The organism is Streptomyces gelaticus (assembly GCF_014649535.1).
In the GTDB taxonomy this organism is placed as follows: Bacteria; Actinomycetota; Actinomycetes; order Streptomycetales; family Streptomycetaceae; genus Streptomyces; species Streptomyces gelaticus.
In genome coordinates, this window is record NZ_BMTF01000020.1 from 1 (window position 1) to 57671 (window position 57671).

Genomic DNA, 57671 nt, shown 5'->3' on the forward strand with positions numbered 1-57671 from the left:
AGAGGTCAACGCCCGCAAGGGCTGACCGGCCGGCCCACGGGCCGACCCGTCACCCATACCGACGGCCCGGGGCCGTGTGGCGCACACGCACCACACGGCCCCGCACCCATTCCCACGAACGTTGACGCGGGTCCGACAGCCTTATAGCTTCACTATACGGATTGTTGATTCCAGGACGCGGAAACAGTGTGACTGTGGAGGGTGTGGAAATGGGTCAGCAGGAGAAGGTGGCCACGAGCCTCGCAGGTGCGGTCAGCGAGGAGATCAGCGCTTCCCTCACCGCGGTCGACGCCGAGCTGGCACGCCGCTACCCGGGCGACCCGGGTACGCGCCAGCCGGTCCACACGGTCTACGTCCCGGGCGACACGTTCACCGCGGACACCATCCGTTCCTGGGGCGGCCAGGCCCTCAGGATCCTCCACGAGCACGCCCCCGACGCGGCCTCGTTCGCCGCCGTCCTCGGTATCCCGGACGAGCTCGCCGCGCCTGTCCACGACCGGGTGCGCGCCAAGCTGGAGCGCGAGCCGGTCGAGGACCTCCGCATCGACTTCGAGGACGGCTACGGGCCCCGCCCCGACGCCGAGGAGGACGAGGCCGCCGCCCGCGCCGCCCGGCTGGTCTCGGAGGCGTACGGGAACGGCACGGCGGCCCCGTACATGGGCATCCGGATGAAGTGCATGGAGGCCGCCGTACGCGACCGCGGGATCCGCACCACGGACATCTTCCTCACCGGCCTGATGCAGGCCGGCGGCCTGCCCGACGGCCTGGTCCTCACGCTCCCCAAGGTGACCTACCCCGAGCAGGTCACCGCCTTCGTCCGCCTGCTCGAAGCGTTCGAGCAGGCACACGGGCTGCCTGCCGGGCGGCTCGGCTTCGAGATCCAGATCGAGACGAGCCAGTCCATCCTCGCCGCCGACGGCACCGCCGCCGTCGCTCGCATGATCGACGCGGCGCAGGGCCGTGTCACCGGCCTGCACTACGGCACCTTCGACTACAGCGCCTGTGTCGGTGTGAGCGCCGCCTACCAGGCCGGCGACCACCCGGCCGCCGACCACGCCAAGGCCGTCATGCAGGTCGCCGCCGCGGGCACCGGGGTACGGGTGTCGGACGGCTCCACCAACGTGCTCCCGGTCGGGCCCACCCCGCAGGTCCACGAGGCCTGGCGACTCCACTACGGCCTCACCCGCCGCGCCCTTGCCCGCGCCTACTACCAGGGCTGGGACATGCACCCGGGCCACCTGCCGACCCGGTACGCGGCCGTGTACACCTTCTACCGCGAGGGCCTGGAGCAGGCCGCCGCGCGGCTCGCCGCGTACGTCGCCGAGGCCGACGGCGACGTCATGGACGAACCCGCCACCGCCAAGGCGCTCAGCGGTTACCTCCTGCGCGGCATCGACTGCGGTGCCCTGGACACCGCCGAGGTCGCCCGGCTGACGGGCCTGACGCGCGCGGAGCTGGACGGGTTCACGTCGCCGCGGCGGGCCGGTCTCACGGTGACCGCACCGTAGGGCCTCGCGGCACCGCGCGGCTCAGGCAGGCGGCAGCTCGCCCGAGCCGCGCGCGATGAGCGTGGTGGGGAGTTCCACCCGGGCGGGGGCGTGGTCGGCGCCGTCCAGACGGCGGAAGAGGTGCTCGGCGGCGGTGCGGCCGACGGCGGCGGCGTCCTGGGAGATGACGGTGATGCCGAGCAGATCGGCCAGTTCGATGTCGTCGAAACCGACCAGTGCGATGCGACGTTCCTGCTCGGCGAGGACGCGGACCACTGTCACCGTCACCCGGTTGTTGCCGGCGAAGACGGCGGTGACGGGCTCGGGGCCGGCGAGCATCTGCTCCGTGGCGGCCCGGACCCGGTCGGGGTCGGTCGAGGCGAGGGACACCCAGGAGTCCTCGACCCGCATGCCCGCGTCCGCCATCGCCGCGTGGTAGCCGCGCAGCCGCTCGGTGGCGGTGTGGATGCGCGGCTGGTCGCCGATGAAACCGATCCGGCGGTGGCCGTGCGCGATCAGATGCGCGACGCCCTCGCGGGCGCCGCCGAAGCTGTCGGAGAGGACCATGTCGGCATCGATGCGGCCCGCCGGGCGGTCCACGAAGACGGTGGCGACGCCCGCCTTGATCTCCGGCTCCAGATAGCGGTGGTCGTCACCGGCGGGAATCACGATGAGCCCGTCCACCCGCCGCGCGCACAGGGCGAGTACGAGCTCCTGCTCGCGCTCCGGGTCCTCGGCGCTCGACCCGTTGATCAGCAGGGCGCCATGGGCCCGTGCGACCTCCTCCACCGCCCGGCTCAGCGGTCCGTAGAACGGGTCGGCGAGATCCTCCAGGACCAGGCCGATCGAGGCGGTGCGGCCCTTGCGCAGGACGCGCGCGCTGTCGTTGCGCCGGAAGCCGAGCGCCTCGATGGCCTCCTGGACCCGGCGTTCGGTATCGGGCGTGACGCCCGGCTCGCTGTTGACCACGCGGGAGACCGTCTTGAGGCCCACTCCGGCGCGGGCCGCGACGTCCTTCATGGTCGGCCGGTTGCCGTAACGGGTCTCGGAGTGACGGGCGGTCTCGGCCACGGTGCGCTGTCCTGTCCTCGGGGCGGGCGGTCCGGCGGTCCATGGGCGGTGCCGCGGAGCCGACCGGGGCTGTGCCGTCGAGCATAGGCCCTGGACAACGTTGTCAGCTGAATGGAGACTGAGCAGACTGTTTCCTGAAGCCGCAGGTCCCCGCCCCCTACTCACGGAGCCACACCGATGCATACCGACCTCGTCGCCGCGCTGGACGTCGGCGGCACCAAGATCGCCGCCGCGCTGGTGGACGGCGACGGCGCTCTTCTCGTACGGGCGCAGCGGCCGACGCCCGCCCGCGAAGGCGCCGAGACGGTCATGGGTGCCGTGGCGGAGGTCCTCGCCGAGCTGTCCGGCTCCCCGCTGTGGGGGCGGGCGACGGCGGTCGGTATCGGCAGCGCGGGCCCGGTCGACGCCTCGGCCGGTACGGTCAGCCCGGTCAACGTCCCCGGCTGGCGGGACTTCCCACTGGTGGAACGGGTCGGCAAGGCAGTCGGCGGACTGCCCGTCGAGCTGGTCGGCGACGGGGTCGCGATGACGGCCGCCGAGCACTGGCTGGGCGCCGCCCGGGGCTACGACAACGCGCTCTGCATGGTCGTGTCGACCGGTGTCGGCGGCGGCCTCGTCCTCGGCGGCGAGCTGCACCCGGGCCCCACGGGCAACGCCGGGCACATCGGTCATGTCAGCGTGGATCTGGACGGCGCCCCGTGCCCCTGTGGCTCGCGCGGCTGTGTCGAGCGCATCGCCAGCGGACCGAACATCGCCCGCCGGGCGCTGGAGGCCGGCTGGCGGCCCGGACCGGACGGCGATGCCTCGGCCGCCGCCGTGGCCGCCGCCGCGCGGGCGGGGGACCCGGTCGCCCTCGCCTCGTTCGAGCGTGCCGCTCAGGCCCTGGCCGCGGGGATCGCCGCCACCGCCGCCCTCGTCGAGATCGACATCGCGGTGATCGGCGGGGGCGTGGCCGGTGCGGGCGACATCCTCTTCGCACCGTTGCGCAGGGCCCTGCAGCGGTACGCCACGCTCTCCTTCATCCGGCAGATCGAGGTGGCCCCGGCGGTGATGGGTACCGACGCCGGACTGGTGGGCGCGGCCGCCGCGGCGGCGCGGGTCGGTCCGGGCGGCGCAGTGGCCGTCCGGGGCTGACCGGCGCGGTACGCGAGAAGCGCCGGGCGGGCTCCGGGGGAGATGTCCCGGAGTCCGCCCGGCGGCCGGACGCGTGGCTTCGCCGCCCACGCGATCCCTCGTCCGTCAGCAGGTGATCCGCAGGTCCGCCCAGTCCGCGTGGTCGGAATCGATGCCGTCCCCGCCGTCCGTGACCACCAGACGTACCACCTGCGCCCCGCTCACGTCCGCGGTGAGCGGCTGGGCGGGCATCGCGTTGGTCAGCACACCGGTCGACGCCGCCTTCCTGCCGTCGGCCCAGACCTCGAAGGCGACCGTCCCCTTGGCGCCGCTCTCGCCGTCGACCCCCACCTGCGCCGTCACGGTGGTGCACGTCCGGCCGGTGTAGAACTCGACGGCGCTGTCGGCGTGCACGCCGAGGCCCTTGGCGAAGACCGTGCCGCCGATCGTCAGCGGCTTCCCGTCGCCCGCACGGCTCTCACCGTTGCTGGTGTCCCGCTCGACGGGGCCCCAGCCGTTGGTGGCGGAGAGCTGCGGCAGATCGCCGAGGTAGCCGGTGCCCGCCGGTGGCGCGGCCACCACATGGGTCCGGAACGGGACAGTGGACCGTACCCGTGCGCCGTCCGGTGAGCGGTACCGGGCGTCGAGTGTCAGGTCGTACGCACCGGTGGGGGTGCCGGCGGGGGCGGTCACCTGCCAGCGGGTGGTCAGGGAACGGCCGGTCGGCAGGGTCGGTGAACCGGTCGGCGACACCGCCTTCAGCTGCCAGCCCGCGGGGCCGGTGAGCAGCGCCGAGAGCGACTTCGCGGGGGTACGGCCCAGGCCGGTGACCGTCGTGGTCAGCGTGGCGGTGCGCCCGGCCTCCACCAACGGGCTCGATTCCAGGCCGAGTTCCACGGCGGGCGGGTGCGCGGCCCACTTGCCGTCCGCGGCGACCCGAAGCAGAACCGTGCCGTGCGCCGGGACGGTCGCCGCCAGGGTGCCCGCCGTGTTGTACGACCGGTGCTCCCACAGGTCGCGCATCGTGTATCCGTCGGCCTTCGGCAGCCCCACCGCCTCGGCCGTCGTCGCGATGCGCTGTGCGCTGCCGGTCTCGTTGAAGAGGGCGACGGCGCGGCTGCCGTCCTGCATCTCCTTGGCGACCACCCAGCGTCCGCCGGCGGAGGAGAGCACGGTGCCCTGCTTGCCCAGCGGGTCCTGGTCGACGGCGATGACCTCGTGGTTGGAGAGGATCTCGAAGGTCTCCGCGCTCGCCTTGCGCAGATCGGAGCCGATGAGCAGCGGTGCCGCCATCACGGACCACATGGAGAAGTGCGTGCGGTACTCCGTGTCCGTCATGCCGCCGTTGCCGACCTCCAGCATGTCGGGGTCGTTCCAGTGCCCCGGGCCGGCGGCGGCCGCAAGGGGCAGGTTCTGCTTCATGATCGACAGCATGCTGCCCCAGCTGTCGTTGATGTCGCCGGTCGTGCGCCAGAGGTTGCCGAGTCCACCGGCCCACTCCCACGGCTTGTTCTCGCCCCATTCACAGATGCTGTAGACGATGGGGCGGCCGGTCGCGGCCAATGCGTCCCGCATTGTCGTATAGCGCTGCTTCGCGTCGACGCCCAGGTTGTTGCAGTTGTCGTACTTCAGGTAGTCGATGCCCCAGTCGGCGAACTGCTGTGCGTCGCTGTACTCGTGGCCCAGCGCGCCCGGGAGTCCCGCGCTGTCGCAGGTCTTGGTGCCGGCGCTGGTGTAGATGCCGATTTTCAGGCCCTTGGAATGGACATAGTCCGCGACTTCCTTGATCCCGTTCGGGAAGCGTTGCGGATCGGCCTCCAGCTTGCCTTCCGCGTTGCGCTGCGGCTTCGCCCAGCAGTCGTCGAGATTGACGTACTCGTAGCCCGCTTCCTTGAGGCCCTTCTCGACAAAGATGTCGGCGATGCCCTTGACCATCGACTCGTCGAACTCGGCACGGCAGTGCGTCGAGTTCCAATTGTTGAACCCCATCGGAGGGGTGAGCGCAAGACCGTTTCCGGACTGTGGAGCCGCGGCGTGATCGGGTGCGGGAGCGGGCGAGTCGGCGACGGCCGGAACGGTCGTGCCCGCGGCACACAGCAGCCCGGCCATCAGCGCTCCGATGACTCCGCGACGGCCGGTTCGGGTTGTACGGGTTGGAAGATGACGCATCGTTACGTTCCTCCATACTCGTGCATGATCGGATGACGGCATGTGCACGCCAATGCGTGCGATTACGTTAGGGCTTGTTGAAGTCTGTTGGTAGAGGGGCGGCTCCGGTTGTCCTGTATCTCGTCAAAACCCTTGACTGCACGATCACTTGAGAGTGAGATCCCATCGCACGTTCGGTTGTGTTGGGTTGCATCTCCGGAGGAGCTGGGCATGACGCAGTCTGATTACGGCAGGTCGGGTGTGCCGGGAAGTGTCGCGGGACATCGGATGTCCCGGCGAAGTCTGCTGCGTGGTGCGGCCGTTGGTGCGGGAGCCGTGACGCTGCCCGCGTTGCTCACCGCCTGCGGGGGAGGCCCCGGTGGTGACGGAAGTACCATCACCCTGGGCTCGAATTCCTCCGACCCCGTTCCGAAGAAGGCGTTCGCCGACGCCTTCGCCGCGTACGAGGCGCAGTCGGACGGGCGGAAGGTGAAGGTCAACACCGTCGACCACAACACCTTTCAGGAGAACATCAGCCGGTATCTCCAGGGCAAGCCGGATGATGTCTTCATGTGGTTCGCGGGCAACCGGATGCAGTTCTTCGCCGAGAAAGGACTGCTGCACGACATCAGCGACAACTGGCAGGAATACAAAGGCTTCTCGCCCGCGCTGAAGGCCCAGTCCACCGGGGCGGACGGCAAGCAGTACCTCACGCCGTACTACTACTATCCGTGGGCGGTCTTCCACCGCAGGAGCCTCTTCGCCGACCGCGGATATCAGGCACCGAAGACACTCGACGAGTACGTGGCGCTCGCCCGGCAGATGAAGAAGGACAAGCTGGACCCGATCGCGTTCTGCGACAAGGACGGCTGGCCCGCGATGGGCACCTTCGACTACCTCGACATGCGGACCAACGGCTACGCATTCCACAAGAGCCTGATGGCGGGCGAGGTCGCCTGGACCGACAAGCGGGTCCGGGAGGTCTTCGACACCTGGCGCCGGCTCCTGCCGTACTGCCAGCAGGGTGCCAACGGCCGTACCTGGCAGGAGGCCGCCAACAGCCTCCAGAAGAAGGAGGCCGGCATGGCCGTCTTCGGACTGCCGCACCCCGGCGCACAGTTCCCCAAGGACGAACAGGACGACATCGACTTCTTCCCCTTCCCCGTCATCGCCCCGGAGCACGGGCAGGACGCGGTCGAGGCGCCCATCGACGGGTTCCTGCTGGCGAAGAAGTCGAAGAACCTCAAGAACAAGAAGACCCTGGAGAGCGCCAAGGACCTGCTCAAGTGGCTCGCCACCGGCAAGGCCGAGGACATCTATCTGAAGAGCGACCCGAACAACATCGCGGTCAGCGACCAGGCGGACATCTCCGCGTACTCACCGCTCCAGAAGAAGGCCGTGGAGCTGGTCTCCGGCGCGAAGCAGATCTCCCAGTTCCTGGACCGGGACACCAGGCCGGACTTCTCCTCCACGGTCATGATCCCGGCGATCCAGAAGTTCATCAGCGACCCGAACGACGTGGACGGACTGGTCAACGACATCGAACGGCAGAAGAAGACCATTTTCGCCGCCGGCTGAACCCGGACGACCCCGATGGCATCCGACCGAATCTGGAGTACCGACCGTGTCGTTGATCCCGGCCCGGCGCACCGGACGGCGGGCCGCGCGGCGGTTCACCGGCCGCGACCTCGCCGTACTCGGTGTGCTGCTCGGCATACCCGTCCTGCTCGACGCCGCCATCGTCTGGGGACCGACCCTCGCCTCGGTGATGCTTTCCTTCACCGGCTGGGACGGCGTCGGTGACATCAAGTGGGTCGGAACGCAGAACTACGAGAACCTCTTCACCAACTACCCGCAGTTCTGGCCCGCGGCCCGGCACAATCTGCTCTGGCTCGCCTTCCTCGGCCTGGTCGCGGCCCCGTTCGGACTGCTGCTGGCGGTGCTCATCGACCGGGGGGTGCGCTTCAGCCGCTTCTACCAGTCGACGCTGTACATGCCCGTCGTGCTGTCGCTCGCCGTGGTCGGATTCATCGCCCAGCTGGTCTTCTCCCGCGACCAGGGCGCACTCAACGCGGTGATCGGGGACACGGGTTCGCCGACGGACTGGCTCGGCGACCCGGACCTCAACATCTGGATGGTCCTGCTCGCCGCGGCCTGGCGGCACACCGGCTATGTGATGATCCTCTACCTCGCCGGACTGAAGGCCGTCGACCCCTCGCTCAAGGAGGCCGCGGCGATCGACGGGGCGGGCGAGGCCCAGACCTTCTTCCGCATCGTCCTGCCCACCCTGCGGCCGGTCAATGTCATCGTCGGCGTCATCACCGTCATCGAGTCCCTGCGCGCGTTCGACATCGTGTACGCCGTCAACCACGGCCGCAACGGACTCGAACTGCTCTCGGTGCTCGTCACCGACAACATCATCGGTGAGGCCAGCCGGATCGGCTTCGGCTCCGCCATCGCCGTGGTCATGCTGCTCGTCTCCCTGGGATTCGTCGTGACGTATCTGGTCCAGGAGATCCGAGGGGAGAAGAACCGTTGACCGTCCGAGCCGCTCCCGCCCGCCCCACCGCACCACCGGTTCCCACGGCCCGGCGCCGGAACCGCGCCGGCCGGATCGGTGTCCACGCCTTCCTGACGGCGGTCTCCCTCGCCTTCCTCGCCCCGCTCCTGCTCGCGGTGTACGCCTCGCTGCGACCGTACGACGAGACCTCGGAGCACGGCTACTTCTCGCTGCCCCGGCATCTTTCGCTGGACTACTACCGGCAGGCGTTCACCGACTCCGGAATGATGAAGTACTTCGTCAACACCATGATCATCGCGATCCCCGGGGTGCTCGTCACCCTCTTCCTCGCCTCGTTCGTGGCCTTCGCGGTGGCACGTCTGCGGATGCGCGGCGGGCTCGTCCTGCTGATGCTCTTCACCGCGGGGAACCTGCTGCCGCAGCAGGTGATCGTGACGCCCCTGTACGTGGTGTTCAACCGCATCCCGCTGCCCTACTGGATGTCCGACTCCATGACGATGTTCGACTCGTACTGGGCCGTCGTCGCCGTCCAGATCGGATTCCAGATCGGCTTCTGCGTCTTCGTCCTGGCCAACTTCATGCGCACCCTGCCGCAGGAGATCCTTGAGGCCGCCGTCGTCGACGGCGCGGGCGTGTGGACCCAGTACTGGCGGATCACGCTGCCGCTGTGCCGCCCGGCCCTGGCGGCGCTCGGCACGCTCCAGTTCACCTGGATGTACAACGACTTCCTGTGGGCGCTGGTCTTCGTCTCCGACGGCGACAAGCTCCCCATCACCTCGGCGCTGAACAATCTCAGGGGCCAGTTCTTCACCGACTACAACCTGCTCGCCGCGGGCTCGGTGATCGTCGCCCTGCCCACGATCGTGGTCTTCCTGCTGCTCCAGCGCCACTTCATCGCCGGCCTCACCCTGGGCGCCGGCAAGGGGTAGGAGCCGCCGTCCGGGCGGATCCACCTGCTCCACTGGTGACGGAACAGCGAGGGAAGAGGGGAGAAGGCATGACTCTTCCGGGGCTGTGCCCGGTCCGTCCGGCCGAGCGGGGCCCGGTCGCGGACCGGGGCCCGGCCTCAGTGGCCCCGGTCCGGCGACTGCTGGGGAACGACCACCAGGAACGCGTCCTGCTCCAGATCCATCACCACCTCGGCCGCTACGCCCTCGCAGCGGCGGGCGGCCGCGAACTCCTCCGCAGGCCAACTGCCCCGTGGCCCTCCTGCGGGAAACCGCTCAAGCACTGTGCGACGCACTGCGCACCCCCTGGTCGTCGGTCCGGCACGACCGCTCCAACGACCATTCCGCCTCCTCGGCACGGCCCTGCGCACGGCCGGACGCATGCGAATGGGCGCCTGCCGTGGGCGTCCGAGGGGCCCGTCCGGGAAACAAGCATCGCCACAGCCGGGTTTTCGCGGCAGGGTGTTGCGGGCAAGCCACAGGGGGCTACGGAAGAGGGGGAACCGTGATCGTCGTCTGGATCAACGGTGCGTTCGGCGCGGGCAAGACGAGCGCCGCGCGTGAACTGATCGATCTGATCCCGAACAGCACCTTCTACGACCCCGAACTCATCGGCGGGGAGCTGCGGCAGTTGCTGCCCCAGAAGAGACTCGCCGAAGTGACGGACTTCCAGGACCTGCCGATCTGGCGGCGACTGGTCGTGGACACCGCGGCGGCCCTGCTCGCCGAGGTGTCCGGTGTGCTGGTGGTGCCGATGACTCTGCTGCGACAGGAATACCGCGACGAGATCTTCGGAGGACTGGCCTCCCGGCGCATCGCGGTGCGTCATGTCCTGCTCTCACCTGAGGAAACGATCCTGCGTAAGCGGATCGCCGACCGTGTGGAGTACCCCGACGACCCGGAGCGCAGCGAACGGGTCCGGCAGTGGTCCTACCAGCACATCGAGCCCTACCGGGCGGCGCTCGGCTGGCTCGGCCGGGACGCCCATGTCATCGACACCGGCGCGCTCACCCCGTACGGAACGGCCGAGCGCATCGCCGAGGCGGTCAGCAGCGGCGCCGCCACCCCGTGCGAGATCGTGCAGACACCCGAGCCGACCGCGGAGACCGTGGCCTCCGGCGTACTGCTCTTCGACGAGTACGACCGGGTGCTGCTCGTCGACCCGACGTACAAGCCCGGCTGGGAATTCCCCGGCGGAGTGGTCGAGTCCGGCGAGGCACCGGCCCAGGCCGGGATCCGCGAGGTGGCCGAGGAGATAGGCATCCATCTCGATCGGGTGCCGAAACTCCTCGTCGTCGACTGGGAAGCGCCCAGGCCGCCCGGCTACGGGGGCCTGCGGCTGCTCTTCGACGGCGGCCTGCTGACCGGCGCGGACGCCCAGCGGCTGCTGCTGCCCGGATCCGAACTGCGCGGCTGGCGGTTCGTCACCGAGGCGGAAGCGGCCACCCTGCTGCCCCCGACCCGGTACGAACGGCTGCGCTGGGCGCTCCGCGCCCGCGAGCGGTCAGCCGTGCTCAATCTGGAGGCCGGAGTCCCGGTCGGCTGAGGCGAGCATCGCGGCGGCGGCGTCGGTGGTGAGCGGATCGCCGTGCCCGAAGCAGACCGTGGCCGGCTCCAGCGCCGCCAGCCGCCGGAAGGAGGCCACGGCCTGCTCCCGGTCGATGTTGAACACGCCGAGCATCACGCGGTCGGCCCTGGCCACGCAGTCCCCGGTGAACAGCACACCGTGGTGCGGCAGATGAATCCCGATGGAGCCGGGGGTGTGGCCCGGGGAATGGACCACCCGGGCCCCCTGGCCGAACCCGAGCTCGTCGCCGTCGGACAGCTCGCGGTCGACCCGGGTCGGCGGGGCCGGGGGCACGGTCCGTGCGTGCTCCCACAGCGGGAGCTCCCAGTCGAGCAGGAGGGGATCGGCGATCTCCTCCTCACCCCGGATCACTGCGGCGTCCAGCCGATGGGCCAGGATCTCGGCGCCGTGCCGGTCGGCGAGCTCCTGTGCGGCGCCGTAGTGGTCGCAGTGCCCGTGGGTGACGACGATCCGGGAGATATGACCCGGGTCCAGGCCGAGGCTGCGCACCCCGTCCTCGATCGCGGACGCCGCGTTGATGTCACCCGCGTCGATCAGAGTCAGGTCGGCGCCGTCGCGCCAGAGGTACGCCTGGCCGATGGGGAAGCGGAACATGTGCAGCCGGGGGAGCACTTCTACGGTATCCATGCCATGAACGTACGCGGACGGTCCGCCTGCAGCCGCCGGTCTACGCTCTGGGCGAGCTTCGCTGAACGCGTAGCGGCGGTGTTCCCGCGCGGACATCCCGGCGCTCGCGGGGCCGGACACGAACCGGACTCAGCGCCGAGGGATGTTCCGCCATGGACTGCTTTCGCTCTCCGTACCACGAGCAGGACGTCACCGCTCACCGGCTCCTGACGGTTCACGGCACGCCCGTAGCCGTAGGCGACCGTGGTGGTGTCGAAACCGGGCCCGGACCGACCCGCGGCGGGTGGTCCGGGCCCGGTCGCCGGATCAGTGACGTGGAGTCAGGCGCGCTTGGACTCCGCGTAGTTGCGCAGGAACAGGGCCTCCGCGAGCGAAAGCCGCTCCAGCTCCTGGGGTGAGACGCTCTCGTTCACCGCGTGGATCTGTGCCTCCGGCTCGCTCAGGCCGATCAGCAGGATCTCCGCCTCGGGGTAGAGGGCGGCGAGGGTGTTGCAGAGCGGGATCGAGCCGCCCATGCCGGACGTCTGCATCTTCTCGCCCGGGTACGCGACCTCCATCGCCCGCGCCATCGACGTGTACGCAGGGCTGGAGGTGTCCGCGCGGAACGGCTGGCCCTGGCCGACCTGTTCCACCGTCACCCTGGCCCCCCACGGGGCGTGCGCCTCGAGGTGCGCGGTCAGCAGCGCGGTCGCCTCGGCGGCGTCCTGGCCCGGCGGGACCCGCAGGCTGATCTGGGCCCGCGCGCTCGCCTGGAGCGACGGCGTCGCACCGATCACCGGCGGGCAGTCGATGCCGATGACCGTGACGGCGGGCCGGGCCCAGATGCGGTCGGCGACCGTGCCCGTGCCGATCAGCCCGACCCCGTCGAGGACCTTCGCGTCCTTGCGGAACTCGGCCTCCGGGTACTGCAGTCCGTCCCACTCGGCGTCGGTGGCGAGCCCGTCGACGGTCGTGGTGCCGTCCTCGGCGCGCAGCGAGGCCAGCAGCTGGATCATCGCGGCCAGCGCGTCCGGGGCGGCGCCGCCGAACTGCCCGGAGTGCAGGTTTCCTTCGAGGGTGTCGATCGTGACCCGCAGCATCGTCATGCCGCGCAGCGTCGCGGTGACCGTCGGCAGACCGACCCGGAAGTTGCCGGTGTCGCCGATGACGATGGTGTCGGCCGCCAGCAGCTCGGGGTGCGCCTCCGCGTACCGCTCCAGACCGCCGGTGCCCTGCTCCTCGGATCCCTCGGCGATCACCTTCACGGAGACCGGGACGCCGCCGTCGGCCTTGAGGGCGCGCATGGCGAGGAGGTGCATGATGAAGCCGCCCTTGCAGTCGGCCGAGCCGCGCCCGTACCAGCGGCCGTCGCGTTCCGTCAGCTCGAACGGAGGGGACAGCCAGGCGGACTCGTCGAGCGGCGGCTGCACGTCGTAGTGCGCGTAGAGCAGTACGGTCGGCGCGCCGGCCGGGCCGGGCAGGAAGCCGTAGACCGACCGGGTGCCGTCGGGGGTGTCGAGAAGGGCGACGTCCTGGAAGTCCTCGGCGCGCAGCGCGTCGGCGACCCAGTCGGCGGCCGCCTCGCACTCGCTCTTCGGGAACTGCGCGGGATCCGCCACCGACTGGAAGGCCACCAGCTCGGCCAGCTCCGTCTTGGCGCGGGGCATCAGCGAGGCAATGGTCTCGGAAATCGGACGGGCGGTCATGGGCACGCTCCTCGTGGGTGCGACGTTATGTGTACGAATCCATCTGCATGGGCACCGAGTGCGCGGCGTCGCATGCAGGGCGAACGTACGGTCGATCCTCCCACAGCGGGGGCCGGGAGCGACGAGCCGTAGGATGCCGTGAGCAGCATGGGCCACTGGTGGGATCGGGAGCAGAAGCACATCGTGAGCAGCGAGAACGCAGACGCCGTACAGGAGCACGAAGAGTCGTCCGTGTGGGATGTCGTCGTAGTCGGCGGCGGACCGGCCGGAGCCTCCGCGGCATACGCGGCGGCAGTCGCCGGCCGACGGGTGCTGCTCCTCGAGAAGGCGGAGCTTCCCCGGTACAAGACATGTGGCGGCGGCATCATCGGGTTTTCGCGCGATTCGCTGCCGCCCGGGTTCGAACTTCCGCTGCGGGACCGGATCCACGCGGTCACCTTCTCGCTCAACGGCAGGCTGGCACGCACCCGCCGCTCCAAGCGGATGCTCTTCGGCCTCATCAACCGTCCCGAGTTCGACGCGGGTCTGGTCGAGGAGGCGCAGAAGGCGGGCGCCGAACTGCGCACCGGCGCGACGGTGACCAGGGTCGAGCAGCACGGGGCCTCGGTGCCCGACCGGCGCACGGTCGCCGTGGTGCTGTCCGGCGGCGAGACGGTCCTGGCCCGTGCGGTCGTCGGTGCCGACGGGAGCGCGGGGCGGATAGGGGCCCATGTCGGGGTGAAGCTCGATCAGGTGGACCTCGGCCTGGAGGCGGAGATCCCGGTTCCGGCGACGGTCGCCGAGGACTGGGCGGGGCGGGTGCTGATCGACTGGGGCCCCATGCCCGGCAGTTACGGCTGGGTCTTCCCCAAGGGCGATGTCCTGACCGTCGGTGTGATCTCGGCACGAGGCGACGGGGCGGGTACCAAGCGGTATCTGGAGGACTTCATCGCCCGGCTCGGCTTGGCAGGCTTCGAGCCGAAGATCTCCTCCGGGCACCTGACACGCTGCCGCAGCGACGACTCTCCGCTGTCACGCGGGCGGGTGCTGGTGTGCGGCGACGCGGCGGGGCTGCTGGAGCCGTGGACCCGCGAGGGGATCTCCTTCGCGCTGCGGTCGGGGCGGCTCGCCGGGGAGTGGGCGGTCCGGATCGCGGAGTCGCACGACGCGGTGGACGCCCGGCGCCAGGCGCTGAACTACGCGTTCGCCATCAAGGCGGGCCTCGGTGTCGAAATGGGCGTCGGACGGCGCATGCTGAAGCTGTTCGAGCGCCGTCCGGGGGTGCTGCACGCGGTGCTGACCGGATTCCGCCCCGCCTGGAACGCCTTCGCCGGAATCACTCGCGGAACGACCTCGCTCGGCGAGCTGGTCCGGACGCACCCGATGGCGCAGCGGGCCCTGTCCGCGATGGACCGCCGCTAGGACGTGCCCGCGAGGTCCCGTCGTACGCCTGCGGGGCGAGCCGGGCGGGGCTTCTTGGGCACGGTCCGGGGCCGCTCGATGCGGAGGCCCCCGTAGGGCCGCCGGGCGGGTATCGCCCGGCTCCCGGTGCCGGGGAGGGGCCGGGAGCACGGTCAGCCCTCCACGGTGATCCGGAAGACGGGGTGGTCCGGACAGGCCGCCAGCAGTTCGGCGTCCGAGGACTTCGCGGTGATGCCCTGGAAGTAGTCCTTGACCTCCCAGCCCCACCGCTCCAGATAGGTGCGGATGATCAGTGCCTTCTGCTCGTCGTCCGCGATCTCCACGGCCGTGAATACGCGGGTCCTCCGGCCCACCCGCAGTTCCCCGCCGCCGGCGACGCGCATGTTGCGCACCCACTGGGAGTGGCCCCGGGCGGAGACGAGGTACTGCCCGCCCTCGTGGGTGTGGGGGTTCACGGGGACGCGCTGCATCTGCCCGCTCTTGCGGCCGCGCACGGAGAGCTCGGCCGAACCGAAGAGACTGATTCCGTGGCGGGCGAGCCGGCCGACGATGCCGTTCATCCGGACGTTGAAGGCGCTGCCCTGGAGGTAGTACGGCTGAGACATGGTGACCTTTCGGTGTTTTGAGAGCGGTGCTCTCGCTTGAGATCAGTGTGCACGGGATAGGTGCTCAAAAGCAAGAGCACTGCTCTCGATGTTGGTCGGTGCTCTTTCTGCATGGCAGACTGAGGACCATGAGCACTGTCCGAGGAGCCAGAGAACGGGCCCGCAGCGAGGTCACCGCCGCGATCAAGGACGAGGCGAAGAAGCAGCTCGCGGCCGAGGGTGCCGCCAAGCTGTCGCTGCGCGCCGTCGCACGAGAGCTCGGTATGGCCTCATCCGCCCTCTACCGCTATTTCCCCAGCCGGGACGAGCTGCTCACCGCCCTGATCGTCGACGCGTACGACTCCGTCGGTGAGGCCGCGGAGGCTGCCCACCGGACCGCCTGCGCCGATGCCGCCACCCACCTCTCCCGCTGGGTCGCCGTCACCTGTGCGGTGCGCGACTGGGCGCTGGCCCATCCCCATGAGTACGCCCTGCTCTACGGCTCGCCCGTGCCCGGCTACACCGCACCGCAGGCGACGATCGGCCCCGCCTCGCGCGTCGGCTTCGCCCTGATCGCCGTGGTCACGGACGCCTGTCGCATGGACGGCCTGGCCCTGCCGCCGCTCGCCGGAGATCTGCGCGCCGAGGCCGAGCGGATGGCCTCCGAGCTCGCCACCGGCCTGCCGCCGGAAGCCGTCGCCCCGCTGATCGCCGCCTGGTCGCAGCTGTTCGGGCTGATCTCCTTCGAGATCTTCGGACAGTTCAACCGGGTGGTGGAGGCCAGGGAGATCTTCTTCCGGGAAGCCGTCACCGAACTGGCCCGCTCGGTCGGCCTGCTCGGCGCGAGGAATGGCAGCAAGGGCGACAAGGGCGGCAAGGGGCCCGGCAGTCACGGCTAGGGGCGTGACGCGAAGTGCCTGATCGCCCTGGACGTGGTGGTGACCGGCTGTCATGCGAAACGAACGGGACAGCGCGTGAGCTTCAGGAATCCATCGTGGCCCGGTCGGATTCGCTGCGAAGAACGCAGAACTCGTTGCCTTCCGGGTCGGCAAGAACTACCCAGCCGGAGCCATCGGGATTCCGGTGATCGGTGACAAAGGTGGCACCGATGCCCAGCAGCCGTTCCACCTCCTGGTCACGCGAGGTCTCGGGGCGCAGACACAGATGGATCCGGTTCTTGGTCTTCTTGGGCTCGGGCACCTGGTTGAAATACAGCACCGGGCCCTCCGCCGGCAGCACCTGAGTCTCCCGAGCACCCGGTCTGTCCTCCGGATGCAGTGGACGGCCGGTCACCGTGCTCCAGAACCGGGCCAGCTCGTAGGCATCCGCACAGTCGATCGCCACGTTCTGCACTACCGAAAACATGTGCGTCAGCCTTCCTGACTTCCGCTCCGGACGCCATCGAGTTGCGCTCATCGTTCGCGCACACGGCTCAGCCGCACGGCAGCACTTGCGGTGCGCCCCCGGCGGCCCCGTACGACGTACTCCCCACGGAGTACGGGTGATCACCACGCCCGGCTGACGCCTGCGCCGGGGCCCGCGGTCTAGCGTGGCCGGCATGGAAGAGCAGCGCTCACACGGAAGCGGCGGTCCTCCCTGGGCACACGGCGAGCCGCCGCGGTGGCTGACCGGGCAGCCGGGGCGCTCCGCCTCCCGGCTGCCCTGGCCGTCGACGGTCCTGCTCGGTGCCGTCGTCATGATCGGGTCGACCATCGCGGCCCGGGGGCAGATGGACGAGCGGGCCCCGCTGGACCTCTTCGCGCGGCTGCTGCTCCTCCTGGCCGTAGCCGTGCTCCTGCTGCGCCACCGGCACCCCGTGGTGGCCGCTTTCGGCAGCTCGGTCGCGGCGATGATCTATCTGGTGGCGGGCTATCCGTACGGACCGGTGTTCCTGGCCGTCGCCGTCGGCTGCTTCAGTGCCGTCGTCTCCGGACACCGGAGGGCCGCCTGGTCGGCCGTCGGTATGGTCTGGCTGGGACATGTCCTGGTGGCGCACTGGCTCTACCGGTGGCTGCCGCCGTCCGGCGACCACGCCGCCCGCTGGGGACAGGAACTGGGCATCGCCGCCTGGGTGGTGGCCATCCTCGCCGCCGCCGAGTTCGTACGCGTACGCCGTGAGCAGTGGGCGGACCGGCGGGCGGAGCGGGAGGCCGCGGCGCAGCGCCGGGCCGATGAGGAACGGCTGCGGATGGCGCGTGAACTCCATGACGTCCTGGCCCACAGCATCTCCGTCATCAACGTCCAGTCGAGCGTGGGTCTCGCGTTGCTGGACACCGACCCCGAGCAGGCGCGTGCGGCGCTCACCACCATCAAGGCAGCCAGCAAGGAGGCGCTGGGCGAGGTGCGTCAGGTCCTGGACACCCTGCGTACCCCCGGCGACGCCCCCAGGGCCCCGGCGCCCGGACTCGACCGCCTGCCCGAGCTCGTCGAGCAGGCGGCGCGCACCGGGCTGACCGTCACCGTCGAGACCGACGGCGAGCGGCCGTCGGTTCCGCCCGGCGCCGACCTCGCCGCCTTCCGTATCGTGCAGGAGGCGCTGACGAACGTGGTCCGGCACTCCGGTTCGCGTACCGCGCGGGTCCGGATCGTCTACGCGCCCGGCCGCATCCGGCTCCGTATCGACGACGAAGGACCCGCCACCGGCGGGGATGCCGGAGGCAGCGGCAACGGGCTGGCGGGAATGCGGGAGCGGGCCGCCGCGCTCGGTGGCACGATCGAGGCGGGCCCCCGGACCGACGGCGGCTTCCGGGTACGGGCCGAGCTTCCGCTGCCGTCCGGTTCGTCCGGCATGCCGGAACAGATGGAGGAGACACCGTGATCCGCGTCCTGCTCGCCGACGACCAGTCGCTGGTCCGGGCGGGCTTCCGGGCCCTGCTGGACGCCCAGTGCGACATCGAGGTGGCGGGGGAGGCCGCCGACGGCGCAGAAGCCGTGCGGATGGTGGGCGAACTGCGGCCCGACATCGTGCTGATGGACATCCGGATGCCGCATCTCGACGGCCTCGCCGCCACGCGTGCCATCACGGAGGACGCCCGGCTGAACAGCGTCAAGGTGGTCATGCTCACCACCTTCGAGCTCGACGAGTACGTCTTCGAGGCGATCCGGTCCGGGGCTTCCGGCTTTCTCGTCAAGGACACCGAACCGGACGAACTGCTGCGTGCCGTACGCGCGGTGGTGGGCGGCGACGCTCTGCTCTCGCCCGGGGTCACCCGTCGCCTGATCGCCGAGTTCGCGGCCCGTTCCAAGGAGCCCGCTGCGGCGACGGGCCTGAGCGAACTCACCGAACGGGAGCGGGAGGTGATGGCGCTCGTCGGTATGGGGCTCTCCAACGACGAGATCGCCCGGCGGCTGGTCGTCAGCCCTCTCACCGCCAAGACCCATGTCAGCCGCGCCATGGTGAAGCTGGGCGCTCGCGACCGGGCCCAACTCGTCGTATTCGCCTACGAGTCGGGGTTGGTGCGACCGGGCTGGCTCGGCTGACCCCGGCGCATCCCGCCCCGTCCGCTCTCCATGGCTTCGACTGCGCCGGTGGAGCTCTTCCCGGGGGTTCCGCCGCTCACGCGTGGGTCGCGTTGCGGGCTCCGTACCCCAGCACTGCGGCGGCGGTGGCCAGCAGTGCCACCGTGGTGAGGGCCGTCGGGAGCGAGAACCAGTCGGTCAGGAAGCCGATCGCGGGTGGCCCGAGCAGCATGCCACCGTAGCCCAGCGTCGACGCGGCGGCCACCCCGCCGGGGCCGGCCAGTTCGCCGGCCCGGCCGACCGCGACCGGGAAGATATTGGCCAGGCCGAGACCGGTGACGGCGAAGCCGAGGAGCGCCGCCCATGTGGTGGGGGCGAGTGAGCCGAGCAGCATTCCGGCGGTGGCCGTCGCGCCGCCCACGACGAGGGTGCGGGTCTGGCCGAGCCGTTCGAGCAGTGCCGTGCCGCTGAGCCGGCCCGCCGTCATGGTCAGTGCGAACAAGGAGTAGCCGGCCGCCGCGACGCCGGGACGGGCGTGCAGGTCCTGTTCCAGATGGAGCGCGCCCCAGTCGGCCAGCGCGCCTTCTCCGTAGGCGGTGCAGAGCGCGATCACACCGAACAGGGCCACCAGCCGGCGGGCCCTTTTGTCCAGCCGTCCTGGCGTTCCGGAGTCGCCGGCCGCGACCACGGACCGGGGCGCCGGGTGGCGCAGCAGCACCGGCCCCACCGCCGCGGTGACCAGGAGTCCGACCCCGGTCAGGACGAAGAGGTGGGTGGCGGGGGAGAGGCCGCCCGCGACGAGGCCGCCGAGTCCGGCGCCGACCATCCCGCCGAGGCTGAAGGCCGCGTGGAAGCCGGGCATCACCGGGCGCCTCAGCGCGGCGACCAGGTCGACCGCGGCGCTGTTCATCGCCACGTTCATCCCGCCGTACGCGGCGCCGAAAACCAGCAGGACCAGGCCGAGCGCGAGCGCCGAACGCGTATGCGCCGGCAGGGCGATGGCGAGGGAGAGCAGTGCGCCGCAGGCCACGGTCACCGGGTGGCTGCCGAAGCGCCGGCACAGCCGGCCGGTGAACATCATGGTCACCACCGCCCCGGCGGAGACCCCGAGCAGGGCGAGGCCCAGCGTGGCGGCGGAGGCACCGGTCTGGTGCTTGATGGCCGGGATACGGACCACCCAGCCGGCGAAGAGGAAACCGTCGAGGGCGAAGAACACGGTCAGGGCGGTACGGAGGCGGGCCGACGGAGGTGCGGCGGTGTTTCCGCCCGGTCCCCCCGGCAAAGCCGTCCGCAGTTTGTTTAGTTGCGGCACAAACTCAGCATAGGGGCGCAGCGACAATGGACGCAAGACGGTCGGCAGGGGTGCATCCGCGCCACCGGGGCGTCGGGCGTACCTCCGGACCATGGGAGACTCGCCCCCATGAACGGCAAGGTGTCCACCACCCGGACAAAGTTGGAGAGGGGCCGCAGCGCGCTCGGACCCGCGCTGGAACTGGTCCACACCGGACGCGCGCCCACCCGCGCCGTACTCACCTCCGAGCTCGGCGTCACCCGGGCGACGGCCGGAGCGGTCGCCGCGGAACTGGAGGCGCTCGGTCTGATCCGGGTCGATTCCCGGCCGGGCTCCGCCGCCGGCTCGCAGGGCCGCCCCTCGCACCGGCTGTCGGTCCGCGAGTCCGGACCGGTCGCCATCGCCGCTCAGGTGCACGCCGACGGATTCCGTGCCGCGCTCGTCGGGCTGGGCGGACGGCTGGTGGCCACCGCTCCCGGCTGTGTCACCGTCACGGCCGACCCGGCGCAGGTCATCGGTGAAGTGGTCGACGACTGCGCCCGGTTGCTGCGGGACAGCGGACTGCGCTGCGTCGGTGCGGGGCTCGCGGTGCCGTCGGCGGTCGCCGAACCGGAGGGCACCGCGCTCAACCCGCTGCACATCGCCTGGCCGGCCGGCGCCCCGGTGAGCGAGATCTTCGCCGACTGCGTACGTGAAGCGGGCATCCCCGGACCGGCGTTCACCGGGAACGACGTCAACCTCGCCGCGCTCGCCGAACACCGGCACGGCGCGGGCCGCGGCGCCCAGCATCTGCTCTGTGTGGCCACCGGCCACCGGGGCGTGGGCGGCGCCCTGGTCCTCGACGGCCGTCTGCACACCGGGAGTTCGGGCCTCGCGCTGGAGGTGGGTCATCTCACGGTGAACCCCGAGGGGCGACCCTGCCACTGCGGCGGGCGCGGCTGCCTGGACGTCGAGACCGACCCGCTCGCCTTCCTCGTCGCCGCCCGTCGCGAACCCGGTCCGGAGGAATCGCTGCTCAAGCAGGCCGGCGATCTGCTGCGCACGGAGTACGAGGACGCGGCGGTGCGCGGCGCGGCCGAGGAGCTGATCGACCGGCTCGGCCTCGGGCTCGCCGGACTGGTCAACATCCTCAACCCGGACCGCATCATCCTCGGCGGACTGCACCGCGCCCTGCTCGACGCGGACCCGGAGCGGCTGCGTGCGGTGGTCGCCGACCGCAGCCTGTGGGGACGGAGCGGCAGCGTGCCGATCCTGCCGTGCACGCTCGACCACAACAGCTTGGTGGGCGCGGCGGAGCTGGCCTGGCAGCCGGTGCTGGACGATCCGCTGGCCGCGTTGGCCTGACGGAGGATCCGGCCGTTCCACGCCCCTCGGGCCCCCGGCGCCGGAGCCCCCGCCACTGCCGTCCCTCGCCGAGCCGCCCCGCTCCGGGGCTTCCTCGCCATGCCTCCGGGGCCGCCCCCCGGACACAAGGGCGCGCACTGGTTCACCGGGGAGCCCTCGCCCCGGTCCCCGCCGGGAGCAGCCGCGAAAACGCCGCGTACTCCCGAGGAGGTACACGCACGGCCGCTGGCCGTACAACGACCCGGACCCCCTCCCCGGGCGAGGCTCGGAAGCGTCAGGAAAACCTGAACGCCAACCCGAACCGAGGGAGCTGACCGAGGTGAACACCCTGGTGCACAGCGGTGGACCCGGGCCCTGGATCCTCCTCTTCCCACTCTTCTGGGCGGTCGTCGTCCTCGGCGGCGTCACCCTGCTGCGCCGTACCGCCGGGCGCGGCCGACGAGGCCCCTGGCAGGCCCGCACCACCCAGGAGGCTCCCGCCGAGCCGTCACCGATCGCCCTGCTCGGGCGGCGCTTCGCGGCCGGGGAGATCGACGAGGACGAGTACTGGCGCCGACTCTCCGTCCTGGACGAACAGTTCGGCCGCGGCAGCAGGGGAGGCGCCGCATGACCACCACCGTCCCGACTCCCGGACCCGCTCCCACGTCCGCTCCCGCGCCCGCCGCCCGGGTCGTCGACGCCGTGAAGCTCTACGGCACGGGCGACACCCGGGTCAGGGCCCTGGACAGGGTGAGCGTCGACTTCCCGGCCGGACGGTTCACAGCCATCATGGGCCCCTCCGGATCCGGCAAATCCACCCTGATGCACTGCGCCGCCGGTCTCGACACGCTCACCTCGGGCTCCGCCTTCATCGGCGGCACCGACATCAGCGCGCTCGACGACCGCAGGCTCACCCTGCTGCGCCGACGGCGGATCGGCTTTGTCTTCCAGTCCTTCAACCTCCTGCCGACGCTCACCGTCGCCGAGAACATCACCCTTCCGCTCGACCTCGCGGGGGAGCGGCCCGACCAGGAGTGGCTCGACGCCCTCGTCGACACCGTCGGGCTGCGGGACCGGCTGCGTCACCGGCCCGGCGAACTCTCCGGCGGGCAGCAGCAGCGGGTGGCGGTGGCACGGGCCTTCGCGGGCAGCCCCGATGTCGTCTTCGCCGACGAACCGACCGGCAACCTCGACTCCCGCTCCGGCCAGGAAGTGCTCCGGCTGCTCGGCCGCACCGTCCGGCAGACCGCCCGTACCGTCGTGATGGTCACGCACGACCCGGTCGCCGCCGCCCACGCGGACGAGGTCGTCTTCCTCGCCGACGGCCGACTCGTGGACCGGATGCCCGACCCCACGGCGGAGCGCGTGCTCGACCGCTTCAAGTCCCTCGCCCCGCACACCTCGGGCGGGCGGTGACGGCATGAACGGCACCAGCGCCTCCGTACGCCTGAGCATCGCCTCGCTCCGCACCCACAAGCGCCGCTTCGCCGGTACGTTCGTCGCCGTCCTGCTCGGCGTCGCGTTCCTCACCGGAACGCTCGTCATGGGCGACACCCTGCGCGCGAGCTTCGACACCCTGTTCGCCGACGCCAACGCCGGAACCGACGCCGTCGTACGCGGCTCCGACGTGGTCACCGTCGCCGGTGAGACCCAGGGCACCCGGCAGCCGGTCGGCACCGCACTCCTGAAGCGGATCGAGCGGACGCCCGGCGTCGCGGCGGCGGCCCGCGACATCCAGGGCGCCGGCCAGCTCATCGGCGCCGACAACAGACCCATCGGCGGCCAGGGACCGCCCACCCTCGCCGGCAACTGGATCGGCGACCCGGAACTCAACCCGTACCGGCTCGCCGCAGGCCGTGCCCCGGCCGCCCCCGGCGAGGTCGTCGTCAACCGCGGCACCGCCGAACGGGGCGGTCTCAGGATCGGCGACACGACCGTGCTGCGCACCCCCGACCCCGTACACGTCAGAATCGTCGGTCTGGCCACCTTCGGTGGCCAGGACGGCATGGGGCAGGTCACCTACACGGCCATGACACAGGCCGACGCCGAGAAGTACCTCACGCCGAAACCCGGTCAGGCATCGGCCATCCAGGTCCGGGCCGACCCCGGCACCAGCCAGCGCGAACTCGTCGACGCGCTGCGGCCGGTGCTGCCCGAGGGCGTCGAGGCCATCACCGGGCAGGCCGCGGCCGCCGAGAACCGGGACATGGTCTCCGGTGCCTTCCTCGGCCTGTTCACCACGCTGCTGCTGGTGTTCTCGGGCATCGTGCTGCTCGTTCTCCATCCACAACACCTTCGCGATCGTGGTCGCCCAGCGGACCCGCGAGAACGCCCTGCTCCGCGCTCTCGGTGCCGCACGCCACCAGGTCCTCGCCTCGACGCTCGCGGAGGCGGGCGCGGTCGCCGTGATCGCCTCCGCCGCGGGCCTGGCCGGAGGCATCGGTGTCGCCGCCGGACTCCAGGCGCTCTTCCCCGCCGCCGGATTCCCCTTCCCCGACGGCTCGTTGGTGATCGGCGCCGTCTCGCTGCTGCTGCCGCTCGCGGTGGGTGTTCTGGTCTGTCTCGGCTCCGCCGTCCTGCCCGCCGTCCGGGCCGGGCGCACCGCTCCGCTCGCGGCCCTGCGCGAGAGTGCCGTCGACGACTCCGGGGCGTCCCGGACGAGGGTCCTCGCCGGTCTGCTGGCCCTCGCCGTACTGATCGCCCTGCTGGGCATCGCCAACACGCTCACCCTCGCCCTGCACGAACGGACCAGGGAGATGGGCCTGTTGCGGGCGGTGGGACAGACCAGGAGCCAGTTGCGCTCGATGGTCCGCTGGGAATCCGTCCTGGTGGCCGCGTTCGGCACGGCGGGCGGTCTGCTGCTCGGCGGCCTCCTCGGCCGGGTGCTGGTCGAGGCGTCCGCGGGCGACACCGCCGTGGTCTTCGACCTCCCGCCGCTGCGGCTCCTGCTGGTCGCCCTCGTGGGGATCGCCGCCGGAGTGCTGGCGGGCCGGCGTCCGGCCCGGCGGGCGGCTCGGCTGAACGTTCTCCGCGCGATCGCCGCCGAGTAGCGGACGGCGGAGAGGTGCGGGGCCGCCGTCCGGCGACCCGTCCCTCGCCGCCGTGCCAGGACCTCCCGCCGGGAGGCCGCGGCACGTCAGCCGACCACCGCCGACCGTGCGACGGAAGGTGTGCCGCTCTCCAGATATGTGAGAGCGCCCAGCTCGAACGGCCCGTCCGTGGTGGCCCCGTACACCGGGTGGGGCGGGAGCGGAGCGCACCGCGCAGGCGCCGGAAGGGTGAACCAGACGACCTTTCCGGCCCCGCCCCTCGGGCGGACCCCCCAGCTCTCGCTGACCGCGGCGATCAGTGCGAGCCCGCGCCCGGACGTACTGGACGCGCCGGCCTCGCGCACGATCGGCAGCCGTGGGTCGTGGTCATGGACGGACACCGTCAGCCGTTCGAGCAGCAGCTCGATCTCGACGGTGCATGACTTGTCCGGCCGGGCGTGCCGGTGGACGTTGGTCAGCAGTTCTGTGACGCCGAGCGCCGCCGGGTCGATCAAAGGATCGAGGTGCCAGTAGCGCAGCTGCGCCGAGATGATTCTGCGGACCTGTCCGATCCGCGACGGCAGGGCCTGGAGCTCCACCGTGCAGTGCCTGCTTGGCTCGCTGATCACGGCTGCGACTCCCCGAAATAGGTCCGGAAGAAGACGAAGGAACGGATCCAGCAGCCGGCCGACTGCTGATTCGGCCCCGGCGGCGTGGATCACAGGGTCACCGTCGGTGAACCATGAGTGACGTGTCCAATGTCACCCAGGGGCCACTGTTCCGCAACTCGCGGCCCTTCCGGTGCCGCCACCCGGGTCAGGTCATCCGCCCGCCGGCGCTGCGCAGCGTCTCCAGGAAGCGACGGGCCGGGCCGGCCCGGTCCGGACCCCGGTTGCGCTGCCCCATCGTCAGCCGGTACCGCGTCCCGTTGAGGCGGGCCACGGCCGCACCGGCCCCGGCGAACCACGGCCTGCCCGCGCTCACCGTCACCACCGGGGCGCTGTCGATCTCCCGCCCGTTGCTGGTCAGCAGGGCCAGCCTGCCGTCCTTGACGATCACCTGCCCGGCCCTCGTGAGCGAGCGGGCCCACCGCTCGATCCGTACCCCCGTCGCACTGAACTCCGTTTCCGGCATGGTTGCTTCGCCCCCTTCGTGACACTTCTGATGGGAAGTCTGCACAAACCGGGACCGACGCGCCAGGCCGCGTCACGGTCGAAGCTCCGGTCGCCGGGCCCGTCGACGCCAAGGCAGGGCTATGGAGCACCAAAGTGAACATTTGTGCAGGTGGGGGGAATAGGTTGGGGGTGCAGAGTGGCGGTGACACGAGGAGGAGCGCGCTGATGGGCACCGAAGAGCACGGAGCCGGCGGCCGGGCCGCGGCGACGATCGACATCGACCGTTCCGACGCCGGGTACCGGGCCTGGCTGAAGGAGGCGGTGCGCAAGGTCCAGGCCGACGCCAACCGCTCCGCCGACACCCATCTGCTGCGCTTCCCGCTCCCCGAGGCATGGGGCATCGACCTCTATCTCAAGGACGAGTCGACGCACCCCACCGGCAGCCTCAAGCACCGGCTGGCCCGCTCGCTCTTCCTCTACGGCCTCTGCAACGGCTGGATCCGGCCGGGCAAGCCGGTGATCGAGGCGTCCAGCGGTTCGACGGCCGTCTCCGAGGCGTACTTCGCCAAGCTGATCGGTGTGCCGTTCATCGCCGTGATGCCCCGCACCACCAGCCCCGAGAAGTGCCGGCTGATCGAATTCCATGGCGGCCGATGTCACTTCGTGGACGACTCGCGGAAGATGTACGAGGAGTCGGCCACGCTCGCCGCGGAGACCGGCGGACACTACATGGACCAGTTCACCTACGCCGAGCGGGCCACCGACTGGCGCGGCAACAACAACATCGCCGAGTCGATCTACCAGCAGCTGAGGCTGGAACGCTACCCGGAGCCGACGTGGATCGTCGCCACCGCCGGAACCGGCGGCACCTCGGCGACCGTCGCCCGCTATGTGCACTACATGCAGTTCGACACCCGGATCTGTGTGCCCGACCCGGAGAACTCCTGCTTCTTCGACGGCTGGACCAACCACAACCCCCTGGCCACCAGCGACTGCGGCTCCCGGATCGAGGGCATCGGCAGGCCCCGGATGGAACCGAGCTTCGTGCCCGGGGCCATCGACCGGATGATGAAGGTGCCGGACGCGGCGAGCATCGCGGCGGTGCGCGCCCTGGAGAAGGCCATCGGCCGCAAGGCCGGCGGCTCCACCGGCACCGGACTGTGGAGCGCATTCAAACTGGTCGCCGAAATGGTCGGGCAGGGCAGCACGGGCAGCGTCGTCACCCTGATCTGCGATCCGGGCGACCGCTATCTCGACAAGTACTACTCCGACGGCTGGCTCGCCGAACAGGGCCTGGACATCGCTCCGTACACCGAGACCATCGACTCCTTCCTGGCCGACGGCAACTGGCCCTGACCACCGGGGCGCAGACCGGCCCGCCCGGTGCGGCGGCGCTCACGCCGCGGACCCGGTCAGCCGCCGGTCGAGATTGCGCACCGCGTCCCGGAAGGAGCGGCCCATCCCCGGCCGGGCCAGCCGCAGGGCGAGGCGGAAGGGTGCGGAGCCGTCGGCGGCGAACGTCCACCGCACCCGCGTCCCGGTACCGGCCGGGGTGAGCCGCCACTCCTCCAACAGGGCCCGCATGCCAGGGGCGTTGGTCCGGTCGGCCCGGTAGGCGTACCGCTTGCCGGGCTCCGCCGCCATGATCGTCTCGCTGATCACGAAGCCGCCCTTGAGCCGGACCTCGCGGCCCGCACCGCCCGCGGTGGGCCGGGCGGCCGTCACCGCCGTGAACCAGCCCGGCCAGCCCGGTACGTCATCGGCGAGGGCGCGGTAGACGTCCTCGGGGGCGGCGGACACCTCGGCGGCGAAGACCAGCCGCAGCGGAGCGGTTTCTGTGAACTCGACGTCCACGGAGCGGAGTCGGCGTGGCATGGAACGCACCTCCCGTGCGGTCGGCGGCGGACGGGGTCGCGCACACCATAGCTGACACATCGTCAGGTGTCGCCGTTCGTGCGTACGTCAGGAGCACCGTCCGCACCGGATCGCCCGCTACGGACGGTGCCGCGCCGGGCGGTCCAGCATGCTGTCGAGCACCCGGCCGAAGATCCGGCGGCCCGCCCCGGCGATCAGCGGGTCCCCCCACCGCGGCAGCAGCCGTACGCCCAGCTCCTCCACCCATACCACATGGGATCCGGAATCCGTCGGATACACATCGATCGACGCCCGGCCCAGCACCAGCGAGCCGCGCTTCTCCAGCCGGCACAGCCCCGCGCGCCCGCCGGCCGGCGGTGTCCACCGCACCACTTCCATCGGATCGTCGAACCCCAGCGGACCCACGCCCGTGCGCGCCACGAAGACGGTCCCGACCCCGGTCGGCAGACCCGTGGGGACGGTGATCGTGGTCAGCGGTACGTGTGCGGCGTGCCGTTCCCAGTCCGTCACCCGGCGCCAGGACTCGGCGGCGGGGAGAGAGGTGAAACGCTCGATCCGGAAGACGGCCACGCCACGATCCTAAGGGCTCGCCACAAGGTCCCGGCCCCGCGCACCGCCCCGCGCGAGCCGAACGGAATCCGCGCCCGGCCCGACGGCTCAGGCGCCGGCGTCCCCGGTCCGGCCCGCCACCACCAGGCCCGGCAGCTGCTCCTCGATCTCCTCACGGGCGGCGGCCGACAGCCCCGCGTCCGTCACGAACGTGTCCACCTGCTCCAGCGTCGCGAACGAACTCAGGCCCACGGTGCCCCACTTGGTGTGGTCGGCGACCACCACCACCCGCCGGGCCGACTGGACGAAACGGCGGTTGGTCTCGGCCTCCGCCAGATTCGGCGTCGAGAGCCCGGCCTCCGCCGAGATCCCGTGCACCCCGAGGAACAGCACATCGAAGTGGAGGGAGGCGATCGCCTGATCGGCGACCGGACCGACCAGCGAGTCCGAGGGAGTCCGCACCCCACCGGTGAGCACCACCGTGGCGGCCCCGGGCCGTGTCCCGGCCGTGCCCCCCGACCGCTGGGCGGCGTGGAAGACGTCGGCGACCCGCACCGAGTTGGTCACGACCGTCAGATCCGGTACGTCCAGCAGCTGCTGGGCGAGCGCGTATGTCGTCGTGCCGCCGGAGAGCGCGATCGCGCTGCCGGGCACGGCCATGGCCGCCGCCGCCCGCGCGATGTCCTCCTTGGCGGTCAGCTCCAGGGCCGACTTGGCCTCGAACCCGGGCTCGTGCGTACTGGCCTCGACCACCGGAACGGCCCCGCCGTGCACCTTCTCGATGACCCCCTGGCGGGCCAGGGCGTCCAGGTCGCGGCGGACCGTCATGTCGGAGACGTTCAGTTTCCGGGTCAGCTCGTTGACCCGGACCCCGCCGCGCCTGCGCACTTCGTCGAGGATCAGGGCGCGCCGCTGCTCCGCGAGCAGGTTCTGATTCTCGCTCAACGCCGGGTCCGGTCCTTCCCTCTGGCCGTGCTGCAGTCTCTGCGAACGGGCTCATCCTGCCACGCGGTGTCGGCGGCCGCCGCACTGGGGAGATTCCGTGAGAGCGGTGCGGCCACCGGCCCTCTGCCACGATTCTGGTGACCAGGCATCAACCTTCCCCCCACAACCGAGAGAGCGAGTCACTCCAGTGCCACCTGCCACCCAGGCCCCGCAGAGTCCGGGGCCCGCGCTGGAACTGCTGGTCCACGGCGTGGGCGGCGCCACCCCTCAGGAGATGCTCGACGACCCCCGCACGGTCCGCATCACCGGCGACGTGACCGCCGCCATCTACCGGCGGGCCGAGGACACGGACGCCGAGCAGCACCCCGAGCGGTACCGCGACCGGCCCATTCCCGAGGCCTACTGCTGGTCCAACCTGACCTCCGGCAACGGCTCCCGCGCCCTGTGGCTGCTGTTGCTCCCCTTCATGGTGGTCAACCTGGCCCACTGGATGCGTCCCACCGCCCGCTCCCGCACCCGCGCGGTGCGCCTGTACGGCGTCCTCGTCCGGCTCGTCGCGCTCAGCCTCACGGTCCTGCTGACCGCGGCGGCCTGCGAGGTCGCGCTCGATCTGACGGCCTGGCAGTGCGCCGGCGTACCGGACTGCTCGAACCAGCGGTCCTGGCTGGGCTTCCTGTCGACGGCACAGGGCGGCTGGTGGTCCCAGCCGGGCCGCAGGCTCGCCCTCGCCGCCCTGGTGCCCACCGCCGTGGTGGTGCTCCTCTGGTTCCTGTCCAACCGGACCTGGAGCGCGTACGAGTCACAGCGCCCGCTCACCGGGACCGAACCGGACGACGACGACCCCGACCCGGCTCCCGTGCCTTCATCGGCCGGCGCCGAGCCCGTCGGCCGCCCCGCCCTCGGCCGGCCCGGATTCTGGTACGGCCGCAGGCTGGTCGCCCGGCTGCGCGCCGCCCACACCGCCGCAGGATTCCTGACCGTCGCCGCGTCGGTCGCGGGCGCCGCGGCCCGCCACGACCGCTCCGTCACCGGCCCCGTGCCCGGCATCCTCGGCCGGCTGATCGAGGCGGCACTCGTGCTGGGCGGGATCGTGGTGCTCTGGGTGGTCTGTCGCCGGGGCCGCAGCGAACGGCATCTCGACAACCGGCTCGACCGCGCGCTGATCACCTGTCTGCCCGGCGCGGCCCTGGCCCTGCTCGTCCTCGCCGCGGTGTACGCGGGCTGGCCCCGTCCCGACTGGGTCTCGTCCGGTGCCCTGCCCGGCGACCTCGTCTTCAGCGTCATCACCCTCGGCCAGGGGCTGCTCGTCGTCGTACTCGCCGTGGTGTCACTGGGCTTGTACCGCCGGACCCCCGAACCCCGCACCGTCATGCACGGGCTCGGCGGGCCCGTGGTCGCCATGCTCGCCTGCGCCCTCGGCGGCGTCATGAGCGGCGGGGTCTCCCAGCGTGTCGCCGACTGGCTCGACGGCCCCGGCACCCCCGGAACGGGCCGGGGCTCCGTCATCGAGGGACCACCCGTGCTGCTCAGCTGGCAGGCGTCGGTCATCCCCGTGCTCCTGGTGCTGCTGGCCGTACCCGCGCTGCTGCTGCTCGTCCGGACCTGGCTGACCGCCCGCGCCCTGGAGCCCCGCATCGACCAGGAGTACGAGGAGGAGCGGCCGGATCCCGCCCGGACCCGGCAGATCGCCCGGATCCGGGCCACGGCCGCTCTCACCGACTCCGCGCCCTGGATCCTCGGCCCGGTCTGCGGCGCCACCCTGCTGCTCGGCGCGGGGGCGGTCTGCGGGGCCTGGCTGAGCGGAGAGGTGCCCGGGATCGCGATGAAGGGCAACGGCGCGTTCATCGAGTCCGTCGCCCAGGCCGCGCAGTCGACCGGTTCCTGGATGGTCGGACTCGGCTTCATACTCTTCGTCACCTGGGGCCGCCGTGCCTACCGCGACGCCTCGGCCCGGCGCACCATCGGCATCCTCTGGGACGTCGGTACGTTCTGGCCGCGCGCCGCCCACCCCTTCGCACCACCCTGCTATGCCGAGCGCGCCGTCCCCGACCTGGCATCACGGATGTCCGGCTGGACCGGACTCACCCGCGGCCGGCTCGTCATCTCCGGGCACTCCCAGGGCAGCGTCCTCGCGGCGTCCGCGGTCTGGCAACTGCCCGCCCACACCCGCAGCCGGGTCGCCCTGCTCACCTACGGCTCGCCGATCGAGCGACTGTACGGGCGCTGGTTCCCGGCCTACTTCGGCCCCGGACCGCTGCACGCGCTGCACCGGTCCGTGCACTGCTGGCGCAATCTGTGGCGGGCCACCGACCCGATCGGCGGCCGGGTCCGGCTCGACGAGGGACCCGGGCCCGAGGTGGACCGCGGGCCGTTGAAGGACCCCCTGGTCCACGGGCGCACCCCCGAACATCCGCTGCCCGAAGCCGTCCTGGGGCACTCGGACTACCAGGCCGACCCGGTCTTCGCCCAGGAGCGGGCCGCGCTGTTGGATCGACTGGACCCCGTCCTGCCCCGCCAGACCGGCGGGGAGGACGGCTTCGAGGCCCCGCGCATTCAGGGCAGTTCCGGCAAGTCCTCGGGGTAGAGCAGGGTGAGGTCGTCCGTGCTCGGCTCCGCGAGCTGGGCGACCCGGCCCGCATGCCGTTCCACCATCGACTCGAAGGTCTGGCGTGCGGTGCGGCCGTTGCCGAACGCCGGACCCTTGGGCAGCTCGGTGAAGTACTTCAGCAGTGCCTCCCCGGTTCCGGAAGCCAGGCTGTACTCGTGCTCGTCGGACTGCTGCTCCACGATCCGCAGCAGCTCGGCGGGCTCGTAGTCGCTGAAGGTGATGGTCCGGGAGAAACGGGACGCCACCCCGGGGTTGACGGTGAGGAACCGCTCCATCTCGTGGGTGTAACCGGCGACGATGACGACCACCGCGTCCCGGTGGTCCTCCATCAGCTTCACCAGCGTGTCGATCGCCTCCCGGCCGAAGTCCCGGCCGGAGTCCTCCGGCGACAGGGCGTACGCCTCGTCGACGAACAGCACGCCGCCGCGCGCCCGGTCGAAGGCCTCCTGGGTGCGGATGGCGGTCGAGCCGATGTGCTCACCGACCAGATCGACACGTGACACCTCGATCAGGTGGCCCCGCTCCAGCACCCCGAGCGAGGCGAGGATCTCGCCGTACAGCCGGGCCACGGTGGTCTTGCCGGTGCCGGGGGAGCCGGTGAAGACGAGATGGCGCCGGACCGACGCGGCCTTGAGCCCGGCCTCCTGGCGCCGGCGGCCCACCTCGATCATGTCGGTGAGGGCGCGCACCTCCCGCTTGACGCTGTCCAGGCCCACCAGCGCGTCCAGTTCCCCGAGCACCGCGTCCGACGTACGTGCCGGCGTGGTGGCGGGCACCTCGGCCGGGGCGGGCTCGACGGCACGCTGCCCCGGGACCCCGCCGAGCAGCCCGGGGGCCGACTGGGTCGCCGTCAGCACGGTGGGCGCCGGGGGAGCGGGGGAGCGCAGCGCGCTCTCGTCGCTCGTGCAGTCCTCCACGACGGGGCCGGTGCCCTGACCGTCACCGTGCGCGGTGCCCGGCTCGGCGAACTCGTATCCGCCGCGCGCGCACCGCTCGGTCCGGCAACGGGTCAGCGTCGTACGGCAGCCGTCCATCACATGGAAGCCGTAGCCGTCGCTGCCGGTGACCCGGCAGCTGTTGAACGTGCCGCGACCCTCGGCGGAGACGTAGAAACCGGCTTCGGCGGGCGAGGTGACCGTGCAGCGCTCGATCGTCGGGTCGGCGCCCTTGGTGACGATCACTCCGGTCTGTGCGGTGTCGATGGTGCAGTTGTTGAGAGTGCCGCCGCTGCCGTGGTCGCGGAACCACGCACCGGTGGACGCCTCACGGATGCGGCAGTCGTCCAGCTGCGCGGTCGCCCCGTCGCTCACCGACACCGCGGTGTTGCGGACCTGGGACAGATCGCTGTCGACGACGTCGGCGCGCGAGCCCCGGTCGAGCACGAAGATGGCGTCCGGTACGTCGTGGACCCGGCAGGAGTCCAGTATCACGGTCGCCCCGTCGCTCACCCAGACCGCCGGGTAGTCGCCCGTACTGTCGTGGATCTCGCACTGGTTGGCGTCGACGCGGGTGCCGGGATCCCAGACCGAGAGGCCGTTGCGGCCGAAGCGGCGCACCGTGGAGCGGGTCAGCGTGAGGACCGAACGGGAGCGCAGATCCACCGCGTTCTCCGGGATGTCGTGGATGTCGCAGTCGGCGAGCGTCAGCACGGCGTCGGTGTCGAGCGTGATGCCGTCCGACGAAGTGCGGTGCACCGTACAGTCGGTGAGGTGGGCGGACGCCCGGGAGGTCACCTGTATTCCGGTGCCCTTGATCTCGTACACCTCGCAGCCGACGCCCTCCAGGCCGCTGCCCTCCCCGCTGACGTTCAGCCCCGCGCCCGAGGCATGGTGGACACGGCAGCGCTCCAGCCGCGGATGCGCGCCGTCGCGGACCGAGACACCGGCCTGACCGGCGGAGACGACCTCGCACTCCTCGAACACGCCGCCCGCACCGTCGAGTACGGCGATGCCGACCCCGGCGGGGTTGTCGACAGTGCAGCGGCGCACGGTCGGCCGAGCCGCACCGCGCACCTCGATCCCGGCGGCGGAACGGGTGACGATCCGCACGTCCGCGATCTCCGCCGCGCCGTCCTCGACCAGCAGCGCGGGCGCCGTCGAGTCCTGGCCCTCCACGTGCAGGTCCGCGACGACGGCGGAGGCCCGCACGGTCAGCGGCACCCCGTCGGCCGGGGCGATCCGCACGGACCCGACGGACCCCTCCGGTCCGCGCAGGGTCACCGCGCGGTGAAGGACCAGATTCTCCCGGTAGGTGCCGGGTGCGATGGTGAGGACGTCACCGTCGGCCGCGGCCTCCAGGGCTGCGGTGAGGGTGGCGTATTCGCCTGTGCGGCGCCGCCACCGCGATGTTCCGGTGTGCGTCACCTGGACCGTGCCCTGTGCCATGGCGCTGTTGTGCCCCCACCTCGTGCGTGTGTGATGCCCGTGTCACCGGCCTCCCGGCAGCGGTGAATCACGGGACCGCCCACCGGGAAGAGCGGGCGGGCCGGTCCACCGTAGCGCGCGCGGCGGGCGGGAGTTGCCCCGATCAGCAGCTGATCAGCTGCCGGTTCCGGTCCTGCCCCAGTCCGGACCGGTCCTGGCCCACTCCTGGTCGATGCGGGCGTACCGCCGTCGCATCATGTGCCGGACGGTCAGTTGCCGGACGCTCTCGATCAGTCCGACACCGAGCAGCGTCGCCCCGAGCCCGGCCAGCACCGCATGGGTGCGGGCGGTTGCGGCGTCCATGGGGCGCGGTACGGGACGGCCGTCGGGGTCTGTCCAGATCTCGATCTCGGAACCGGGGCCGGCCTTCCGGGAGGAGGTCATCACCGTGCCGCGGCGGTTCGTGCCGTCCGGGGCCTTCCAGCGCGCCACCACCGAGGTCTGCGAGGCGCGTTCCGAGGACACCTCGGGATCGGTGACGAAACGCGGCCCTCGCGGTGTCCGGCGCTCCACGACCGCGGTGGTGGCCTGACGCCCGGCCCACTGGGCCCGCACCGACTTCTGGAGGGCGTCGTCGGTGTGCGCCCCGCACACCCAGCCCAGCGCCGGCGCCGCCAGCACCATGAGCAGCAACGCGACCAGAGCCACCCATGCCTCGCGCCGGTCAGTGGCGCGGCGCAGGGGATTGTGCCGCCAGCGCCATACACCCGTAACCGCTCGCACAGTCCTGCACCCCCTTCCGTATCCGTCTTAGCCTGATACGGCACGCTGCGCGCACGGAAGGAGCGAAGAGAGAGCAACTTCACCCCGGTCAACGCGCGAACCACCCCCTGATTTCCCGCCGGTCCAGCCGGACTGACGGCCCGTCCGGTGCGCGAACGCGCGAAGTCGCCGTCGAGTCCCCATGGCTCGACGACGACTTCGTGCGACCGTGCGTGACCTTCGGCTCAGTACCCCCGACCCTGGTACGGGCGGTTGTACGGGTCCTCGTAGGGCGAGGGCGCGGGGGCCGGTCGAGGTGCCGGCGCCGGGCGCGGTGACGCCGGACGCATCGCCTCGTAGCCGGTGCCCGGCGCGGGCCGCTGCTGTTGCTGCGGATAGGGCGCCTGATACCCGCCGCGGGCCGCGGTCGGCTGCTGCGGGATGTACGGCGCCGGGGCGTGCTGCAACTGCGCGGGCTGCATCGGCGCGTAACCCTGCTGAGCGGGTGGCTGCGGGTAGCCGTAGGACGGGCCGGGCTGGGAAGGTGCCGCGGGAAGAGCCGGCAGAGCCGCCGGGAGCGCCGGCAGGTGGCTGTTGCCGGTGTCGTAGGCGGCAGGCACTCGGATCGGAGCGATCTGAGGGGTGCCCCGCTCCGCGACCAGGGAGTCGTAGATCGGAGTGTCGGGGAACGACGGTGCGGCGTAGTAGCCGCCGCCGTAGGTGGAGCGGGGGGAGGTCATGACACCTAAGTTAAGCCCACGATGTGCTGGTTGGGGAGACCTAATCTTGGGGTCATCCGATTTGCGCCGGTTCTGTCTGCCTGACCTGCCAAAACACCGATAAAGGTTCCGTTAACAACGGGGGCTTTCGAGTGTCCCGAACTCCGTGAGTACGCCCGCTTGCAGCACGAGCTGCTCGCCGAGTACGGCGACGAGCCCGGCGTGCACCTCGGCCGTGGGCCGCTGCTCCCGACCACGGCATACTGGGCCGCCTCAGGAACAGAGAGGCCCATGGTGACCCGACAGCACACGGAGTACGACGTCCTGGTCGTCGGAGGCGGCGGGGTGGACACCATCGTGCGGGTCGACGCCCTGCCCGTCCCGTTCGCCGACTCGGTCCATGTCGGGCCGATCGAGGAATGGCCGGGCCACACCGGAGGGAACGTGGCGCTTGGTACCCGGGCGCTCGGACTGAGGGTCGCGCTCCTCGACTGCATCGGCGACGACTGGATCGGTGCCCAGGTGCGCGAGCGACTGGCCGCGGGGGACGTGGAGTTCGACCCGCTGATTTCCTCGGCGGGCACCCGCCGCGCCGTGAACCTGGTGGACGCGACGGGACGCCGGATGTCGTTCTACGACGCCCGCGACCCGGCCGACCTCAGAATGCCCCGGGATTTCTACCTGCCGAGACTGCGGCGTACCCGCCACGTCCATCTGTCCATCATGAATTTCGCGCGCTTCCTCTACGACGACATCGAGGAACTCGGCGTCCCCGTCTCCACGGACCTGCACGACTGGGACGGACTGGCCGACCACCACCGGGAGTTCGCACTCCGCTCCGACCTCGTCTTCCTCAGCGCGGCGGGCGCGGGCGAAGGCACCTTCGCGCTGATGCGGGAGATCCTCCGCGAGGGCCGCGCCGACACCGTGGTCGCCACGGCGGGCCCGGGCGGCTCCCACGTACTCACCCGGGACGGCGGCTCCACCCCGCACCACATCCCGGCGACCGTCCCGCCCGCACCGGTGGTGGACTCCAACGGCGCGGGGGACGCGTACGTCTGCGGATTCCTGTACGGGAGGCTCGCGGGCCGGGAACCACTGGAATGCGCCCGCCTGGGAGCCGTGGCGGGGGCGTACGCCTGCACCGCACCGGGTTCCACCGCCCTCGCCCGGCGGGAGGTCCTGCTGGCATCGGACCATGCCCCGGACGGGAGTCCGTAGTCCATGGCGGACGGAGCGCCGTTTCTCCCCTCCACCACGGGGCATGGCGCCGCCCTCAGCCCCGAGGTCCAGAGCCCTGAACCCCGCACGGTCGGCGAGCGCCGTCACTTCACGGCGCGGGCCTCCGGTTCCGGCAGCGATGCCCGTACGGCTTCGGCCAGTGCCACCGGGTCGCCCATGGGCTCCACCGGATAGTTCTTGTGCTCCAGGTTCCAGGCGTTGTCCCGCTCGAACCAGTCGATGGCGGCCGGCAGCTGCCCGGTGGCCAGGGCGGTGTCGAGGGAGTCGAGGTAGAGCGTCCACCGCTCGGCGTAGAAGTCGCGGATCAGCCCCGACCATTCGCGGTTCGCGTAGTCGCGCAGCCCACCTGACTCGCTGCCGGAGCGATGACCCCAGGTGGTGAGGATCGAACGGGCGTCGAACTCGGCGGTGGACCGCTCGGCGTCGGTGCTGCCCCAGGACCTGGCGTCCTTCAGCCAGGGCCCCAGCATGAACCGCCGGTCGGTGGCCAGCAGCCGGTCCAGCAGGGCGAGGTCCCGCTTCCACTCCGCGGCCCGCTGCCGGAAGAGGGCGAGATTCTTGTCCTTGTACGCGGCCTTGATCTGCGGCAGCAGCGTACGGCTGTGGTTGGCCAGGGCCTGCCGGGCCACGTCCACCACATCGAAGCGGTATGCGTCCGACTTCCGTAGTTCGGGGGCGACTTGGAGCAGCTCCGTCAGTGCCTGCCGCACCGTCGAAGCGTCGTACCGCATGGCGGGCGGGCTCCAGCTGGCCGACGTGCCGACGCTCAGCCCGGGGCGCGCGGTGAAGAGGCTGTCCTGGGACTCGCTCCAGGTGCCGGACGGAGTGCTGTACGGGCCGGCGCGCAGGAGTTCCCAGGCCCTGACCGCATGCGGGTCGGCACCGCCGTAGCGTCGCCCGGCGTAGTCGGCGAACCAGGCGGAGTGGTCCAATGCCCCAGTGCGCCAGGCCAGTTCGGTGAAGAGCTCGTACGCGGCGGGGTTGCCGCCGGTGCCTTCCGGGAGATAGGCGATGCCCCGGAGTGCGCTGTCCGGCTTCGTGCGCCACTCCTCGAACCGGGCTGCCCAGACAGCGGTGTTGGCGCCGATCGTGGTGTGGCCGCCGAAGTTGGGGATGGTCCCGAAGGCGTAGGGCGCGCCGTGCCATGAGGCCTCGCGGTCCAGGCCGTTGTAGCGGTCGGCCAGGCCGTCGACGATGAACAGTCTGCTCTTGTCCACCGCGTCGATGAGCTGCGTGGACGGATTGCTCTGCCAGCCGAGCAGGACCCAGGTCGCGCCCGGACGCGCCGTCTGCAGGGCGTCCATGACGGCCTTTGCGGCGTCCTTGACGGGTACGTCGCCGGGAGTGCCGCCCTCGTGCAGCAGATCCATCTTGTACATGGCCGAGTCACCGAACCGCTCGTGCTGACGGCGGTAGAACGCCTCCGCCACCTTCGGGAACAGTTCGCTGCGCGGATCCAGCCAGTCCGGGCGTTCGAAGCCGACCCAGTCGCCCTGCGGGACCACGGGCCCGGCGGGATTCCTGTCGGTGAACCCGGGCGGCACCGTGCCGTAGTAGCCGGGCAGGACCGGTGTCATGCCGAGCCGGCGCAGCCGGTCGGCGATTCTGCGGCCGAGCGCGGCGCGCCGGTCCAGCATCTTCTCGCTGACCGGGCCGCCGAATCCGGACATGTTCTGCATCAGCCACCACGGTTGGTGCGCCGGGCCCGGAATCCAGGACGTGAGCTCCTTCTTTGCGTACCCGAACTCCTGGAAGGTGTCGTAGTACACGGCGTCCGCACCCATCTGCACGAACACCTCGTTGATGCCGTGCAGCGCGAGGACGTCGATCTGCTTCTCGTACGAGGCCCAGTCCCGGTACGCCCCCGAATAGCCGTCGTCCGTGTCGTTGAGGGCGAACCTGTGCGGGACCGAGGCGTCCCGGCGCACCGTGCCGAGGGGGGCCGGGAGCTTCTTCGGCAGCTTCGAGGTGCTGTCACCCGGCCAGCCGATGTCCACCCGGGCCGTGTACTTGAGGTAGTGGTTGACGCCGCTGAGCAGCACGGCGGGGCTGGTGCCCCGGATGCGGACCCGGCCCTTGGCGCCGGAGACGGTGAAGTAGTCGCCGGACGCGGGGCGGCCTGTCGGTACGAGGTCGAACTGCCCGGTGTGGTGCGGGAGCAGGCGCCGCAGCGCCGCCTCGGCCGGAGCGGGGTCGAAGGCGGGCCTGTCGCGGGAGGCGGCTGCCGGTTCACCGGCCGGAGGGCTCATGGCGGCGACGGAGCCCGGCACAGTGACCAGCACGGCGAGAGCGGACGAACAGGCGACGATCCAGGATGTGAGGCTTCTCAAGGGTGACCTCGTCCGACGGAGGGATACGGGGCTTGCCCGGAACATGGTGCGGCCACCAGGTCCCCCACGGGAACCGGCGGAACCGGGGCGGATGCGCACCGGCCGCCTCGTGCCGGGGCGGCGCACCCGTACCGGCAGCACGGCGCGAGCATCGAAAACCATGACGCTCAGCCATAGAAGAATGCGCTTTTATGACCCCCTGCGCAGGCCGCAGGATGGCTGCGAGCCGGCTTCCGGGGAGGAACGCATGACGTCAGCCATCGAATCGGGCCTGCTGCCCGGTACATCCGAAACACGTCCGGAAGGGTTGGCCGTCGGTGGCGTCCTGCTCACCGAACTGGCAAGGCGTTTCGGAACACCTCTCTTCGTGTACGACGAGGAGCATCTGCGCCGGCGCTGCCGGGACGCGGTCGCCGCCTTCGGCCGGGACAACGTCGCCTACGCCTCCAAGGCGTTCCTGTGCACGGCCATGGCCCGGCTGGCCCACGAAGAAGGGCTGTTGCTCGATGTCGCCTCCGGCGGCGAGCTGCGGGTCGCGCTGCACGCCGGGGTGCCCGCCGACCGGATCGTCCTGCACGGCAACAACAAGGACGCGGCGGAACTGCGCACGGCCATGTCCGCCCGGGTGCGGCACGTGGTGGTCGACAGCTTCGACGAGATGGACCGCATCGAGCGCCTGCACGCCGAGGAACACCTGCCGCCCGCCCGGATCCAGCTGCGGGTGGCGCCCGGAGTGGCCGCCGGCGCGCACGAGGCGATCCGTACCGGCGGCAACGACTCGAAGTTCGGCTTCGGCCTCGCCGGCGGAACCGCGGCGGCCGCCGTGCGCCGGGCCGCCGGTTCCCCGGCGATGATCCTGGAAGGCGTCCACGCGCATGTGGGCTCGCAGGTGCTGGACACCGCAGAGCTCGCGGCCGGCGCCGCCGCCGTCGCCCGGTTCGCCGCCGACACCCGGATGGACCGGCTCACGGTCGGCGGCGGCCTCGGCGTCGCGTACGAGGCGGGACAGACCCCACCGTCGTTCGCCGAATGGGCTGCCCGGGTGCGGACCGCGGTACGCGACGCGGGCTGGGGCTCCTCGGTGACCGTGGAGCCCGGCCGTTCCATCGCCGCCCGCGCCGGGCTGACCCTCTACCGGGTGGGCACGATCAAGCGGATCGAGGGCGTGCGGACGTACATCGGTGTGGACGGCGGGATGAGCGACAACCTGCGACCCGCCCTGTACGGCAGCCGCTACGAGGTGTTCCTGCCGCGCAGCCCGCGCGCTCCCCGGCCCATGCGGGCACGGCTGGTCGGCAAGCACTGCGAGAGCGGTGACGTGATCGTCGACGACGCCGCCCTGCCCGCCGACGTGGCGGTGGACGACCTCCTGGCCACGCCGGTCACCGGTGCCTACGGATATGCCATGGCCTCCAACTACAACAAGCTGCCGCGCCCCGCCGTCGTCTTCGTGCGCGACGGCCGCGCCCGAATCGTGGTGCGTCGGGAGACCGAGGAGGACCTGCTGCGCCTGGACGTGGACGAGCCCGCCGGGTTCCCGGAGCCGACCCGGACGGTGGGGACCGGCGCCGGAGCGGCGCAGCGCGCCGGCACGGCCTAACCTGAGCCGATGCTGAACAGTGCCCGACTGCTCGTCCTGCTGGAGATCGCCCGTACCGGCACCATCGTGGCCGCGGCCCAGGCGCTGCATCTGAGCCCCTCCGCGATCTCGCATCAGCTCGCCCGGCTGGAGCAGGAGCTGGGAGTGGCCCTGGTGGAACGTCAGCCGCAGAGCCTGCGGCTGACCGCGGCCGGGGTGCGACTGGCCGAGCACGCACAGGCGGTCGCCGACCTGATGGCCGTGGCCCGGGACGACCTGCGGGCGCACTCCGAGGGCGAGGCCGGGGTCCTGCGACTGGGTTTCTTCGCCTCCTCGGGCCTGGAGCTGCTGCCCCGGGCCCTGTCGGCGTTCGCGGCGAACCGGCCCCAGGTCGAGCTGGAGCTGATCCTCGGGCAGCCGCACGAACTGGTGCCGGACCTGGAGGCCGGCCGGCTCGACGCCGCGGTGGTCTTCGAGCATCCGCTCGATCCCTGGTGCCGGCAGGCGACCGTGGACGTGGAGATGTTCTTCGACGAGCCGCAGCTGGTGGTCCTTCCCCTGCGGCACCGCCTCGGGCGGCACGCCTCGGTCCGGCTGGCCGCCCTGGAAGGGGAGAGCTGGATCGGTACGCACGGCGGCCACACCGGCGAACCGGTGCTGGAACGCGCGTGTGCGGCAGAGGGCTTCCGCCCCCGGGTCCGCTGCCGCAGCGATCATTACCAGGTCACGATCAACCTGGCCCGCGCCGGCATGGGCATCGCTCTCGTCCCGGCCCTCGGGCTCGGCGACACCGCCGGCGTGCACGTCTGCCGTCTGGACCACCCCAGGCTGCACCGGCGCATCGGCGTCGCCACCCGGCCCACCAACCGCAATCCGCTGCTGCGGATCTTCCTCGCGGACCTGCGGTCGGCCGCCGAGGAGATCCGGTCGCTGCTGGAGGTGCAGTGGGCGTGACCGGCGCACCGGTCACGCCCACGCGCGGCCGGGGCCCCGGCCGGTTCCCGTGGCTCAATCGGCGGTCCGGCGCCCGGCACAGGCCGCGAGGGTCCGCCCCACGTCCCGGATGGCATGCACGGCGGCCCGCTCGGTGCTCGGGCCCAGCGCCGTGTCCCAGTGCGCCAGCACCGCGTATGCCAGCCGTCGCCTGCCGACGATGACACCGGCATCGGCCCGGACCCCGGTGTCGGTGCCGGTCTTGTTGGCCACCAGGAGCCCGTCGCGCAGCCGCTCGGGAAAGCCCGGGGCGTACGGGTCGTGGTCGATCAGTGCGGGGACCAGGCCGTGGTCGGTGTTGGCGCGCATCCAGCGCAGCAGCCGGGCGGAGGCCGCCGGGCAGCTCATGGTGCCGCGCACCGCGTGCGTCACCAGCCGCGCCAGATCCTGTGCGGTGCCGGTGGCGAAGACGGGCGGCACGTCCGGGCCCCGGACGTCGCGGACCTTGTCGTGCAGCGTGAGGTGATCGAGCCCGAGCTCTTGTGCGAGCCGGGCCGTGGACTCGCGCCCCACGAGGCGCAACAGCGCGTTGGTCGCGGTGTTGTCGCTCACCGAGGCCGTCAGCCAGGCCAGATCCTCGACGGTCCAGCCGCGCCCGCTCAGCCGGCGCAGCAGACCGGTGCCCTCCGCCACGTCCTCGTCGAGGACCTCCACGACACGGTCGGCGGGCAGTGCCCCGGTGTCCAGCCGGTGCGCGACCTCGGCGAGCAGCAGCAGCTTCGAGGCGGACGCCACCGGCAGTACGGTGCGCTCGTCCACCCCCACGGTGCCGCCGCCGTCGATGTCGACGGCGGCGACGGCCAGGGTGAGCGGCAGCGCGGCCGAACGCCGGGCCGCCGCGGCCACTTGGGCCAGACTCATCGGATCCTCACCACTTCTCCCGCCCGCGCCGACGTCGGGCGGCCGTCTCGTGCCGCGACCTGCCCCGACACCACGACGGTATCGATGCCTTCGGGCGTCAGCAGGGGGCGGTCGAAGTCGGCGGTGTCGCGTACCGACGCCGGGTCGAGGACGACCAGATCGGCGACCGCGCCGTCGCGGACCACGCCGCGGCCGGTGAGGCCGAACCGCCGGGCGGGCAGTCCGGTCATCTTGTGCACCGCGCTCTCCAGCGGGAGCAGTTGCTCGTCGCGGGTGTAGCGGCCGAGCACCCGGGCGAAGCTTCCCGCCCAGCGCGGATGCGGCCGGCCGGGTTTGGGCACGCCGTCCGAGCCGATCATCGACAGCGGGCTGGCGAGGACCCGGCGGACGTCGTCCTCGCGCATGGAATGACTGATGATGGTCACTTCACCCTGCTCGGCCAGCAGGAGATCGCAGGCCTGGTCGACCGGATGGATGCCGCGCTCGGCCGCGAGGTCGGCGATGGTGCGCCCCTCGGCCTCGGGATGCGTCTGCGCGGCGGCCACCGAAATGAGGTCCCAGCCACCGTTTCCCACGGTGTTCTCCCACCCCTCGACGCCCTGGGCGATGTCCGCCTTGATCCGGTCGCGCGTCTCGGGGCGGCGCAGCCGCTCCAGCAGCGCGCCGACGCCGCCCTCACTCGCCCACGGGGGCAGCATGGCGTGCAGGACGGTGCTTCCCGCCGTGTACGGATACACGTCGCACAGCACGTCCACGCCTTCGGCGCGGGCCCGTTCCAGCCGGGGCAGGGTGCGCAGTGTGGCGCCCCAGGCGTGCCGGCCCGCGGTCTTGTGGTGGGAGATCTGCAACGGGGCGCCGGAGCGCACCGCGATCTCCAGGGCTTCTTCCAGGGCGGACTCCACCTGCGACATCTCGTCGCGCAGGTGGGTGACGTAGGGCTTGCCGTGCCGGGCGGCGACCCCGGCCAGCGCGACGATCTCCTCGGTGTCGGCATAGGTGCCGGGAGGGTAGATCAGCCCGGTGGACAGACCGGCCGCCCCCTGGGCCAGTGCCCGGTCCAGCAGCGCGCACATGGCGTCCAGTTCGTCCGGCCGGGGCGGCCGGGCCTCGAATCCCATCACTCCGGCGCGCAGCGTGCCGTGGCCGACCAGCGAGGCGATGTGGGTGTGGCGCAGAGCCGGGTCCTGTCCGGCGGCGAACTCGTCGAAGGCCACGGCGGGCCGCACCGGGCCGAGCCCGAACGTCACCCGGAGATGCTCGGCGAGTTCCGGCAGTCGCTCGGGGAGCGAGGGGAACAGGCTGGTCCCGCAGTTGCCGCAGATCTCCGTGGTGACGCCCTGGAGCAGCGGAGCGAGACGGAGACCGTCGTCGGCCTCCGCGGCACCACCATCGGCTCCGTGCGGCGCCGCGAGGGCGTCGGAGTGCGTGTGCACATCGATGAAGCCGGGCGCGACGACCCGCCCGGCCACGTCCAGGGTCTCGGCGGCCGTGGCGGGGGCGCCGGCGGGGAGCACGGCGATCCGTCCGTCCACCACCGCGATGTCCGCTTCCCGGGCGGGCGCTCCGGTTCCGTCCACGAGTGTGCCGCCGCGCAGCAGCAGATCGAGGGGGCGGCCCATCACAGCACCGTCGACAGGAAGGCCCGCGTGCGCTCGTGCTGCGGGTCGGTGAACAACAGGTCGGGGCTCCCGGCCTCGACGACGGCGCCCCGGTCCATGAACAGGACCCGGTCGGCGACCTCACGGGCGAAGCCCATCTCGTGGGTGACCACGACCATCGTCATACCGCTGCGGGCCAGGTCGCGCATGACGCCGAGCACCTCGCCGACGAGTTCGGGATCGAGAGCGGAGGTGGGTTCGTCGAAGAGCATGAGGGCGGGTTCCATGGCCAGCGCGCGGGCGATCGCCACGCGCTGCTGCTGCCCGCCGGACAGCTGCCCCGGGTAGTGGTCCGCCCGGTCGGCGAGACCGACATCGGCCAGCAGTTTGCGGGCCTGCTCCTCGGCCTGCGCACGGGGCCGTCCCTTGACGGCGACCGGACCCTCCATCACGTTCTGCACCGCTGTGCGGTGCGGGAACAGGTGGAACCGCTGGAACACCATGCCGATCCGTTCGCGCTGGCGCCGCACGTCCCGGGCGCGTCGCTCGCGCAGCACCCGGCCGGACGGGCCGTGCTGTTCGTAGCCGACCAGCTCACCGTCCATCCACACCCGCCCCGCGTCGATCCGCTCGAGGTGGTTGAAGCAGCGCAGCAGTGTGGACTTCCCGGACCCGGAGGGGCCGATGACACAGAGCACCTCACCGCTGCGGACGTCGAGGTCGATGCCCTTCAGCACCTCGGTGTCACCGAACCGTTTGCGGACCCCGCGGGCCCTGAGGATCACGTCGTTCATGCCGCCGCTCCCTTCTTGGCGCGTCCGGGCCGGAGATTGGCCAGGATCCTGCTCCGCAGCACGGGAGCGGTACCGGGGCTGTAGCGTCGCTCGACGGCGTGCTGGCCGATGCTGGCGATCGTGGTCAGTACGAGGTACCAGATCGAGGCCACCAGGAGCAGTGCGACGACTTCGAAGTTGGCGAGATAGAGGTGCTGGGAGACGGTCATCAGATCGGCGCCTGCGATGACCGAGACCAGCGAGGTCGTCTTGAGCATGGAGATGAACTGGTTGCCGAACGGCGGGATGATGACCCGCATTGCCTGCGGGAGGATGATCCGGGACAGGATCTGACGGTTCGACATCCCGATGGAGGCTCCCGCCTCGCGCTGTCCGGGATCCACACTCTGAATGCCGGCCCGCACGATCTCGGCCATGTAGGCGCCCTCGTTGATGGAGAGACCGAGGAGCGCGGCCACGAACCCGGTGATCACCTGGTTGGACTGCCAGCTGACGAGTTTGGGGCCGTCGAACGGGATTCCGATGCTGATCACGGGGAACAGCAGGGCCAGGTTGAACCAGAAGATGAGCTGGACCAGCAGCGGGGTGCCCCGGAAGAACCAGGTGTAGGCACCGGCGGTGAGACGCAGGACGGGGCTGTCGGACAGCTGCATCACCGCGACGACGACCCCGATGGCGATGCCGAGAGCCATCGAGACGAGGGTGAGCTGGATGGTCACCCCGAGGCCCTTGAGGATCACGCCGTCGAACTGGTACTTGGCGACGATGTCCCAGTGCAGATTCGGATTGACGATGACGGTGTAGGCGAGCCACACCGCGAACAGGATGGCGGTCAGGACCGCGAGCCAGCGCCCGGGACGCGGGCGTCCGGTCACCTGGAGGGAGAGGTCGTCCTCCAGGGGTGTCTTGTCGGTGCGGTCGGCATCCGGTGCTCCGCCGAGGGCGGGCCCGGGTATTTTCTGGTGGTTCATGTCCGTTCTCACTGCCCGTCGTTGACGGTCGCCTTGGGCACGGCGCTGTCGCCGACCGCCCAGGTGTCGAGGATCTTCTTGTAGTCGCCGTTGTCGATGAGTTCCTGCAGGGCCTTGTGGACGGCGTCGCGCAGTCCGCTCTGGCTCTTCGCGGAGGCGATGCCCCAGGGGGCGGTGCCGTACTGCTCCGGCAGGACCTCGTACGAGCTGCTCTTCTTGGTGAACATCTTGGCGACGGGATAGTCGACGATGGTCGCGACCGCGCGTCCGCTGTCCAGTTGCAGCAGCCCGGTCGGTGCGTCCTCGCTCTGCGAGATCCGCATCTTCTCCTGGCACTTGGCGTTCTGTTCCTCGCCGATGTGGAGGTTGGAGCTGCCCTTGGCGAGGACGACGGTCTTTCCGCAGAGGTCCGCGAGGGACTTGATGCCCTGCGGGTTGCCCTGCTTCGTCATGATGACGCCGCCGGTGCGGAAGTAGTCGACGAAGTCGACCGCCTGGCGCCGCTGCGCACTGTCGGTCATGGACGACATGACCAGGTCGAACCGTCCGGACTCCAGGCCGGGGATCAGTCCGTCGAAGGCGGCATTGGTGAGTTCCAGCTTCAGCTTGAGCCGCCCGGCGATGGCCTTGGCCAGATCGGGGTCGACACCGGTGAGCCGGGTGGTGCCGGGCTCGTACATCTCCATCGGCGGGTAGCCGACCGCGGTGGCCACCCGGAGCACACCCTTCTGCCGGAACTGAGCGGGCAACAGCTCGGCCGCGGTCCGGCCGGAGGCGGCCTGTGACGCGGTTGAGGACGGGGCGTCGCTCTGACCGGAACGCCCACAGGCAGTGGCCGCGAGAGCAACCACGGCCAGGGCTGCCAGACAGCGCAGAGAACGGGGACGATTCATCGGATTCTCCCTCACGGGGTGGCGGTGCGCCGATGCTGGCAGTCGTGCCCCGGTGAACGGAAGATGATGAAGCTATTCATGCCTGACCATCGAAATTTGTACGGGTCCGGGGACGACCGTCCTCACGCGGGACCGGCGGATCGGCACGACCCCTGGGCGACAGGGACGGGAAAGGGGCACCCGGACGCCTCGGGATCACGCAAGGGGCGGCTTCGCGGGAGACTGCCGGTGGATCGCGAGGCCCGGACCGGGCATCCGTGGTCCCTGTGAGGGTCCGGGGGATTAGGTTGGCGGAGAATAGTTTTCGGGCAGCCGGACTCGCGATGGGGGCGAGCATGACCATGCTAAAAGGAGCCAATGTTCCGGTGGCGGCTCAGGCCGTGCGGGTCGAACTGGGGTGGCGCAACTCCCCGGGGACACCGGATGTGGATGGCTCGGCGCTCCTTCTCGTGTCGGGAAAGGTGCGCAGCGACGCCGACTTCGTCTTTTACAACCAGCCCTCCCACGCCTCCGGCGCGGTGCGCCACGAGGGCAAGCGGACCGCCGGCGACGGGATGACGGACAGCCTCGCGATCGAACTGGCGCGCGTCGAGCCGGCCATCGACCGCGTGGTCCTGGCGGCCTCCGCGGACGGCGGCACCTTCGGCCGGGTGGCCGGGCTGTACGTCCGGATCACGGACGCGGCGAGCGGCAGGGAGCTCGCACGCTTCGACAGCACGGACGCGACGATCGAGACCGCGTTCATCCTCGGGGAGCTCTACCGGCGCCAGGGCGCCTGGAAGTTCCGGGCCGTCGGCCAGGGATACGACACCGGCCTCGAAGGGCTCGCGACCGACTTCGGGATTTCCGTCGACGAGCCGCAGCAGCCTCAGCGGACTCAGCCCTATCGCCGACCCCCAACGCCTCAACAGCCGCAGAACACAACGCGGGTCGACCACCGGCCGCCGGCCCCGCCGGCGCCACCGATGGCACCGCCGGTACCTTCCGCACCTCCCGCCACCGCACCCGTCCGGCTGTCCAAGGTGACACTCACCAAGGACGCCCCGTCGGTCTCCCTCGCCAAACAGGGCGGCACCTCGGGAGTGCTCCGCGTCAATCTCAACTGGCAAGTGCGCAAACAGTTCAAGGGCTGGGGAAGCAAATTCGGCAGGGCAGTCGCCAACCACTCGGACCTCGATCTCGACCTCTGCGCTCTCTACGAGCTGACCGACGGCCGCAAGGGAGTCGTCCAGGCACTGGGAAACGCCTTCGGAGCACTCCACCAGCCTCCGTACATCCATCTCGACGGGGACGACCGCACCGGCGCCGTCGACACCGGTGAGAACCTCACCGTCAACCTCGACCACAAGGGCAAGCTCCGGCGCGTCCTGATCTTCGTCACCATCTATGAAGGCGCCCGGAGTTTCGCCGATCTCCACGCGACGGTGACCCTCCAGCCCCAGCACGGCGCCCCGATCGACTTCTCGCTCGACGAATGCACCGTCCCGTCCACCGTCTGCGCACTGGCGCTCCTGACCAACAACGGGGGAGACCTCACGGTGCAGCGCGAGGCCCGCTATCTCGTCCCCGAGCGCGGAGTGAGCCCGCAGCGCACCATCGACTACGCCTACGGATGGGGCATGAACTGGACACCCGGCCGTAAATGACCCCCGGCGGTCCGGCCGGCCCTGCGACGCCCGGCCCACCGCCGACTCCGCTCACCGGTCCGGCGCGGCCTCGGGACGGGCGTACGTACGCCCCTTCCAGGCCGCGCCACGGCCCCGGTAGTGCTGCACCGCCGAATCGACCGTCATCAGCAGATAGAGCACAGCGGTGAACGGCAGCAGTGGCGCCTGCCACGGCGACTGCCGGTAGTAGCCCAGCATCGGCAGATACGTCGCCGTCATCACCGCCCATGCCGCGCCGCCCGCCCACGCCGCCACCGGGTCACCCGTCAGCAGCCCGGAGACCAGCGCGACCGGCGGCGCGAGATAGACCAGCGCGAGCCCCAGCACCGTCCCCAGCAGCAGCGGCGGACTGTGCCGCAACTGGGCGTACGCGCTCCGCGACACCATCCGCCACAGATCCGCCAGCCGCGGATACGGCCGCACGCTGTCCACCCGCTCCGCAAGCCCCAGCCAGATCCGCCCGCCGCTGCGCTGCACCGCCCGAGCCAGCGACACGTCGTCGATCACCGCCTGCCGGATCGACTCCGGAACCCGGGCCCGCTCCGCCGCCGCGGTCCGCAGCAGCACACAGCCACCGGCCGCCGCTGCCGTCCGCGCACCCGACCGGTTCACCCACCGGAACGGATAGAGCTGCGAGAAGAAGTACACGAAGGCCGGTACGACCAGCCGCTCCCAGATACTCGACACCCGCAGCCGCGCCATCTGGGAGACGAGATCGAAGCCGCCCGACACGGCGGCGGCGACCAGTTCCCGCAGGCTGTCCGGCTCATGCGCGATGTCGGCGTCCGTCAGCAGCAGATAGTCGGGCTCCCGGGTCCGGGCCCGTGCGATCCCGTGCCGGACGGCCCAGAGCTTGCCCGTCCAGCCCGGCTCGGGCTCTGCCGGTGACACCACCGTCACCGGCAGCCCTCCGAACCGCACGGACAGCGCACGGGCGACGTCCCCGGTCCCGTCCTTGCTGCAGTCGTCGACGAGGAAGATCTCCGCCCGCCCCGGATAGTCCTGCGCCAGCAGTGACGGCAGACTCACCGGCAGCATGTCGGCCTCGTCACGTGCGGGTACCACGATCGCGACGGACGGCCATCGGCCGGGGTCCTCCCGGCGGGGCAGCCGCTGGCCGGTCCGCCAGAAGAACCCTTGTCCCAGCAGCAGCCACACCCATGCGGCCAGCGAACCCACGGCGATCCAGGCAACGGCGCTCATTCGCCGCAGTCTGCCCCACCGGGACAGAACCGCAAGGGCGGTCGACTATGGTGACCGGGTGAAGATCGCGCTCATGGACTCAGGAATCGGCCTGCTCGCGGCAGCCGCCGCAGTACGCCGGCTGAGGCCCGACGCCGATCTGGTGCTCTCCTCCGACGCCCCCGAAGGCACGCCCTGGGGACCACGTACACCCGAGTACGTGGCCGACCACGCGCTCGACGTGGCCCGCGCGGCAGCCGCCCACCGGCCGGACGCACTGATCGTCGCCTGCAACACGGCCTCCGTGCACGCCCTGCCGGCGCTCCGCGCCGCGCTCGAACCCACGCTGCCGGTCATCGGTACCGTCCCCGCCATCAAACCGTCCGTCGCCGGCGGCGGCCCGGTCGCGATCTGGGCCACGCCCGCCACCACCGGCAGCCCGTACCAGCGCGGGCTCATCGATGAATTCGCCCGCTCGGTCGACGTCACCGAGGTGCCCTGCCCCGGTCTCGCCGACGCCGTGCAGAACGCCGACGAGACCGCGATCGACCTGGCCATCGCCGCGGCCGCCGCCCTCACCCCGCGTGACGTCCGGGCCGTGGTCCTGGGCTGCACCCACTACGAACTGGTCGCCGAACGCATCCGCGCCGCCGTCCGGCAGCCCGGTCTGCCGCCCGTCGCGCTGCACGGATCCGCCGTCGCCGTCGCCGCCCAGGCACTGCGCCGGATCGGGGCCGGACCCGCTCCGTCGGCCGAACCGTCCACCGCTCTCGCCGTGCTCGTCGGCGGTCGCCTCGCCGAGCTCCCGAAAGCCGCTCTGGCCTACGCCGAGGGCCAGCTGCTGGGTGCCGTCAGCCCGGCCCGCTGACCCGGTGGGGGCCCTTCGGACCGTCCCCGGCGTGCGGAAACTTAAGTACGCTGCTTGACATGAGGGACCACCCCCGAAATCCCCGACACACCGGAGCCGACCCCCACTCCGCCGTCTGGATCGGCCGGGCCACCAACCGGGCCCAGTGGGTACTCGCAGCCGCCGGCGCGGCCTGTCTGGCGCTCGGCGTCCAGCTGGCCGTCAGCTCCAGCTGGACCTCCGGGATCGCCCCGCTGCTGATGTCCGTGATCGGCTGTGTCGCCGCCGGACTGCTCATGCTGTTCGGCACCCTCGCCTTCGTGAACGTGGCCGTCCGGATCGACGGCGACGCCCTGGAGGTGCGCTGCGGCCACATGGGCCTGCCGCGTCGCCGGATCCTGCTCACCCATGTGGTGGGCGCGGAGTTCGCCCCCGAGGTCACCCCGCGCCAGTGGGGCGGCTGGGGCTACCGCTGGCGCCCCGAGCAGGGCACCGCCGTGGTGGTCCGCAGGGGCGAGGGCCTGGTGCTCCGGCTCGGCGACGGCAGGACGTTCACGATCACGGTCGACGACGCGGAGGCGGGCGTACGGTTCATCCGCGAGCGCCTGCACCTCACGGCGGCCGGAACCTGACACCGGGACGGCAGCGAGCCTGATCTGCCGGAACCTGACACCGGGACGGCAGCGAGCCTGATCTGTACGGGAAAGCGCCGGAACGACCGGGTACGAAGGGTTCCACCACACGGGCGGGGCTGCCGGACCCACAGCCGGTCACCGTAGACTCCGCCGGGTGAGCGCCACCATCACCTCAGTCGAAGCCGCGCAGCCGGCCTCAACCTCCGTGTCCCGGAAGCGAGGCCTCGTGCGGCCCGCCGCCGCCGTGATCGCGGGTGTACTGCTGTATCTGAGCTTCCCGCCGCGTCCCCTGTGGTGGCTGGTCCTGCCCGGCTTCGCCCTGCTCGGCTGGGTGCTGCACCGACGACGGCTCCGCGCCGGGTTCGGACTCGGCCTCCTCGCCGGGCTGGGCTTCATGCTGCCGCTGCTGCACTGGACCGGGGAGGAGGTCGGCCCGGTGCCGTGGCTGGCCCTCGCCGCCGCCGAGGCGCTGTTCATCGCGGTCGGCTGCATCGGGGTCGCCGCCGTCAGCCGCCTCGCCTGGTGGCCGGTGTGGGCCGCCGCGGTCTGGGTGCTCGACGAGGCGGTCCGGGCCAGGGTGCCGTTCGGCGGCTTCCCGTGGGGGAAGATCGCGTTCGGACAGGCGGACGGCGTGTTCCTGCCGCTCGCGGCCGTGGGGGGCACACCGCTGCTCTCCTTCGCGGTGGTGCTCTGCGGCTTCGGCCTCTGCGAAGCGGTACGCCAGTTCCGCGCCTACCGCCGTACGGGCACCCTGCCGCGGGCGGCCGTCACCGCCGCGGCCGCGACCGTCCTGGTACCCGTCGTCGGCGCGCTCGCCGCGCTGCCCCTGGTCGACGACTCGGCGGAGGACGGCACCGCGACCGTCGCCGCGATCCAGGGCAATGTGCCGCGGCTCGGTCTCGACTTCAACGCCCAGCGCCGTGCCGTCCTGGACAACCATGTGCGCCGCACCGAGCAGCTCGCCCGGGAGGTGGAGGAGGGCAAGGTCCCGCAGCCCGACTTCGTCCTGTGGCCCGAGAACTCCTCCGACCTCGACCCGTACCGGAACGCCGACGCCCGGATCGTGATCGACGACGCCGTGAAGGCGATCGGCGTGCCCACCGTGATAGGGGCGGTGATCGACCCCGACACCGGGAAGCTGCGCAACACCCTCATCCAGTGGGATCCGGAGAAGGGCCCGGTCGAAACCTACGACAAGCGCCACATCCAGCCGTTCGGCGAGTACATGCCGATGCGCTCCGTCGCACGGCTCTTCAGCTCGGACGTGGACCGGGTGCAGCGCGACTTCGGCCCCGGGAAGAAGGTCGGAGTCTTCGACCTGGCGGGGACGAAGGCGGGGCTCGTGACCTGTTACGAGGCGGCGTTCGACGACGCCGTACGGGACACCGTCACGCACGGCGGCCAGCTGATCGCCGTGCCCAGCAACAACGCCACCTTCGGTCGCAGCGAGATGACCTATCAGCAGCTGGCCATGTCCAGGGTGCGGGCCGTCGAGCACAGCCGGTCGGTCGTCGTCCCCGTCACCAGCGGGGTCAGCGCGGTCATCCGGCCGGACGGGACGATCGTCCGGCAGACGAAGCTGTTCACCCCGGACGCGCTGGTGGACGAGGTGCCGCTCAGGTCCTCGCTGACACCCGCGACCCGGATGGGCGCACTCCCCGAAGCCGTGCTCGTGCTGATCGCCGTGGCCGGGCTCGGCCTGGTCGCTGTCCGTTCGGTACGGAGCCGGCGCAGCCGGTGATCCACCGGTCGCGCCGCGTAGGGTCGGACCATGGCTACTCCTGATTTCATCCGCGAGATCCGCGCCACCGCGGGCCAACAGCTGCTCCTGCTGCCCGGAGTCACCGCCATCGTTTTTGACGACGAGGGCAGAGTGCTGCTCGGACGCCGCTCAGACACCGGCAAATGGTCGGTCATCGGCGGCATCTGCGAGCCCGGCGAACAGCCGGCGAGGACCGCGGAGCGCGAGGTGTTCGAAGAGACCGCCGTGCGCTGCGTGGCGGAGCGGGTGGTGCTCACGCAGGCCCTGGAGCCCGTGCAGTACGCGAACGGCGACCGCTGTCAGTACCTCGACGTCACCTTCCGTTGCCGGGCGACCGGTGGCGAGGCACGCGTCAACGACGACGAGTCGCTGGAGGTGGGCTGGTTCCCGGTGGACGCGCTGCCCCCGCTGAACGAGTTCGGGCTCTTCAGGATCAAGCAGTCCATGACCGACGAACCCACCTGGTTCGAACGCACCGCCCAGCAGTGAAAAGCGCTGTCCGCCGGACGGTCCCGGTCTCCCGGGCCCGTCCGGCGGACCGTGCTCAGACGGTACGGGCGTCCGCCGGAAGAGCTTCGGACGCGTCCGGAGCGGCCGTGGTCCCCTCGATGTCCGTGAGATCCCGGTTCCTGGTCTCCTTGGCGCAGACGACTGCCAGCAGGGTGATCAGCGCCGCGGCGATCACGTACAGCGAGATGGGCGTCGAGCTGTCGAAGTCCGCGAGCAGCGCGGTGGCGATGAGCGGCGCCGGGGCACCGGCCGCGACCGACGAGAACTGCGCGCCGATCGACGCGCCCGAGTAGCGCATCCGGGTCGCGAACATCTCCGAGAAGAAGGCCGCCTGCGGTGCGTACATCGCCCCGTGGAAGATGAGCCCGACGGTGACGGCGAGCAGCACACTTCCGAAGTTCCGCGTGTCGATCAGCGCGAAGAACGGGAACGTCCACAGTCCGACACCGATCGCCCCGGTCAGATAGACCGGCTTGCGCCCGACCCGGTCCGACAGGGCGCCCCACATCGGAATGACCGCGAAGTGGACGGCCGAGGCGATGAGCACCGCGTTGAGCGCCGTCTGCTTGCTCAGGTCCGCCGCCGTGGTCGCGTAGACGAGCACGAACGCCGTGATGACGTAGTAGCTGATGTTCTCCGCCATCCTGGCGCCCATGGCGATCAGCACATCGCGCCAGTGGTGCCTCAGCACGGAGACGAGCGGCATCTTCTCCGTCGCCCCGGCACCGGAGCGGCGCTCCTCGGCCTGCGCGAGCGCGGCCTTGAAGACCGGTGATTCATCGACAGAGAGACGAATCCACAGACCGACCATCACCAGGACGCCGGAGAGCAGGAAGGGGATGCGCCAGCCCCATGCCTCGAAGGCGGACTCCGACATCAGTGCGGTGAGCGCGGACAGCACCCCGGTGGCGAGCAACTGCCCGGCCGGCGCGCCCGTCTGCGGCCAGGAGGCCCAGAAGCCGCGCCGCCGTGCGTCCCCGTGCTCCGACACCAGCAGCACGGCCCCGCCCCATTCACCCCCGAGCGCGAAGCCCTGTACCAGCCGCAGGACGGTGAGCAGTACGGGGGCGGCGGACCCGACCGTGGCATGCGTCGGCAGCAGTCCGATGGCGAACGTCGCTCCGCCCATCATCAGCAGACTGAGCACCAGCAGCTTCTTGCGCCCGAGCCGGTCGCCGTAGTGCCCGAACACCAGGGCGCCGAGCGGCCGGGCGGCGAAGCCGACCGCGTATGTGAGGAAGGACAGGAGAGTTCCGACGAGCGGGTCGGACTCGGGGAAGAACAACTTGTTGAAGACCAGTGCGGCGGCTGAGCCGTAGAGGAAGAAGTCGTACCACTCGATCGTGGTCCCGATGAGACTTGCGGCGACGATGCGCTTGAGGTTCGAGGGCGCTGGCGGGGAGCTTGCAGGGGCGGCCATGGGTACCACTTCCGGACGGTTGGCGGGGACGTGCGTGCGTCGCCATACCGTAGGAAGGGGCAGTTCAGGGGCGTATGTGGCGGGACACCACAGTTCACGGTCCAGGTGTGCGCGAGGCCACTATGACAGGCACGTCGAGACTGCTTCGAGGACCGTATTGAAGGCTGGCAGGCGCCTGTCAGGATTGTGCTACTAGGCATGGTTTATTGCCCTGGTGCTGACTCCCGTGCTGGTTTGGTGCTGACCTGAAACCGCATGTCAGCGCCCCTGATCACCTGTCCCGTGCTGACTTGGTGCTGACTACGCAGCGTTGAACTTCGGCATTCGGGGCGGATCGGGCGGGTAGTGTTCTCCCCTTCCGCGCGCCTGCGGTCAGGCCTGGCGGGTTTCTGCGGAGCCGGCCTTGGTTGGTGGCACGTGGTACCGCACCGGCAGGCCCCCGCACCGTGAAACCCATACACAGGCGGCCGGATGAACCCACGCGACCACACCCATGCCCCGCCAACCGTCGCTTCACCACGATTGACCCGGAACCCTCCACGGCCGGAACGCCCAACTCCTCGCCGTACGCCTATGTCAACAACGCCCCCCAATCAGTCCGCCCCCTCCCTTCGACGGGGTTGAGGTCGGGTGCGTAGGGCGGCAGGTAGTAGATGGTCAGCCATTCCCGGCCTGCGGCGAACTCCCGCAGGCCGGCGGCCTATCGAAGAGTCCGGACCGGCCTTGCGGGCGGTCTCGACCAGCAGCACCCCACCGGCCTGCGAGACCACCCCGCTCCCGCCACCCTCGACGTGGACACGCGGATAGAACCCGATACGCTTCTTCACCTGAGGAGTGCTTCTTTCACGCGACAACCTGGACCCTAGACAAGTCCCATCGTTGCAGGTCAGGAGCACTCTTCGCGTTTCCGGTCACGTACCGAACGCCCCACCACGTGAAAGCTCGAGGCTAACTTGCGCCTCGGTGCAAGGTTTTGCCCGTTGGCTCTACATGGCCTACCTGTCCCACGTCAGCGCTCTTTCGAGCCCAGCCACAAGGCTGGTATCCGCCGAGTTGTACGCGGAGGGGGAGAGTCCCGAGGGGTGCGCTCGCCGGTGTCACGACCGCGCCACGAACTCGTCTCCCGCGACGGCCTTTCCCGCCGGGAGCCTTCCCGGACCTGGGTCAGCCCGCCTCGTTCCCGATGGTGGAGACCTGCTCCAGGTCGCACCACCCCTGCGGGTAGGACGGAGGGTAGGAGCAGAGCTGGATGGTGATGGTGCCGGTCTCTCGCATGTCGTAGTAGCACCACTTCTCGCCGCCGGAGCTGGAGCACGACCCCGTCCGGCCGTAATCCGTCGACCACCAAACGATGCTGTTGCCGCCCGACGCGCGGTGGTCCACCCAGATGTCGTCTCCGTAGCTCATGAACCCGGCGTCCGCGTACGGGGTGCTGGTCCATGCCGACGCGGACGCCGACCCTGTCAGCCCCAATGCGAGGACGACAGATGCACCCGCCGCCATGGTGAGTTGTGCGAGCTTCCTCATTCCTACCCCTCCTGTACTGGCATGTACATGCCTATCGGCTGGACGCGGCTGCGACACAAGGCCTGACCGCGCCGACGACACCATCATGAAAGCGCTCTTGTGCCCATCATCGTGACGCAGGTGACCGCAGTGGCGGCGACAGCCAGGCCATGGGCCAGGCGACGGATATTCATGAATTTGGTCTCCAATCGCTCAGGAGCGCATTCGCCTTGAATCGGGCTGTCCCGCAATCTCCGGTGGAGCGGCGCGCGGCGTCGGCGGTGAGGTGACCGGGCGGTGCCGGTGCACCGCCGGGCTGTCCCGGGTGGCGAGCCGCCCGGTTCTGGACACGTCGGCAACGATGTACGGCCGACCTTCGGGAAACCTTGCGAGAAACCTTGCGCGGCAGGTCACGGTGGTGCCTTCCGGGTCGGTACCGGCGTGAAGGGGGGAGCACGGCATGCTGGAGTTCCGGTTACTGGGCACGCTCGAGGCATGGGCCGGGGAGCGGCCGGTGGCCCTGGGGCATGCGCGGCAGCAGTGTGTTCTCGCGGCCCTACTGGTCGACGTCGGCCGCCCGGTGCCGGCCGACCGGCTGCTCCACCGGGTGTGGGACGACCGCGTGCCCCACCGGGGGCGGGACACGCTCTACGCGTACCTATCCCGCCTGCGCCGCGAGCTGGAGCCGCACGGCGTCTGGCTGGTCCGCCGGTCCGGCGGCTACGTGATCGACCTTGGCGAGGCCACGGTGGACGCGCACCGCTTCCGGGGCCTGTTGGACCGGGCCCGACGGGCGGCTGCGGACGAGCAGGCGGAGGCGCTGTGGCGGGAGGCTCTGGGGCTGTGGCGGGGCAGCGCGTTCGCCGGAGTGGATACCCCGTGGTTCAACGCGCAGCGCCAGCTCCTCGACGGCGAGCGGTTGGCCGCTCAACTGGATTTGGTCGACGTTCGATTACGTCGGGGACAGCATGATCGGCTGGTGAGTGAGCTGGTGGCCCGGGCCGAGGTGCATCCGCTCGACGAGCGGGTGGTCGGGCAGTTGGTCCTCGCCCTGTGCCGGTGCGGGCGGCAGGCTGAGGCGTTGGAGGAGTACGAGCGCGCCCGGCGGCGACTTGCCGACGAGCTGGGGGTCGATCCCGGCGCGGCGTTGCGGCGGCTGTATGGACAGATCCTGGCCGGGGATCCGGATTTGTCCGGCGATCCCGATCCGGCCGCCGTCCGCGTCGACGTGCCGTGCGCCGAGGAGGAAGTGGAAGACGGCAGCAACGCTGCCCTGAACCCCGTGACGGGCCGGCAGCTTGTTCCCCGGCTGCTGCCGGCGGACCTCTCCCTGTTCGTCGGCCGCGACGCCGAGGTGGACGAGGCCTGCCGGCTCCTGGACGCGGACGGCCCGGGGACGCTCACTCTGCTGGTCACCGGCCCCGCCGGGGTGGGCAAGACGGCCTTCGCCGTACGCACGGGCCACCGGCTCGCCTCGCGTTTCCCTGACGGCCAGCTGCATGCGGACCTGCGCGGCTTCAGCAACGAGCCGGCCGATCCGTTCACGGTCCTGGGCGCCTTCCTCCGCGCGCTCGGCGTGCGCGGCGGGGCGGTGCCCGCGGAACTGACCGGACGGATCCATCTCTACCGCTCCCTGCTGGCCCAACGGCAGGTGCTCGTCGTCCTGGACAA

General features: G+C 71.2%; 49 protein-coding genes and 2 pseudogenes (1 of these 51 running past the window's edge). 25 read left to right on the top strand and 26 right to left on the bottom strand.

Translation table 11 applies throughout. The features are described 5' to 3' along the window. Positions 1-209 precede the first annotated feature (209 nt). Entirely contained in the window at positions 210-1508 is a 1299-nt protein-coding gene (locus IE107_RS25050; RefSeq protein ID WP_189546484.1) for a DUF6986 family protein, read from the top strand. Positions 1509-1529: 21 nt separating this feature from the next. On the opposite strand, the gene IE107_RS25055 is transcribed toward IE107_RS25050, so the two are convergent. After that, positions 1530-2558: a LacI family DNA-binding transcriptional regulator gene (locus IE107_RS25055; protein ID WP_189546486.1), complete on the bottom strand. Its 1029-nt coding sequence runs from the start codon at positions 2556-2558 to the stop codon at positions 1530-1532. Between the two features lie 177 nt (positions 2559-2735). Between IE107_RS25055 and IE107_RS25060 the strand changes: the two genes are divergently transcribed. Further along, complete coding sequence (locus tag IE107_RS25060; RefSeq protein ID WP_189546488.1) at positions 2736-3692, top strand: ROK family protein; 957 nt, start codon at positions 2736-2738, stop codon at positions 3690-3692. Between the two features lie 105 nt (positions 3693-3797). Here the strand turns inward: IE107_RS25060 and IE107_RS25065 are convergent, their stop codons facing one another. Continuing rightward, entirely contained in the window at positions 3798-5840 is a 2043-nt protein-coding gene (locus IE107_RS25065) for an NPCBM/NEW2 domain-containing protein (protein ID WP_189546490.1), read from the bottom strand. A gap of 267 nt (positions 5841-6107) precedes the next feature. Between IE107_RS25065 and IE107_RS25070 the strand changes: the two genes are divergently transcribed. The 3 genes from IE107_RS25070 to IE107_RS25080 are packed head-to-tail and all read left to right on the top strand — an operon-like array spanning position 6108 to position 9269. Then, positions 6108-7397 (top strand): ABC transporter substrate-binding protein, encoded by a 1290-nt coding sequence (locus IE107_RS25070; protein ID WP_189546692.1) that lies wholly within the window; start codon positions 6108-6110, stop codon positions 7395-7397. Between the two features lie 46 nt (positions 7398-7443). After that, complete coding sequence (locus IE107_RS25075; RefSeq protein WP_189546491.1) at positions 7444-8358, top strand: carbohydrate ABC transporter permease; 915 nt, start codon at positions 7444-7446, stop codon at positions 8356-8358. Continuing rightward, positions 8355-9269 (top strand): carbohydrate ABC transporter permease, encoded by a 915-nt coding sequence (locus IE107_RS25080; protein WP_189546493.1) that lies wholly within the window; start codon positions 8355-8357, stop codon positions 9267-9269. The genes IE107_RS25075 and IE107_RS25080 overlap by 4 nt, the downstream gene beginning before the upstream one ends. 137 nt (positions 9270-9406) lie before the next feature. On the opposite strand, the gene IE107_RS25085 is transcribed toward IE107_RS25080, so the two are convergent. Beyond that, the gene (locus IE107_RS25085; protein WP_189546495.1) at positions 9407-9583 is read right to left on the bottom strand and encodes a DUF8839 family protein; all 177 of its coding nucleotides are present in this window, start codon (positions 9581-9583) and stop codon (positions 9407-9409) included. Positions 9584-9795: 212 nt separating this feature from the next. Here IE107_RS25085 and IE107_RS25090 point away from each other — a divergent pair, with 212 nt between their 5' ends. Continuing rightward, a complete protein-coding gene (locus IE107_RS25090; RefSeq protein WP_189546694.1) occupies positions 9796-10833 on the top strand; it encodes an NUDIX hydrolase in 1038 nt (345 codons plus the stop codon). Here the strand turns inward: IE107_RS25090 and IE107_RS25095 are convergent. Next, positions 10792-11502 carry an MBL fold metallo-hydrolase gene (locus IE107_RS25095; protein WP_189546497.1) on the bottom strand — a complete coding sequence of 237 codons (711 nt, stop codon included), beginning with the start codon at positions 11500-11502 and terminating at the stop codon, positions 10792-10794. The genes IE107_RS25090 and IE107_RS25095 overlap by 42 nt on opposite strands. A gap of 320 nt (positions 11503-11822) precedes the next feature. Next, a complete protein-coding gene (locus tag IE107_RS25100; RefSeq protein ID WP_189546499.1) occupies positions 11823-13187 on the bottom strand; it encodes a dipeptidase in 1365 nt (454 codons plus the stop codon). A 183-nt stretch (positions 13188-13370) separates the two neighbouring features. Between IE107_RS25100 and IE107_RS25105 the strand changes: the two genes are divergently transcribed. After that, positions 13371-14588 (top strand): geranylgeranyl reductase family protein, encoded by a 1218-nt coding sequence (locus IE107_RS25105; protein ID WP_189546696.1) that lies wholly within the window; start codon positions 13371-13373, stop codon positions 14586-14588. Positions 14589-14740: 152 nt separating this feature from the next. Here IE107_RS25105 and IE107_RS25110 read toward each other — a convergent pair whose 3' ends face one another. Next, positions 14741-15193 (bottom strand): nitroreductase family deazaflavin-dependent oxidoreductase, encoded by a 453-nt coding sequence (locus IE107_RS25110; RefSeq protein WP_189546501.1) that lies wholly within the window; start codon positions 15191-15193, stop codon positions 14741-14743. 128 nt (positions 15194-15321) lie between these two features. Here IE107_RS25110 and IE107_RS25115 point away from each other — a divergent pair, with 128 nt between their 5' ends. Continuing rightward, the gene (locus tag IE107_RS25115; protein ID WP_189546502.1) at positions 15322-16071 is read left to right on the top strand and encodes a TetR/AcrR family transcriptional regulator; all 750 of its coding nucleotides are present in this window, start codon (positions 15322-15324) and stop codon (positions 16069-16071) included. An 82-nt stretch (positions 16072-16153) separates the two neighbouring features. Here the strand turns inward: IE107_RS25115 and IE107_RS25120 are convergent, their stop codons facing one another. Further along, positions 16154-16537: a VOC family protein gene (locus IE107_RS25120; protein WP_189546503.1), complete on the bottom strand. Its 384-nt coding sequence runs from the start codon at positions 16535-16537 to the stop codon at positions 16154-16156. A 193-nt stretch (positions 16538-16730) separates the two neighbouring features. On the opposite strand from IE107_RS25120, the gene IE107_RS25125 reads away from it, so the two are divergent. Beyond that, the gene (locus tag IE107_RS25125) at positions 16731-17990 is read left to right on the top strand and encodes a sensor histidine kinase (RefSeq protein WP_189546504.1); all 1260 of its coding nucleotides are present in this window, start codon (positions 16731-16733) and stop codon (positions 17988-17990) included. Further along, entirely contained in the window at positions 17987-18652 is a 666-nt protein-coding gene (locus tag IE107_RS25130; RefSeq protein WP_189546505.1) for a response regulator, read from the top strand. Before IE107_RS25125 ends, IE107_RS25130 begins: the two co-directional genes overlap by 4 nt. 76 nt (positions 18653-18728) lie before the next feature. On the opposite strand, the gene IE107_RS25135 is transcribed toward IE107_RS25130, so the two are convergent. Continuing rightward, entirely contained in the window at positions 18729-19943 is a 1215-nt protein-coding gene (locus tag IE107_RS25135) for an MFS transporter (RefSeq protein ID WP_189546506.1), read from the bottom strand. Positions 19944-20051: 108 nt separating this feature from the next. Between IE107_RS25135 and IE107_RS25140 the strand changes: the two genes are divergently transcribed. The 4 genes and pseudogenes from IE107_RS25140 (at position 20052) to IE107_RS25155 (ending at position 24295) form a co-directional block, all read left to right on the top strand. Continuing rightward, a complete protein-coding gene (locus IE107_RS25140; protein ID WP_072485212.1) occupies positions 20052-21266 on the top strand; it encodes an ROK family protein in 1215 nt (404 codons plus the stop codon). 319 nt (positions 21267-21585) lie between these two features. After that, on the top strand, positions 21586-21876 hold the full coding sequence (locus IE107_RS25145) for an SHOCT domain-containing protein (RefSeq protein WP_189546507.1): 291 nt from the start codon (positions 21586-21588) through the stop codon (positions 21874-21876). Then, positions 21873-22661: an ABC transporter ATP-binding protein gene (locus IE107_RS25150; protein ID WP_189546508.1), complete on the top strand. Its 789-nt coding sequence runs from the start codon at positions 21873-21875 to the stop codon at positions 22659-22661. Before IE107_RS25145 ends, IE107_RS25150 begins: the two co-directional genes overlap by 4 nt. Before the next feature lie 4 nt (positions 22662-22665). Beyond that, positions 22666-24295, top strand: a pseudogene (locus tag IE107_RS25155) (ABC transporter permease). An 86-nt stretch (positions 24296-24381) separates the two neighbouring features. Here the strand turns inward: IE107_RS25155 and IE107_RS25160 are convergent. Both IE107_RS25160 and IE107_RS25165 read right to left on the bottom strand, forming a co-directional pair. Then, positions 24382-24903 (bottom strand): ATP-binding protein, encoded by a 522-nt coding sequence (locus IE107_RS25160; protein ID WP_189546509.1) that lies wholly within the window; start codon positions 24901-24903, stop codon positions 24382-24384. Positions 24904-25090: 187 nt separating this feature from the next. Then, positions 25091-25408 carry a hypothetical protein gene (locus IE107_RS25165; protein WP_072485217.1) on the bottom strand — a complete coding sequence of 106 codons (318 nt, stop codon included), beginning with the start codon at positions 25406-25408 and terminating at the stop codon, positions 25091-25093. Positions 25409-25614: 206 nt separating this feature from the next. Between IE107_RS25165 and cds1 the strand changes: the two genes are divergently transcribed. Then, a complete protein-coding gene (gene cds1 / locus IE107_RS25170) occupies positions 25615-26745 on the top strand; it encodes an L-cysteine desulfhydrase Cds1 (RefSeq protein ID WP_189546511.1) in 1131 nt (376 codons plus the stop codon). Between the two features lie 39 nt (positions 26746-26784). Here the strand turns inward: cds1 and IE107_RS25175 are convergent, their stop codons facing one another. The 3 genes from IE107_RS25175 to IE107_RS25185 all read right to left on the bottom strand — a co-directional run bounded on the left by IE107_RS25175 (position 26785) and on the right by IE107_RS25185 (position 28758). Then, positions 26785-27264, bottom strand: coding sequence for an SRPBCC family protein (locus IE107_RS25175; RefSeq protein ID WP_189546513.1), 480 nt, complete (start codon positions 27262-27264; stop codon positions 26785-26787). Positions 27265-27381: 117 nt separating this feature from the next. Next, positions 27382-27834 carry an SRPBCC family protein gene (locus IE107_RS25180; protein ID WP_189546515.1) on the bottom strand — a complete coding sequence of 151 codons (453 nt, stop codon included), beginning with the start codon at positions 27832-27834 and terminating at the stop codon, positions 27382-27384. Positions 27835-27921: 87 nt separating this feature from the next. Further along, positions 27922-28758, bottom strand: coding sequence for a DeoR/GlpR family DNA-binding transcription regulator (locus tag IE107_RS25185; protein WP_189546517.1), 837 nt, complete (start codon positions 28756-28758; stop codon positions 27922-27924). Positions 28759-28945: 187 nt separating this feature from the next. On the opposite strand from IE107_RS25185, the gene IE107_RS25190 reads away from it, so the two are divergent. Further along, positions 28946-31342: a hypothetical protein gene (locus IE107_RS25190; protein WP_189546519.1), complete on the top strand. Its 2397-nt coding sequence runs from the start codon at positions 28946-28948 to the stop codon at positions 31340-31342. Here IE107_RS25190 and IE107_RS25195 read toward each other — a convergent pair. The 3 genes from IE107_RS25195 to IE107_RS25205 form a co-directional block, all read right to left on the bottom strand. Continuing rightward, positions 31312-33750, bottom strand: coding sequence for a right-handed parallel beta-helix repeat-containing protein (locus tag IE107_RS25195; protein ID WP_189546521.1), 2439 nt, complete (start codon positions 33748-33750; stop codon positions 31312-31314). The genes IE107_RS25190 and IE107_RS25195 overlap by 31 nt on opposite strands. A gap of 153 nt (positions 33751-33903) precedes the next feature. Next, positions 33904-34512 (bottom strand): Rv1733c family protein, encoded by a 609-nt coding sequence (locus IE107_RS25200; protein WP_189546523.1) that lies wholly within the window; start codon positions 34510-34512, stop codon positions 33904-33906. Between the two features lie 224 nt (positions 34513-34736). Next, entirely contained in the window at positions 34737-35231 is a 495-nt protein-coding gene (locus IE107_RS25205; protein WP_189546524.1) for a DUF6643 family protein, read from the bottom strand. A gap of 270 nt (positions 35232-35501) precedes the next feature. On the opposite strand from IE107_RS25205, the gene IE107_RS25210 reads away from it, so the two are divergent. Beyond that, a complete protein-coding gene (locus IE107_RS25210; protein WP_189546526.1) occupies positions 35502-36431 on the top strand; it encodes a carbohydrate kinase family protein in 930 nt (309 codons plus the stop codon). Positions 36432-36535: 104 nt separating this feature from the next. On the opposite strand, the gene IE107_RS25215 is transcribed toward IE107_RS25210, so the two are convergent. Next, positions 36536-38782 (bottom strand): alpha-N-acetylglucosaminidase, encoded by a 2247-nt coding sequence (locus tag IE107_RS25215; RefSeq protein WP_229867234.1) that lies wholly within the window; start codon positions 38780-38782, stop codon positions 36536-36538. Positions 38783-39029: 247 nt separating this feature from the next. On the opposite strand from IE107_RS25215, the gene lysA reads away from it, so the two are divergent. Beyond that, positions 39030-40382 carry a diaminopimelate decarboxylase gene (gene lysA, locus IE107_RS25220; protein ID WP_189546530.1) on the top strand — a complete coding sequence of 451 codons (1353 nt, stop codon included), beginning with the start codon at positions 39030-39032 and terminating at the stop codon, positions 40380-40382. Between the two features lie 9 nt (positions 40383-40391). Further along, on the top strand, positions 40392-41315 hold the full coding sequence (locus tag IE107_RS25225; RefSeq protein ID WP_189546533.1) for a LysR family transcriptional regulator: 924 nt from the start codon (positions 40392-40394) through the stop codon (positions 41313-41315). A gap of 54 nt (positions 41316-41369) precedes the next feature. On the opposite strand, the gene IE107_RS25230 is transcribed toward IE107_RS25225, so the two are convergent. From IE107_RS25230 to IE107_RS25250, 5 genes are read right to left on the bottom strand one after another with little or no spacing between them, the layout of a single operon-like run. Further along, positions 41370-42215, bottom strand: coding sequence for a serine hydrolase (locus tag IE107_RS25230; protein WP_189546534.1), 846 nt, complete (start codon positions 42213-42215; stop codon positions 41370-41372). Further along, entirely contained in the window at positions 42212-43834 is a 1623-nt protein-coding gene (locus tag IE107_RS25235) for an N-acyl-D-amino-acid deacylase family protein (RefSeq protein WP_189546536.1), read from the bottom strand. The genes IE107_RS25230 and IE107_RS25235 overlap by 4 nt, the downstream gene beginning before the upstream one ends. After that, positions 43834-44607, bottom strand: coding sequence for an amino acid ABC transporter ATP-binding protein (locus IE107_RS25240; protein WP_189546538.1), 774 nt, complete (start codon positions 44605-44607; stop codon positions 43834-43836). Before IE107_RS25240 ends, IE107_RS25235 begins: the two co-directional genes overlap by 1 nt. Next, positions 44604-45578, bottom strand: coding sequence for an amino acid ABC transporter permease (locus IE107_RS25245; protein WP_189546540.1), 975 nt, complete (start codon positions 45576-45578; stop codon positions 44604-44606). The genes IE107_RS25240 and IE107_RS25245 overlap by 4 nt, the downstream gene beginning before the upstream one ends. Before the next feature lie 8 nt (positions 45579-45586). Continuing rightward, positions 45587-46471, bottom strand: coding sequence for an ABC transporter substrate-binding protein (locus IE107_RS25250; RefSeq protein ID WP_189546542.1), 885 nt, complete (start codon positions 46469-46471; stop codon positions 45587-45589). A 323-nt stretch (positions 46472-46794) separates the two neighbouring features. Between IE107_RS25250 and IE107_RS25255 the strand changes: the two genes are divergently transcribed. Then, on the top strand, positions 46795-48117 hold the full coding sequence (locus tag IE107_RS25255; protein ID WP_189546545.1) for a TerD family protein: 1323 nt from the start codon (positions 46795-46797) through the stop codon (positions 48115-48117). A 51-nt stretch (positions 48118-48168) separates the two neighbouring features. Here IE107_RS25255 and IE107_RS25260 read toward each other — a convergent pair whose 3' ends face one another. Then, positions 48169-49341, bottom strand: coding sequence for a glycosyltransferase (locus IE107_RS25260; protein WP_189546547.1), 1173 nt, complete (start codon positions 49339-49341; stop codon positions 48169-48171). A gap of 58 nt (positions 49342-49399) precedes the next feature. Here IE107_RS25260 and IE107_RS25265 point away from each other — a divergent pair, with 58 nt between their 5' ends. The 4 genes from IE107_RS25265 to IE107_RS25280 all read left to right on the top strand — a co-directional run bounded on the left by IE107_RS25265 (position 49400) and on the right by IE107_RS25280 (position 53053). After that, positions 49400-50188 carry a glutamate racemase gene (locus IE107_RS25265; RefSeq protein ID WP_189546549.1) on the top strand — a complete coding sequence of 263 codons (789 nt, stop codon included), beginning with the start codon at positions 49400-49402 and terminating at the stop codon, positions 50186-50188. A gap of 59 nt (positions 50189-50247) precedes the next feature. After that, a complete protein-coding gene (locus IE107_RS25270; protein ID WP_189546551.1) occupies positions 50248-50799 on the top strand; it encodes a hypothetical protein in 552 nt (183 codons plus the stop codon). Positions 50800-50956: 157 nt separating this feature from the next. Beyond that, positions 50957-52543: an apolipoprotein N-acyltransferase gene (gene lnt, locus IE107_RS25275; RefSeq protein WP_189546554.1), complete on the top strand. Its 1587-nt coding sequence runs from the start codon at positions 50957-50959 to the stop codon at positions 52541-52543. A gap of 30 nt (positions 52544-52573) precedes the next feature. Beyond that, positions 52574-53053, top strand: coding sequence for an NUDIX hydrolase (locus tag IE107_RS25280; protein WP_189546556.1), 480 nt, complete (start codon positions 52574-52576; stop codon positions 53051-53053). 55 nt (positions 53054-53108) lie between these two features. Here the strand turns inward: IE107_RS25280 and IE107_RS25285 are convergent, their stop codons facing one another. From IE107_RS25285 to IE107_RS25290, 3 genes and pseudogenes are all read right to left on the bottom strand, one after another. Then, positions 53109-54494: an MFS transporter gene (locus IE107_RS25285; RefSeq protein ID WP_189546558.1), complete on the bottom strand. Its 1386-nt coding sequence runs from the start codon at positions 54492-54494 to the stop codon at positions 53109-53111. Between the two features lie 607 nt (positions 54495-55101). Next, a pseudogene (locus tag IE107_RS35280) lies at positions 55102-55194 on the bottom strand (transposase); the annotation flags it as partial. A gap of 464 nt (positions 55195-55658) precedes the next feature. Beyond that, positions 55659-56021 (bottom strand): hypothetical protein, encoded by a 363-nt coding sequence (locus IE107_RS25290; RefSeq protein ID WP_189546560.1) that lies wholly within the window; start codon positions 56019-56021, stop codon positions 55659-55661. 439 nt (positions 56022-56460) lie between these two features. On the opposite strand from IE107_RS25290, the gene IE107_RS25295 reads away from it, so the two are divergent. Then, on the top strand, positions 56461-57671 hold the 5' portion of the coding sequence (locus tag IE107_RS25295) for an AfsR/SARP family transcriptional regulator (RefSeq protein ID WP_189546562.1). 1810 nt of this gene lie beyond the right edge of the window; 1211 of the gene's 3021 nt are visible here — the first part of the coding sequence; it begins with the start codon at positions 56461-56463; its stop codon lies beyond the right edge, outside the window.

Coding starts and splice junctions, on each gene's coding strand:
- IE107_RS25175 (WP_189546513.1), bottom strand. CDS start 27,264: ATGCCACGCCGACTCCGCTCCGTGGACGTCGAGTTCACAGAAACCGCT.
- IE107_RS25240 (WP_189546538.1), bottom strand. CDS start 44,607: ATGAACGACGTGATCCTCAGGGCCCGCGGGGTCCGCAAACGGTTCGGT.
- IE107_RS25165 (WP_072485217.1), bottom strand. CDS start 25,408: ATGCCGGAAACGGAGTTCAGTGCGACGGGGGTACGGATCGAGCGGTGG.
- IE107_RS25235 (WP_189546536.1), bottom strand. CDS start 43,834: ATGGGCCGCCCCCTCGATCTGCTGCTGCGCGGCGGCACACTCGTGGAC.
- IE107_RS25255 (WP_189546545.1), top strand. CDS start 46,795: ATGGGGGCGAGCATGACCATGCTAAAAGGAGCCAATGTTCCGGTGGCG.
- IE107_RS25195 (WP_189546521.1), bottom strand. CDS start 33,750: ATGGCACAGGGCACGGTCCAGGTGACGCACACCGGAACATCGCGGTGG.
- lysA (WP_189546530.1), top strand. CDS start 39,030: ATGACGTCAGCCATCGAATCGGGCCTGCTGCCCGGTACATCCGAAACA.
- IE107_RS25210 (WP_189546526.1), top strand. CDS start 35,502: ATGGTGACCCGACAGCACACGGAGTACGACGTCCTGGTCGTCGGAGGC.
- IE107_RS25205 (WP_189546524.1), bottom strand. CDS start 35,231: ATGACCTCCCCCCGCTCCACCTACGGCGGCGGCTACTACGCCGCACCG.
- IE107_RS25120 (WP_189546503.1), bottom strand. CDS start 16,537: ATGTTTTCGGTAGTGCAGAACGTGGCGATCGACTGTGCGGATGCCTAC.
- IE107_RS25060 (WP_189546488.1), top strand. CDS start 2,736: ATGCATACCGACCTCGTCGCCGCGCTGGACGTCGGCGGCACCAAGATC.
- IE107_RS25100 (WP_189546499.1), bottom strand. CDS start 13,187: ATGACCGCCCGTCCGATTTCCGAGACCATTGCCTCGCTGATGCCCCGC.
- cds1 (WP_189546511.1), top strand. CDS start 25,615: ATGGGCACCGAAGAGCACGGAGCCGGCGGCCGGGCCGCGGCGACGATC.
- IE107_RS25285 (WP_189546558.1), bottom strand. CDS start 54,494: ATGGCCGCCCCTGCAAGCTCCCCGCCAGCGCCCTCGAACCTCAAGCGC.
- IE107_RS25245 (WP_189546540.1), bottom strand. CDS start 45,578: ATGAACCACCAGAAAATACCCGGGCCCGCCCTCGGCGGAGCACCGGAT.
- IE107_RS25225 (WP_189546533.1), top strand. CDS start 40,392: ATGCTGAACAGTGCCCGACTGCTCGTCCTGCTGGAGATCGCCCGTACC.
- IE107_RS25095 (WP_189546497.1), bottom strand. CDS start 11,502: ATGGATACCGTAGAAGTGCTCCCCCGGCTGCACATGTTCCGCTTCCCC.
- IE107_RS25250 (WP_189546542.1), bottom strand. CDS start 46,471: ATGAATCGTCCCCGTTCTCTGCGCTGTCTGGCAGCCCTGGCCGTGGTT.
- IE107_RS25270 (WP_189546551.1), top strand. CDS start 50,248: ATGAGGGACCACCCCCGAAATCCCCGACACACCGGAGCCGACCCCCAC.
- IE107_RS25150 (WP_189546508.1), top strand. CDS start 21,873: ATGACCACCACCGTCCCGACTCCCGGACCCGCTCCCACGTCCGCTCCC.
- IE107_RS25050 (WP_189546484.1), top strand. CDS start 210: ATGGGTCAGCAGGAGAAGGTGGCCACGAGCCTCGCAGGTGCGGTCAGC.
- IE107_RS25260 (WP_189546547.1), bottom strand. CDS start 49,341: ATGAGCGCCGTTGCCTGGATCGCCGTGGGTTCGCTGGCCGCATGGGTG.
- IE107_RS25065 (WP_189546490.1), bottom strand. CDS start 5,840: ATGCGTCATCTTCCAACCCGTACAACCCGAACCGGCCGTCGCGGAGTC.
- IE107_RS25280 (WP_189546556.1), top strand. CDS start 52,574: ATGGCTACTCCTGATTTCATCCGCGAGATCCGCGCCACCGCGGGCCAA.
- IE107_RS25290 (WP_189546560.1), bottom strand. CDS start 56,021: ATGAGGAAGCTCGCACAACTCACCATGGCGGCGGGTGCATCTGTCGTC.
- IE107_RS25110 (WP_189546501.1), bottom strand. CDS start 15,193: ATGTCTCAGCCGTACTACCTCCAGGGCAGCGCCTTCAACGTCCGGATG.
- IE107_RS25125 (WP_189546504.1), top strand. CDS start 16,731: ATGGAAGAGCAGCGCTCACACGGAAGCGGCGGTCCTCCCTGGGCACAC.
- IE107_RS25140 (WP_072485212.1), top strand. CDS start 20,052: ATGAACGGCAAGGTGTCCACCACCCGGACAAAGTTGGAGAGGGGCCGC.
- IE107_RS25115 (WP_189546502.1), top strand. CDS start 15,322: ATGAGCACTGTCCGAGGAGCCAGAGAACGGGCCCGCAGCGAGGTCACC.
- IE107_RS25230 (WP_189546534.1), bottom strand. CDS start 42,215: ATGAGTCTGGCCCAAGTGGCCGCGGCGGCCCGGCGTTCGGCCGCGCTG.
- IE107_RS25070 (WP_189546692.1), top strand. CDS start 6,108: ATGTCCCGGCGAAGTCTGCTGCGTGGTGCGGCCGTTGGTGCGGGAGCC.